Origin of the sequence: Prauserella endophytica (assembly GCF_005146945.1) — a bacterium.
In the GTDB taxonomy this organism is placed as follows: domain Bacteria; phylum Actinomycetota; class Actinomycetes; order Mycobacteriales; family Pseudonocardiaceae; genus Prauserella_A; species Prauserella_A endophytica.
Window position 1 is genome coordinate 1 of record NZ_SWMS01000001.1, and the last position, 56,580, is coordinate 56,580.

Annotated in this window: 55 protein-coding genes, 3 pseudogenes and 1 riboswitch (1 of these 59 only partly in view); of the genes and pseudogenes, 36 read left to right on the top strand and 22 right to left on the bottom strand. The window is 70.0% G+C overall.

The genetic code is table 11. The annotated features are described in order from the left end of the window. The first annotated feature begins 998 nt into the window (after positions 1-998). From FCN18_RS00005 to FCN18_RS00040, 8 genes and pseudogenes are all read left to right on the top strand, one after another. Positions 999-1,571 carry an NADPH-dependent FMN reductase gene (locus FCN18_RS00005; protein ID WP_206077774.1) on the top strand — a complete coding sequence of 191 codons (573 nt, stop codon included), beginning with the start codon at positions 999-1,001 and terminating at the stop codon, positions 1,569-1,571. Between the two features lie 59 nt (positions 1,572-1,630). Continuing rightward, the gene (locus FCN18_RS00010; protein ID WP_137092711.1) at positions 1,631-4,336 is read left to right on the top strand and encodes a helix-turn-helix transcriptional regulator; all 2,706 of its coding nucleotides are present in this window, start codon (positions 1,631-1,633) and stop codon (positions 4,334-4,336) included. Between the two features lie 29 nt (positions 4,337-4,365). Beyond that, a pseudogene (locus tag FCN18_RS40800) lies at positions 4,366-5,386 on the top strand (hypothetical protein). A gap of 340 nt (positions 5,387-5,726) precedes the next feature. Beyond that, positions 5,727-7,076 carry an extracellular solute-binding protein gene (locus FCN18_RS00020; RefSeq protein ID WP_137092712.1) on the top strand — a complete coding sequence of 450 codons (1,350 nt, stop codon included), beginning with the start codon at positions 5,727-5,729 and terminating at the stop codon, positions 7,074-7,076. Continuing rightward, a complete protein-coding gene (locus FCN18_RS00025; RefSeq protein WP_112265303.1) occupies positions 7,073-8,062 on the top strand; it encodes a carbohydrate ABC transporter permease in 990 nt (329 codons plus the stop codon). Before FCN18_RS00020 ends, FCN18_RS00025 begins: the two co-directional genes overlap by 4 nt. Next, positions 8,059-8,895, top strand: coding sequence for a sugar ABC transporter permease (locus tag FCN18_RS00030; protein ID WP_112265305.1), 837 nt, complete (start codon positions 8,059-8,061; stop codon positions 8,893-8,895). The genes FCN18_RS00025 and FCN18_RS00030 overlap by 4 nt, the downstream gene beginning before the upstream one ends. A 17-nt stretch (positions 8,896-8,912) precedes the next feature. Further along, positions 8,913-10,490 carry a glycoside hydrolase family 13 protein gene (locus FCN18_RS00035; protein ID WP_112265307.1) on the top strand — a complete coding sequence of 526 codons (1,578 nt, stop codon included), beginning with the start codon at positions 8,913-8,915 and terminating at the stop codon, positions 10,488-10,490. After that, positions 10,480-11,538 (top strand): LacI family DNA-binding transcriptional regulator, encoded by a 1,059-nt coding sequence (locus FCN18_RS00040; protein WP_112265309.1) that lies wholly within the window; start codon positions 10,480-10,482, stop codon positions 11,536-11,538. The genes FCN18_RS00035 and FCN18_RS00040 overlap by 11 nt, the downstream gene beginning before the upstream one ends. Here FCN18_RS00040 and FCN18_RS00045 read toward each other — a convergent pair. After that, on the bottom strand, positions 11,519-11,968 hold the full coding sequence (locus tag FCN18_RS00045; RefSeq protein ID WP_112265311.1) for a DUF6328 family protein: 450 nt from the start codon (positions 11,966-11,968) through the stop codon (positions 11,519-11,521). The two genes, FCN18_RS00040 and FCN18_RS00045, sit on opposite strands and share 20 nt — an antisense overlap. Next, positions 11,965-12,900: a DMT family transporter gene (locus FCN18_RS00050; protein ID WP_137092713.1), complete on the bottom strand. Its 936-nt coding sequence runs from the start codon at positions 12,898-12,900 to the stop codon at positions 11,965-11,967. The genes FCN18_RS00045 and FCN18_RS00050 overlap by 4 nt, the downstream gene beginning before the upstream one ends. A gap of 104 nt (positions 12,901-13,004) precedes the next feature. Between FCN18_RS00050 and FCN18_RS00055 the strand changes: the two genes are divergently transcribed. After that, positions 13,005-13,586, top strand: a complete 582-nt coding sequence (locus FCN18_RS00055) for a superoxide dismutase family protein (RefSeq protein ID WP_137092714.1) — start codon at positions 13,005-13,007, stop codon at positions 13,584-13,586. A gap of 163 nt (positions 13,587-13,749) precedes the next feature. Here the strand turns inward: FCN18_RS00055 and FCN18_RS00060 are convergent, their stop codons facing one another. Together FCN18_RS00060 and FCN18_RS38960 are read right to left on the bottom strand one after the other, a co-directional pair. Further along, the gene (locus tag FCN18_RS00060; RefSeq protein ID WP_158303021.1) at positions 13,750-14,151 is read right to left on the bottom strand and encodes a type II toxin-antitoxin system VapC family toxin; all 402 of its coding nucleotides are present in this window, start codon (positions 14,149-14,151) and stop codon (positions 13,750-13,752) included. Further along, positions 14,148-14,369 carry a hypothetical protein gene (locus FCN18_RS38960; protein ID WP_158303022.1) on the bottom strand — a complete coding sequence of 74 codons (222 nt, stop codon included), beginning with the start codon at positions 14,367-14,369 and terminating at the stop codon, positions 14,148-14,150. Before FCN18_RS38960 ends, FCN18_RS00060 begins: the two co-directional genes overlap by 4 nt. A gap of 198 nt (positions 14,370-14,567) precedes the next feature. Between FCN18_RS38960 and FCN18_RS39990 the strand changes: the two are divergent. Continuing rightward, positions 14,568-14,749 (top strand): annotated as a pseudogene (locus FCN18_RS39990) (tRNA dihydrouridine synthase DusB); the annotation flags it as partial. A gap of 62 nt (positions 14,750-14,811) precedes the next feature. Here the strand turns inward: FCN18_RS39990 and FCN18_RS00070 are convergent. Together FCN18_RS00070 and FCN18_RS39995 are read right to left on the bottom strand one after the other, a co-directional pair. Then, positions 14,812-16,350 (bottom strand): multicopper oxidase family protein, encoded by a 1,539-nt coding sequence (locus FCN18_RS00070; protein WP_137092716.1) that lies wholly within the window; start codon positions 16,348-16,350, stop codon positions 14,812-14,814. Beyond that, positions 16,347-16,715, bottom strand: a complete 369-nt coding sequence (locus FCN18_RS39995) for a hypothetical protein (protein ID WP_137092717.1) — start codon at positions 16,713-16,715, stop codon at positions 16,347-16,349. Before FCN18_RS39995 ends, FCN18_RS00070 begins: the two co-directional genes overlap by 4 nt. A 206-nt stretch (positions 16,716-16,921) precedes the next feature. Between FCN18_RS39995 and FCN18_RS00080 the strand changes: the two genes are divergently transcribed. Continuing rightward, positions 16,922-17,407: a MarR family winged helix-turn-helix transcriptional regulator gene (locus FCN18_RS00080; protein ID WP_137092718.1), complete on the top strand. Its 486-nt coding sequence runs from the start codon at positions 16,922-16,924 to the stop codon at positions 17,405-17,407. A gap of 303 nt (positions 17,408-17,710) precedes the next feature. After that, the gene (gene dusB, locus FCN18_RS00085; RefSeq protein WP_228713521.1) at positions 17,711-18,853 is read left to right on the top strand and encodes a tRNA dihydrouridine synthase DusB; all 1,143 of its coding nucleotides are present in this window, start codon (positions 17,711-17,713) and stop codon (positions 18,851-18,853) included. Here dusB and FCN18_RS00090 read toward each other — a convergent pair. Both FCN18_RS00090 and FCN18_RS00095 read right to left on the bottom strand, forming a co-directional pair. Next, complete coding sequence (locus tag FCN18_RS00090; RefSeq protein ID WP_137092720.1) at positions 18,842-19,612, bottom strand: alpha/beta fold hydrolase; 771 nt, start codon at positions 19,610-19,612, stop codon at positions 18,842-18,844. The two genes, dusB and FCN18_RS00090, sit on opposite strands and share 12 nt — an antisense overlap. A 38-nt stretch (positions 19,613-19,650) precedes the next feature. After that, positions 19,651-20,604, bottom strand: coding sequence for a sigma-70 family RNA polymerase sigma factor (locus FCN18_RS00095; RefSeq protein ID WP_323808338.1), 954 nt, complete (start codon positions 20,602-20,604; stop codon positions 19,651-19,653). A gap of 71 nt (positions 20,605-20,675) precedes the next feature. On the opposite strand from FCN18_RS00095, the gene FCN18_RS00100 reads away from it, so the two are divergent. From FCN18_RS00100 to pstB, 9 genes are all read left to right on the top strand, one after another. Next, entirely contained in the window at positions 20,676-21,320 is a 645-nt protein-coding gene (locus FCN18_RS00100; protein WP_137092722.1) for a winged helix-turn-helix transcriptional regulator, read from the top strand. 83 nt (positions 21,321-21,403) lie between these two features. Then, on the top strand, positions 21,404-21,808 hold the full coding sequence (locus tag FCN18_RS00105) for a VOC family protein (RefSeq protein ID WP_112265327.1): 405 nt from the start codon (positions 21,404-21,406) through the stop codon (positions 21,806-21,808). Positions 21,809-21,935: 127 nt separating this feature from the next. Next, complete coding sequence (locus FCN18_RS00110; protein WP_112265329.1) at positions 21,936-22,715, top strand: GGDEF domain-containing protein; 780 nt, start codon at positions 21,936-21,938, stop codon at positions 22,713-22,715. A 1,542-nt stretch (positions 22,716-24,257) separates the two neighbouring features. Then, positions 24,258-25,661, top strand: a complete 1,404-nt coding sequence (locus FCN18_RS00115) for an LCP family protein (protein WP_112266661.1) — start codon at positions 24,258-24,260, stop codon at positions 25,659-25,661. Between the two features lie 89 nt (positions 25,662-25,750). Then, the gene (phoU, locus tag FCN18_RS00120; RefSeq protein WP_112265331.1) at positions 25,751-26,413 is read left to right on the top strand and encodes a phosphate signaling complex protein PhoU; all 663 of its coding nucleotides are present in this window, start codon (positions 25,751-25,753) and stop codon (positions 26,411-26,413) included. 249 nt (positions 26,414-26,662) lie between these two features. Next, complete coding sequence (gene pstS, locus FCN18_RS00125) at positions 26,663-27,766, top strand: phosphate ABC transporter substrate-binding protein PstS (RefSeq protein ID WP_112265333.1); 1,104 nt, start codon at positions 26,663-26,665, stop codon at positions 27,764-27,766. A 122-nt stretch (positions 27,767-27,888) separates the two neighbouring features. Next, a complete protein-coding gene (gene pstC, locus FCN18_RS00130; RefSeq protein WP_228713523.1) occupies positions 27,889-28,797 on the top strand; it encodes a phosphate ABC transporter permease subunit PstC in 909 nt (302 codons plus the stop codon). After that, positions 28,797-29,885, top strand: coding sequence for a phosphate ABC transporter permease PstA (gene pstA, locus FCN18_RS00135; RefSeq protein WP_112265337.1), 1,089 nt, complete (start codon positions 28,797-28,799; stop codon positions 29,883-29,885). Before pstC ends, pstA begins: the two co-directional genes overlap by 1 nt. Positions 29,886-29,911: 26 nt before the next feature. Further along, positions 29,912-30,691, top strand: coding sequence for a phosphate ABC transporter ATP-binding protein PstB (pstB, locus tag FCN18_RS00140; RefSeq protein WP_110334002.1), 780 nt, complete (start codon positions 29,912-29,914; stop codon positions 30,689-30,691). Positions 30,692-30,801: 110 nt separating this feature from the next. Here the strand turns inward: pstB and FCN18_RS00145 are convergent, their stop codons facing one another. The 5 genes from FCN18_RS00145 to FCN18_RS00165 form a co-directional block, all read right to left on the bottom strand. Next, on the bottom strand, positions 30,802-31,608 hold the full coding sequence (locus tag FCN18_RS00145; RefSeq protein ID WP_112265339.1) for an ABC transporter ATP-binding protein: 807 nt from the start codon (positions 31,606-31,608) through the stop codon (positions 30,802-30,804). Continuing rightward, on the bottom strand, positions 31,605-32,639 hold the full coding sequence (locus FCN18_RS00150) for a FecCD family ABC transporter permease (RefSeq protein WP_170200486.1): 1,035 nt from the start codon (positions 32,637-32,639) through the stop codon (positions 31,605-31,607). Before FCN18_RS00150 ends, FCN18_RS00145 begins: the two co-directional genes overlap by 4 nt. Further along, on the bottom strand, positions 32,636-33,652 hold the full coding sequence (locus FCN18_RS00155) for an ABC transporter substrate-binding protein (RefSeq protein ID WP_228713525.1): 1,017 nt from the start codon (positions 33,650-33,652) through the stop codon (positions 32,636-32,638). Before FCN18_RS00155 ends, FCN18_RS00150 begins: the two co-directional genes overlap by 4 nt. 57 nt (positions 33,653-33,709) lie before the next feature. Next, positions 33,710-33,893: riboswitch (cobalamin riboswitch) on the bottom strand. After that, positions 33,891-34,799 (bottom strand): mycothiol synthase, encoded by a 909-nt coding sequence (gene mshD / locus FCN18_RS00160; RefSeq protein WP_137092724.1) that lies wholly within the window; start codon positions 34,797-34,799, stop codon positions 33,891-33,893. (Overlaps the previous riboswitch by 3 nt.) Positions 34,800-34,813: 14 nt before the next feature. Next, a complete protein-coding gene (locus FCN18_RS00165; RefSeq protein ID WP_137092725.1) occupies positions 34,814-35,566 on the bottom strand; it encodes a winged helix-turn-helix transcriptional regulator in 753 nt (250 codons plus the stop codon). Between the two features lie 192 nt (positions 35,567-35,758). Between FCN18_RS00165 and FCN18_RS00170 the strand changes: the two genes are divergently transcribed. The 6 genes from FCN18_RS00170 to FCN18_RS00195 all read left to right on the top strand — a co-directional run bounded on the left by FCN18_RS00170 (position 35,759) and on the right by FCN18_RS00195 (position 39,731). Then, the gene (locus FCN18_RS00170) at positions 35,759-36,646 is read left to right on the top strand and encodes an LmeA family phospholipid-binding protein (RefSeq protein WP_137092726.1); all 888 of its coding nucleotides are present in this window, start codon (positions 35,759-35,761) and stop codon (positions 36,644-36,646) included. Between the two features lie 10 nt (positions 36,647-36,656). Beyond that, complete coding sequence (locus tag FCN18_RS00175) at positions 36,657-37,121, top strand: TlpA family protein disulfide reductase (RefSeq protein WP_228713527.1); 465 nt, start codon at positions 36,657-36,659, stop codon at positions 37,119-37,121. 141 nt (positions 37,122-37,262) lie between these two features. Beyond that, positions 37,263-37,700: a DUF4395 domain-containing protein gene (locus tag FCN18_RS00180; protein WP_137092727.1), complete on the top strand. Its 438-nt coding sequence runs from the start codon at positions 37,263-37,265 to the stop codon at positions 37,698-37,700. 46 nt (positions 37,701-37,746) lie between these two features. Then, positions 37,747-38,583: a sulfurtransferase gene (locus FCN18_RS00185; protein ID WP_112265348.1), complete on the top strand. Its 837-nt coding sequence runs from the start codon at positions 37,747-37,749 to the stop codon at positions 38,581-38,583. After that, on the top strand, positions 38,583-38,888 hold the full coding sequence (locus FCN18_RS00190) for a DUF1416 domain-containing protein (protein WP_137092728.1): 306 nt from the start codon (positions 38,583-38,585) through the stop codon (positions 38,886-38,888). The genes FCN18_RS00185 and FCN18_RS00190 overlap by 1 nt, the downstream gene beginning before the upstream one ends. A gap of 228 nt (positions 38,889-39,116) precedes the next feature. Further along, positions 39,117-39,731, top strand: coding sequence for an FABP family protein (locus tag FCN18_RS00195; RefSeq protein ID WP_112265350.1), 615 nt, complete (start codon positions 39,117-39,119; stop codon positions 39,729-39,731). A gap of 131 nt (positions 39,732-39,862) precedes the next feature. Here FCN18_RS00195 and FCN18_RS00200 read toward each other — a convergent pair whose 3' ends face one another. Next, complete coding sequence (locus FCN18_RS00200) at positions 39,863-40,711, bottom strand: aminodeoxychorismate lyase (RefSeq protein WP_112265352.1); 849 nt, start codon at positions 40,709-40,711, stop codon at positions 39,863-39,865. A 31-nt stretch (positions 40,712-40,742) separates the two neighbouring features. On the opposite strand from FCN18_RS00200, the gene ygfZ reads away from it, so the two are divergent. The 3 genes from ygfZ to FCN18_RS00215 are packed head-to-tail and all read left to right on the top strand — an operon-like array spanning position 40,743 to position 43,520. After that, positions 40,743-41,864 carry a CAF17-like 4Fe-4S cluster assembly/insertion protein YgfZ gene (ygfZ, locus tag FCN18_RS00205; RefSeq protein WP_112265354.1) on the top strand — a complete coding sequence of 374 codons (1,122 nt, stop codon included), beginning with the start codon at positions 40,743-40,745 and terminating at the stop codon, positions 41,862-41,864. Positions 41,865-41,920: 56 nt separating this feature from the next. Next, positions 41,921-42,496, top strand: coding sequence for an RsiG family protein (locus FCN18_RS00210; RefSeq protein WP_112265356.1), 576 nt, complete (start codon positions 41,921-41,923; stop codon positions 42,494-42,496). Further along, a complete protein-coding gene (locus FCN18_RS00215) occupies positions 42,489-43,520 on the top strand; it encodes an asparaginase (RefSeq protein WP_137092729.1) in 1,032 nt (343 codons plus the stop codon). Before FCN18_RS00210 ends, FCN18_RS00215 begins: the two co-directional genes overlap by 8 nt. A 24-nt stretch (positions 43,521-43,544) precedes the next feature. On the opposite strand, the gene FCN18_RS00220 is transcribed toward FCN18_RS00215, so the two are convergent. Further along, positions 43,545-44,450, bottom strand: coding sequence for a hypothetical protein (locus tag FCN18_RS00220; protein WP_137092730.1), 906 nt, complete (start codon positions 44,448-44,450; stop codon positions 43,545-43,547). A 208-nt stretch (positions 44,451-44,658) separates the two neighbouring features. Here FCN18_RS00220 and FCN18_RS00225 point away from each other — a divergent pair, with 208 nt between their 5' ends. The 3 genes from FCN18_RS00225 to FCN18_RS00235 all read left to right on the top strand — a co-directional run bounded on the left by FCN18_RS00225 (position 44,659) and on the right by FCN18_RS00235 (position 46,764). Beyond that, complete coding sequence (locus FCN18_RS00225) at positions 44,659-44,850, top strand: DUF3073 domain-containing protein (RefSeq protein ID WP_110334016.1); 192 nt, start codon at positions 44,659-44,661, stop codon at positions 44,848-44,850. Positions 44,851-44,949: 99 nt separating this feature from the next. Further along, positions 44,950-45,810, top strand: coding sequence for a 3-hydroxybutyryl-CoA dehydrogenase (locus FCN18_RS00230; RefSeq protein WP_113644554.1), 861 nt, complete (start codon positions 44,950-44,952; stop codon positions 45,808-45,810). A gap of 66 nt (positions 45,811-45,876) precedes the next feature. Continuing rightward, the gene (locus tag FCN18_RS00235) at positions 45,877-46,764 is read left to right on the top strand and encodes a Gfo/Idh/MocA family protein (RefSeq protein ID WP_137092731.1); all 888 of its coding nucleotides are present in this window, start codon (positions 45,877-45,879) and stop codon (positions 46,762-46,764) included. Positions 46,765-46,833: 69 nt separating this feature from the next. Here the strand turns inward: FCN18_RS00235 and FCN18_RS00240 are convergent, their stop codons facing one another. The 3 genes from FCN18_RS00240 to FCN18_RS00250 are packed head-to-tail and all read right to left on the bottom strand — an operon-like array spanning position 46,834 to position 49,873. Next, complete coding sequence (locus FCN18_RS00240) at positions 46,834-48,348, bottom strand: tripartite tricarboxylate transporter permease (RefSeq protein WP_137092732.1); 1,515 nt, start codon at positions 48,346-48,348, stop codon at positions 46,834-46,836. Then, entirely contained in the window at positions 48,348-48,890 is a 543-nt protein-coding gene (locus FCN18_RS00245) for a tripartite tricarboxylate transporter TctB family protein (protein ID WP_112265368.1), read from the bottom strand. Before FCN18_RS00245 ends, FCN18_RS00240 begins: the two co-directional genes overlap by 1 nt. Next, positions 48,887-49,873 carry a Bug family tripartite tricarboxylate transporter substrate binding protein gene (locus FCN18_RS00250; RefSeq protein WP_112265370.1) on the bottom strand — a complete coding sequence of 329 codons (987 nt, stop codon included), beginning with the start codon at positions 49,871-49,873 and terminating at the stop codon, positions 48,887-48,889. Before FCN18_RS00250 ends, FCN18_RS00245 begins: the two co-directional genes overlap by 4 nt. Before the next feature lie 129 nt (positions 49,874-50,002). Here FCN18_RS00250 and FCN18_RS00255 point away from each other — a divergent pair, with 129 nt between their 5' ends. The 3 genes and pseudogenes from FCN18_RS00255 to FCN18_RS40805 form a co-directional block, all read left to right on the top strand. Further along, a complete protein-coding gene (locus FCN18_RS00255; protein WP_137092733.1) occupies positions 50,003-51,589 on the top strand; it encodes a sensor histidine kinase in 1,587 nt (528 codons plus the stop codon). Further along, positions 51,586-52,269 carry a response regulator gene (locus FCN18_RS00260; RefSeq protein WP_113644551.1) on the top strand — a complete coding sequence of 228 codons (684 nt, stop codon included), beginning with the start codon at positions 51,586-51,588 and terminating at the stop codon, positions 52,267-52,269. Before FCN18_RS00255 ends, FCN18_RS00260 begins: the two co-directional genes overlap by 4 nt. Before the next feature lie 229 nt (positions 52,270-52,498). Next, positions 52,499-52,852: pseudogene (locus FCN18_RS40805) on the top strand (VanZ family protein); the annotation flags it as partial. Positions 52,853-52,886: 34 nt separating this feature from the next. On the opposite strand, the gene FCN18_RS00270 reads toward FCN18_RS40805, so the two are convergent. From FCN18_RS00270 to purM, 4 genes are all read right to left on the bottom strand, one after another. Continuing rightward, positions 52,887-54,446, bottom strand: coding sequence for an AbgT family transporter (locus FCN18_RS00270; RefSeq protein WP_137092735.1), 1,560 nt, complete (start codon positions 54,444-54,446; stop codon positions 52,887-52,889). 214 nt (positions 54,447-54,660) lie between these two features. After that, on the bottom strand, positions 54,661-55,995 hold the full coding sequence (locus tag FCN18_RS00275; protein ID WP_137092736.1) for a M20 family metallopeptidase: 1,335 nt from the start codon (positions 55,993-55,995) through the stop codon (positions 54,661-54,663). 9 nt (positions 55,996-56,004) lie between these two features. Next, entirely contained in the window at positions 56,005-56,442 is a 438-nt protein-coding gene (gene arfB / locus FCN18_RS00280; protein ID WP_137092737.1) for an alternative ribosome rescue aminoacyl-tRNA hydrolase ArfB, read from the bottom strand. Continuing rightward, positions 56,423-56,580: the end of a phosphoribosylformylglycinamidine cyclo-ligase gene (purM, locus tag FCN18_RS00285; RefSeq protein WP_112266669.1), read on the bottom strand. Its footprint extends 913 nt past the window's final position; the window shows 158 of its 1,071 coding nt (coding positions 914-1,071); its start codon lies beyond the right edge, outside the window — the gene reads right to left on this strand; the stop codon is at positions 56,423-56,425. The genes arfB and purM overlap by 20 nt, the downstream gene beginning before the upstream one ends.

Sequence of the window (56,580 nt, forward strand, 5' to 3'; positions counted from 1 at the left end):
CCTGCACAGATCAACCCTGGGCGGCACTATGTGACACTCGTTGACACCGCAAACCCGGGGATTAAAAGTCTCCTGCTCTGCCAATTGAGCTAGCGGCCCGCGCCACGCAGTGTATCCGGCGCCTCGGGGGGCGGTTCAGCGGCGGTCTTCCAGCTGATCCGTGATGTGCGAACCCAGCACGTCGGCGATGCTGCTCTCGCCCCGGCTCCCCGCCTCGGTGATCACGTTCGCGCGCCCGCGACCATGGTGACCGGAGGGTACCGGATCTACCGCGCTCGAAAAGGGCGCCGAACTGCCATATAAGTCCACAGTGGACTATCTGATTCGGAGGCGGCGGCGATACGTCACCGGTCGTCCGTGACCACCACGTGCGAGTCGCGCTTGTCGACCTCCCAGTGGTAGTACCCCACCAGCATTCCGCGCCGCACCGCGTGCACCGTTCCCTGGGCAGTAATTGCGCCCATTGAACCCGGCACCGAAAACTCAGGCACCTCAAGGGAAACAATTCAACGACCGCGTGCGCCAATTCCCTTTCTCGCGCACATGCGGCGGCCGCCGCGAGCCGTCAGGGCTCACGGCGGCCGCCCGCCCGGTTCAGCACTTGCCGCAGCAGCCACACCCCGGTCCGGCGCAGGAACCACAGCAGTTGCATCCACCCATGACGACACCACCCTTGCTCAGAGGTCGAACGTCCGTTTCACCAGCCACGCTAAGTGCTGACCGATGGCGACAAAACCACTGGCCGAGTGACATATGCCGATCTCGCTATGTAACGAAATAGCTTCGCGCCCGCTCCGGTCGTGCTCAGCGAGATCGGCGCCACGGCCGCCTCGGACGGCTCCCGGCTGTGGCTACCCCGCCTCCGACGAGCCCACCGCCGCGGTACACGTGCTGGAGCTGGGCGACTGGCGGGCGGCTCTCAGCGACCGGCACGGTGACGGTGCGGGACAGCCCAGTCACGTGACAGATGCCAGTGCCCGCCCGCGGTTCCTAACGTCATGGCCATGTCCAACAACTCGCTGAAGCTCGCAGTCATCATCGGCAGCACCCGCTCCGGGCGGTTCGGCCCCGTTCCCGCGTCCTGGTTCGCGGAACAGGCCCGCGCGCACGAGGCGATGGACGTCGACGTGATCGACCTCGCCGAGCTGACCTTGCACAACTCGCTGGATAGCTCCGCCGACGCGGGCAGCCTCGCGCAGCGGCTGGCGTCGGCGGACGCGTTCGTCGTGGTGACCCCCGAGTACAACCACAGCTACCCGGCCTCGCTGAAGACCGCGATCGACCACTACGCCAAGGAATGGCAGGCGAAACCGGTCGGCTTCGTGTCCTACGGCGGGATGGGCGGCGGCCTGCGAGCGGTGGAGCACCTGCGCACCGTGTTCGCCGAGCTGCACGCGGCCACCGTGCGCGACACGATCAGCTTCCACAACTTCTGGGAGCGCTTCACCGAGGACGGCGCCCCGCACGACGCCGACTCCGCCAACGCCGCCGCGAGGGGCATGCTCAACCAGCTCGCGTGGTGGGGCTCCGCGTTGAAGCAGGCCCGCGCGACGCGCCCGTATGCCGCCTGACCAGCGCCCCAGCGTGCATGCTTGACCTCGACCAAAGTCGAGCTTGCACTCTGGGGCGCATGACGTTGACGGCGACCTCCGCACTGTTCGGCCGCACCGGGGAAACGACCCTGCTCGGCAGGCACCTCGACGACGCCCGCGCCGGGCGCAGCACGGCGCTCGTCGTTCGCGGTGAGACAGGCATCGGGAAGTCGGCGCTGCTCGGCCAGGCCGCGAATGCCGCGACCGACTTCCTGGTGCTGCGCGGTGCGGGCATCGAGACCGAGGCGAAGCTGCCCTTCGCGGGTCTGCATCTGCTCCTTCGTCCCGTGCTCGCCGAGATCGACGCGCTGCCCGAACCACACGCGCGGGCCCTCGGCTGCGCGCTCGGCACGGGCTCCGGAGAGGCGGCCGACCGGTTCACGATCGGGCTCGCCGTGCTGGGGCTGCTCACGCGGCTGGCGAGGACGCGGCCGGTCCTGTGCGTGGTCGACGACGCGCACTGGCTCGACGAGGCGTCCACCGACGCGTTGTTGTTCGCCGCGCGGAGGCTCGGCACCGAGGGCGTGATGCTACTGTTCGCGGCCCGCGACCTGTACGCGCCGCCGTTCCCGGCACCGGGTGTCGCCGAGCTGCGGCTCGGCGGTCTCTCCCCGGAGGCGGCCGACGAGCTGCTCACCGAGCGGGCGGGCGACCTGCCCCGGCACGTCCGCGACCGGATCGCCGAGGAGGCGTGCGGCAACCCGCTCGCGCTGCTGGAGCTCGCGGCGGCCCAGCGCGATGGCCGCGCCACGGAGTCGCCGTACGACGTGGCGAAACTGCCCACCCACAGCAAGATCCAGCACACGTTCGCGGACCGGATCGCGGCACTGCCGGAGAGCACGAGGACGCTACTCCTCGTCGCCGCCGCCGACGGCACCTGCGACACGGGAACCGTCCTCGCCGCGGCGGGCCTGCTCGGCGCGTCTGCCGAGGACCTGCACGTCGCCGAGGACGCCGAGCTGCTCATGTTCACCGACAACTGCATCGGCTTCCGGCACCCGCTCGCGCGCACGGCGGCGTACCGGACCGCGAGCATGTGGCGGCGGATCGCGGCGCACCAGGCGCTCGCGCAGGTGCTCGAGGACCACGGCGACGCCGACCGGCGCGCGTGGCACTTGGCGGCGGCGAGCACCGGGCCCGACGAGTCGGTGGCGAGCGCACTGGAGAGCAGCGCCGAGCACGCCCGCGCCCGAGGCGGGTACAGCGCGGTCGCGGCGGCGTACGAGCGGGCCGCCGACCTCAGTCCGGACCGTCGGGAACGCGGCAGGCGCCTCACTGAGGCCGCCCGCGCGGCGGCCGACGCCGGCCAGCTCGACCGCGCGTGCTCGCTGGTCCGGCAGGCGGCGGCCCAGCTCACCGACCCCGTGGAGAGCGCATGGCCTGCGCTGATCCACGCGACGCTCGCCGAGGACTTCGCCCGCCCAGCCGAGGCCCAGCAGATCCTGGTGGACACGGCAACGTCCGTGGCGGAGCGGGAGCCCGAGATGGCGGGCAAGCTGCTGTTCTGGGCCGCGGCCTCGGCGCTCGCGGCGGGTGAAGCCGGTGCGGCCGCCAGGGCCGCGGAGACGGCGGAAGCCCTCCAGCTGCCCGAGTCCCGCGGTGCCCGCGCTCTCGCCACCGCCGCGAACGGAGCCGTACCCGACGCCATCCGGGCACTGCGCGAAGTGCTCGATGACGCGGAGCTGCCGCTCGCCTGCACCGACCAGCCGCTGGCGCTGCGCGGGCGCACCGCTGTCGCGGGCTGGCACCTCCTGCTCGGCGATCACACGAAGGCGCACGAACTGGCGCTGAGCGTCACCCGGGACAGCAGGGGGGAGGCCGCGGCCGGGGTGCTGCCGCGGGCACTCGCCGTCGTGGCGCGAACGGAGCTGCACCTCGGCGACCACGGTGCCGCGCTCGCGAGCGCCACCGAGGGCAGGCGGCTCGCGACCGACATCGGGCAGCACCAGAGCGCCGCGGAACTGGCGGGGGTGCTGGCCACGCTGGCCGCCATCGAGGGCGACGAGCCCAGGACCACCGCGCTCGCCGGTGAGGCACCGCCGGTCCAGGCCGCCGTCGCGCTGAGCCTGCTCGACCTGGGACTCGGCAGGCCCGACGCCGCACTCGACCGGCTCGCCGCGCTGCTGCCCGGCCCCGAACGGCTGGAGACCGTGGAGGCCGTGCCCACGATGGTCGAGGCAGCCGTCAGGGCGGGCAGGGCCGACCAGGTCGGCGACGCCGTCGTGGCGTTCACCACCTGGGCCGAGCGGAATGGGCAGCCGTGGGCCCTGGCCGTCGCGCTGCGCTGCCGAGCGCTGCTGGGCGAGCCACGGCTCTTCGCGCGCGCCGTCGAGCTGCACCACGCCGAGCCGGGCAGGCCGTTCGAGCGGGCTCGCACTGAGCTGCTCCACGGCGAGTGGCTGCGCCGGGAGCGGCATCCCGGCCAGGCGAGGACACTGCTGCGGTCGGCGCTGACGATCTTCGAGCGGCTGGGCGCGCGGCCGTGGGCCGAGCGCGCGCGCACCGAGCTGCGCGCCACCGGCGAGAGCCTCGGCGCCAAGGCGCACGCGCCCGAGCTGGCCGAACGCCTGACCCCGCAGGAGCTGCGCATCGTCCGGCTGGCCGCCACGGGACTGAGCAACCGTGATATCGGCGCCCAGCTGTACCTCAGCCCGAGGACCGTCGGCTACCACCTCTACAAGGCGTACCCGAAGCTCGGCGTCGCCTCGCGGGTCGAGCTGGCCAAACTCGGCCTGACGAGCTGACGCCGCGCACGGCGTGCCAAACTGCGCACGTGGAGTACCAACTCACGGCCGAGCTCACCTCTCCGGCAGGCGCCCCTGACCTGGACCCGCTCCAGCAGATCGGTGTCGTCGCGCTGCTGGACACGAGGTTGAGCCGCCTCGCGAGCATCGAAGGCCCCGACGGGGTGGAGATCAGCCCCGTCGAGCATTCCGTGCACGCCCACCTGGGCGGCGCCAACGTGAGCTGGCTGCTCGACGCGCCCGCGCTGGTGTTCGCCGAGGACGCGACCAGGGCCGTGCTCGAGCAGCTGCTGGAGGAGACCGAGCTGCTCGACGGCTGGCAGGTCAAACACTGCGCGGTGACCGCCACCGACGACCAGCTCGAGAGCGCGCTGGCCGCCGAGGAGGAGCCCGAGGACGAGGCCGGGCCCGAGCCGCTCACCGAGTACGAGCTGGCCGAGCGAAGGGAGCGGCTGCTCGAGGCCGCCGCCTACGTGCGCGCCTTCGGGCCCGAGGCGTTCGGGCACACCGACGGTGGTGACGTCACCGAAGAGGAGGGCGCGCTACGTCGCCGGTGCGATCGCGCACGGCGTCGAGATGCTGATCGACGAGCTGTTCGGCGACATCCAGCTGCTAGAGGACGAGGACACGACAGCGGACGAGGTCGACGTGCTGTGGGCGCTCGACGAGCTGCCGCAGCAGTACGCCGACCGATACACCGCGCTGTTCGCCAAGCAGTTCCTCGTCGCCGCCGCGATACTGGGGCACCGCCTGACCCAGGCGGAGTGGACGGCGCCGCTGTCCATGGCCGAGGCGCTCGCGCTGCACATCGCCAAGTCGCGAGCCGAGCTGGAGCTCGACATGGCCGAGGTGATGGACGAGGACCGGATCGCCGAGATTCTCGCGATCTTCGACGACAAGGCATTCGAGGACGGCGACCACGAGGCCCTCTACGACGGCACGGGCGCGACCGAGGCCGACCCGATGGCGTGGTTCCGGCCCTACGCCCACCTCACCGACGCACAGGCGCTGCACCCGTACCTCGCGGACGAGGGTCCGTCAGCGAACTGACGCCTGCAACGCTCCCCAAGGCCACCTTTGTTGCGCTCAACGCAACAAAGGTGGCCTTGGGGGCGGCTTTCGCGGCGACGCCGAGCCGCCGTACCGAGAGATCACGCTCGCCGACCAACCGCACCGACCAACCGCAGTGAAGGCCACCATGCCTGCGTTGAACGCAGTGATGGTGGCCTTCACTGCGGTTGGGGTCCCGCGCTGGCCGACGAGGTGGTCGACTGGTATGCCGAGCGCAACCTCTTGAAAGGGATCGACTGAAAGTTTCTGCAAGTTCTTGCAAGAACCTGCAACTCCTCGCTAACGTTCCGGACATCCCCCGGTCTCAACGAGGAGAGCCATGAACAGAGCACTCCGTCGCGCCTGGTCGACGCGGCAGAACAGACCTGTCCATCGCAGGTGCACGGCACTGGCCGCGGTCGCCGCCGTCTCGCTCACGCTCGCAGCGTGCGGCGGGGACGGTGGCGCCGACCAGGCCGACGCGGCCAGGCAGGCCGCGGAGAACCCGCAGTCCGTCACCGGCACCGTCACGTGGTGGGACACCTCCGACGCCACCAACGAGGCACCCGCGTTCAGGGAGCTGGTGGCGCGCTTCGAGCAGAAGTACCCGAACATCGACGTCAACTACGTCAACGTGCCGTTCGACGGTGCCGACGACAAGTTCAAGACCGCCGCGCAGGCGGGTGACGGCGCACCCGACGTGATGCGCGCCGACGTCGGCTGGACCCCCACCTTCGCCGCACTCGGCTACCTCCAGCCCCTCGACGGCACGCCCGCGCTGAAGGACTCCGACGACTACCTGCAGACGCCGATGCTGAGCAACACCTACGAGGGCAAGACCTACGGCGTCCCCGAGGTCACCGACACGCTCGGCCTGCTCTACAACAAGGAGCACTTCGCGAAGGCTGGCATCACCGAACCGCCAAGGACGTGGGACGACCTGCGCACCGCCGCCCGCAAGCTGGAGCAGGCCATTCCCGGCACGACAGGGGTGTTCGTCAACGCCGACGCCTACTTCCTGCTGCCGTTCATCTACGGCCAGGGCGGCGACGTCGTCGACATGGACAGCCAGCAGATCACCATCGACAGCCCCGAGGTGACGGCCGCGATCGAGACCGTGCGGGACCTCACCGCCGAGGGCACCGGAGCCACCGACACGAGCGCCAACAAGTACACGAACATGCTGAACGGCTTCAAGGCCGGCACCACCAGCATGATCATCAACGGCCCGTGGGCGGTTTCCGACGTGCTCACCGGCAAGGCGTTCGCCGACCCGGAGAACCTCGGCGTGGCAACGGTTCCCGCGGGACCGAAGGGCCAGGCGGGACCGGTCGGCGGGCACAACCTGGTGGTCTACGCTGGCTCGCCGAACCTCGCGGCGTCGTACCTCTTCGTCGAGTTCATCAACTCAGCCGAGAGCCAGGCGTACGCGGCAGCGGAGAACAACACGATGCCCACGCGCAGGTCCGTGTACGAGCGGCCGGAGATCGCGCAGAACACCGTGATCTCGGCGTTCCGGCAACCGCTCGAGGGCGCGGCTCCGCGCCCGCCCGCTCCCGGCGCCGGGGACCTCTACGACATCTTCACCCCGTTCTACGAACGGATCATCGGCGGCCAGGTGTCCATTGCGGACGGTCTGCGGCAGGCGCAGCAGAAGGCGAAGGGCGCCGTGCCGGGCTTCGAGTCATGACCACCACCCTTTCGGCCCGCGCCGAGGCGGCACCCGCGCCGGTGCCGCCCCGGCGGCCGGTTCGCGGTTTCCTCGCCAGGCACTGGTACGCGTGGGCCATGGTCACGCCGGTGGTGCTGGTGCTGGCGGTGCTCGTGCTTTACCCGCTGGCCCACGGCGTCTACCTTTCGCTCACCAACGCGACGGAGATGAACAGCGGCCGCACGATCGGCGTCAACGAGATCCCGGCGACCTACGAGTTCATCGGCCTGGAGAACTACTTCTCCGTGCTCTCGGGCGCCGACGGCGCGTTCTACCCGAGGCTACTGTGGACGGTGCAGTGGACGGTCATCTGCGTCGCACTGCACTACACGATCGGCCTCGGGCTCGCGCTACTGCTCAACCGGGCGCTGCGGATGCGCACGCTGTACCGGATGCTGCTGATTCTGCCGTGGGCGGTGCCGCCGTTCGTCGCGGCGTTCGGCTGGCGGCTCATCCTCAACGACGAGGGCGGCCTGCTCAACGCCGTGCTGAACGTGGTCGGCATCCCCGGCGTCGACTGGCTGGGACAGCCGCTCGCCGCCAAGGTCTCGGTGATCATGGTCAACGTCTGGCTCGGCGTGCCGTTCATGATGGTGGCGCTCCTCGGCGGGCTGCAGACGGTGCCGAAGGAGCTCTACGAGGCCGCCGAGATGGACGGCGCGTCACCGTGGCAGCGGTTTCGCGCCGTGACCTTGCCCGGCCTGCGACCGGTGTCGGGCACCGTGATCCTGCTCGGCACCATCTGGACGTTCAACCAGTTCCCCGTCATCGCACTGCTCACCGGCGGAGGCCCCGGCGGCGCGACGAACATCCTCGTCACCGAGGCCTACGAACGGGCGTTCCAGGGTATTCGCGACTACGCGGGCGCGGCGACCTACGGCGCGATCATCGCGTCGATGCTCGTGGTGTTCGCCTTCCTGTACCGCCGCTGGCTGCAGCGGCAGACGAGCGAGGTGCTGGGATGAGGGCGCGCGACCAACGGAGCAGGCTCGCCTCCACCGGCCTGCACACCGCACTCGTCGGCGCGAGCGTGATCGCCGTCTTCCCGATCGCGTGGGTGGTGCTGACGTCGCTCAAGACCGACCGCGACACCTGGGCGCGGCCGGGTGAGCTCGGCGCGCTGGGCCTCGGCAACTACGGCCAGGTGCTCGGCGACACGCAGTTCCTGACGTGGTTCGGCAACTCGCTGATCGTCGCGACGGGCACCACGCTCATCGGCGTGCTCATCTCGGCGACCGCGGGCTACGCGGCGTCACGCATGCGGTTTCCGGGCCAGCGCCCGCTGATGTGGCTGTTCCTCGTCACACAGATGTTCCCGGCCGCGGTGCTGATCGTGCCGCTCTACAATGTCCTGTCCGACCTCGGCCTGCTCAACTCCTACGCGGGACTGATCCTCGCGCAGTGCACCATCGCTGTGCCGTACTGCGCATGGATGCTCAAGGGCTACTTCGACACGATCCCGGTGGCGATCGACGAGGCGGGCCGCATCGACGGGCTGAGCCCGTTCGGCACGTTCTGGCGGCTGATCGTGCCGCTCGCCCGGCCCGGAATCTCGGTGACGGTGTTCTACGCGTTCGTCACGGCGTGGGGCGAGGTCGCTTTCGCGGGCGTGTTCATGCAGAGCGAGGACCGCTACCCGTTGCCGGTCGGTATGGCCACGTTCGTCAGTGACTTCAAGGCGGAGTGGGGACTGCTCACCGCGGGCTCGGTGCTGGTGATGGTGCCCGCAGCGGTGGTGTTCTTCCTCGTCCAGCGCCATCTCGTCGCCGGTCTGACGGCCGGCGGAGTCAAGAGCTAAGCGGAGAAAGGAGCCTCATGGCCCAGCAGTGGTGGCGGAACGCGGCGATCTACCAGGTCTACGTGCGCAGCTTCGCCGACGGCAACGGCGACGGCGTCGGGGATCTCGCCGGGGTGCGCGACCGGCTCGGACACATCGCCGGGCTCGGCATGGACGCCGTGTGGCTCACGCCGTTCTACGCCTCGCCCATGGCCGACGGCGGGTACGACGTGGCCGACTACCGCACCGTGGACCCGTTGTTCGGGCAGCTCTCCGACGCCGAGGCGCTGATCGCCGACGCACACGGGCTCGGCCTGCGCGTGATCGTGGACATCGTGCCCAACCACACGTCCTCGCAGCACCCGTGGTTCGTCGAGGCCCTCACCGCGGGGCCTGGCTCGCCCGCCCGCGAGCGGTACATCTTCCGCGAGGGCCGGGATGGCGGGCCGCCCAACGACTGGGAGTCGATGTTCGGCGGCCCGGCATGGACACAGGTCGACGACGGCCAGTGGTACCTGCACCTGTTCGACCCCGGGCAGCCCGACCTGAACTGGCAGCATGCCGAGGTGCACGCCGAGTTCGAGAGCATCCTGAGGTTCTGGCTCGACCGCGGCGTCGACGGCATCCGCATCGACGTGGCACACGGGCTGGTGAAGGCCGACGGCCTGCCCGACGCCCAGTGCACAGATCAGGGCGGCCTGCTCACGGTCGTCGAGCTGCCCTACTTCGACCAGGACGGCGTGCACGAGATCTACCGGGAGTGGCGCAAGATCCTCGACTCCTACCCCGGCGAGCGGATCGGTGTCGCGGAGGCGTGGGTGCGCGGCGCCGACCGGCTCGCGCTCTACCTGCGGCCCGACGAGCTGCACCAGGCGTTCAACTTCCACTACGCGCAGGCCGGGTGGTCGGCCCACGAGTTCCGCACCACGATCGATGACTCGCTCGCCGCGGTCGCGGGTGTGGGAGCCGCGAGCACGTGGGTGCTGTCCAATCACGACATCGAGCGGCACGTGACCCGCTTCGGTGGCGGGGAACCGGGCCTGCGCCGGGCCCGCGCCGCCGCGCTGCTCACGTTCGCGCTGCCCGGCTCGGCCTACGTCTACCAGGGTGAGGAGCTGGGCCTGCCCGAGGTGACGGACCTGCCGGAGGAGGTGCTGGCCGACCCGAAGTGGGAACGCTCCGGGCACACCGAACGCGGCCGCGACGGCTGCCGGGTGCCGATCCCGTGGTCGGGTGGCGAGCCGCCGTTCGGCTTCGGCGCGTCGTCGTGGCTGCCGCAGCCGAGGGATTGGGCGGCACTGACCGTCGAGGCGCAGCGCGACGATCCCGCGTCGACGCTGTCGCTCTACCGCGAGGCGCTGCGGCTGCGCCGCGACCTGCCCGTGGACGGCCTGGAATGGCTGGAGTCGGAGCCGGACGTGCTGGCGTTCCGGCGCGGACCGTCGTTCACGTGCACCGTGAACTTCGGCTCTTCGCCGGTCCAGCTGCCGCGACCAGGCCGGTTACTGTTGTCGAGTACGCAGGAGCCCGAGCTGGAAGCGAACGAGCAGACCGTCACGCTGCCGCCGTCGAGCGCGGCGTGGTGGACCGGAGAAGAAGACACCCATGCCCGATAGAGGTCTCGACGCCGTGCGGCACGCGGACATCGCCGAGCTGGCCAAGGTGAGCGAGGCGACGGTGAGCCGCGTGCTCAACGGCAGGCCGGGCGTCGCCGCGTCGACCCGGCAGGCCGTGCTGGCCGCGATGGACCAGCTCGGCTACGAGCGGCCGTCGCGGTCCCGGCAGCGCAGCGCCGGGCTGATCGGCCTGATCATCCCCGAGCTGGACAACCCGATCTTCCCGGCGTTCGCGCAGGTCATCGACCGGACGCTGGCGATGCGCGGGTACACGTCGGTGTTGTGCACGCAGACCCCTGGCGGGGCCACCGAGGACGAGTTCATCGAGACGCTCACCGAGCGCGGCGTCGCCGGGATCGTGTTCGTCTCCGGCCTGCACGCCGACACCACCGCGCGCCACGACCGCTACACGCGGCTCATCGAGAGCGGGCTGCCCGTGGTGTTCCTCAACGGGCACGCGCCGGGCGTGCGGGCGCCGTTCTTCTCCGACGACGACGGCACGGCGGTGCAGCTCGCGATCACGCACCTGCGGGAGCTGGGGCACGAGCGCATCGGGCTCGCGGTGGGGCCGCAGCGGTTCGTGCCCGCGCAGCGCAAGGCCGCTGAGTTCCGGCGGCTGATGGCACCGGTGCTCGGCAGCCCCGACGACGCCGACAAGCTCATCGTGCACTCGCTGTTCTCCGTGGAGGGCGGGCATTCAGCGACTTGGTTCCTGCTCGAACAGGGCTGCACCGCGGTGGTGTGCGGTAGTGACCTGATGGCGCTCGGCGCGATCCGGGTCGCGAGGAAGCGCGGGCTCGCGGTGCCGAGGGACTTCTCGGTGGTCGGCTACGACGACTCGCCGCTGATCGCGTTCACCGATCCGCCACTCACCACGATCCAGCAGCAGGTGCCCGCGATGGCGACGGCCGCCGTGCGCACGCTGCTGGACGAGATCGCCGGCGCCGAGGTGCCCACGGGCGAGTACCTGTTCCAGCCAGAGCTGATCGTGCGGGGCTCCACGGCCGCGTGCGCAGGACGCGAGAGCGTCAAAGGCGCCGCGGGATGACGAACCACACCACGGCGAAGAGCACGCCGACGAGCACCCCGAACACCGCCATCAGCACCGGGCCGTAGATCACCTTCGCGATCAGGGCGACCGTGAGCGTCACCGCGATCGACAGGCAGATCAGGCCCGCGATCACCATCCGGTTGCCGACGCGCAGGATCTCGCTGCGCCTGCCCTCGCGGAACAGCACCCGGTGCCAGGCCGCCGGAGCCGTGAGCAAGGCCGTGCTGGCCACGGTGAACAGAACGGTGACGAGGTGGACGGCCTTCTCGAACCCACTCGCGTCGCGGAACGGCCCGGTGAACGCCACCGCGAGCAGGAAGCCGAAGAGGATCTGCACGCCCGCCTGCGCCACGCGGAGCTCGCCGAGCAGCTCGTTGACGTTGCGTGCGAGCTGCTGGTGCCGGGGCTCGTTGTCGGTGGCACTCATGGCGCGGCACCGGCTGGTTGCCGTTCCACCACGACCGGCTTGCGACGTACGCGTTCGTGCCAGCCGAGGCCGGTGACGGCGATGACCACTACGCCGAGGCCGAGCCACTGCGTCGGAGAGAGCGTGGCGTCCAAGAAGGACACCCCGATTACGGCGGCGGTGACGGGGAACGCGAGCTCGGCGAGCGTCGCGCGGGCGGCCGGAGTGGAGCGAAGGCCCACGTAGTACAGGCTCAACGCGAGCAGCCCTGGCACGAACGCCAGCAGCGCGAGTCCCCATGCGTTGTCCCAACTCACCGCGTAAGTATCCCCCTGATAGGCGACGATCAATCCCGCGAACGGAAGTCCAACCGAGAAGCGCAACGTGGTCACGTCGCGTGAGCTCAGCTTGGCCGAGACGAGCCTGCCGAGCACGGTCCCGGCCGCCCACAGCGCCGCGGCCCCGACGGAGAACAACGCCGCTTTCGCCGCGGCGATCTCGACGTCCAGCGGCTCGCGAAAAGCCAGCAACCACGCGCCAAGCAGCGCGGGAACGGCGAACAGCAGGTACCCGGCCCTCGTCCGCTCGCCGAGCACCACCCACGCGGCGAGCACCGCGAACACCGGCTGCAGCTTCTGCAGCACCAGGGGTGTCACCGGGTCGCCGACCTGGAAGGCGGCGGTGAACAGCGCGGTGGCGAGCGCGGACGCCCCGCCGCCGATCACGAGCACGGCGATCCACTCGCGCGGCCCGCACCTGGCGAGGGCACGCAAGGCCGAGGGCAGCAACGGCAGCAGCGCCACCGCGACGAGCAGGTGCTCCCAGAAGACCACCGTGCTCGCGGGCAGCTGCTCGGCGAGGCCCAGCCGCAGCAATCCGTCCGTTCCCCACAGCGCGGCCGCGAGCGCGACCAGCCACGTCCGGTCGGTCCTGGCCCCCTCTGTTGTTGTCACCGGTCCAGGCTACGAGCATCGCCGATCAGGTGGTCCACACCGTGAGATCACTCGACAGTGTGATCGGGTTGCGGCCCGCCCAGCGCGCTGGATAAGCACGAGGCATGAAGCCCCGAACCCCATTCGCACTGTTCACCACCACCGGCGCGCTCGCGGCCATCCTGCTCGCCGGGGGAGGCCAGGCCGCGGCGGCACCGGCGCACAACCCCGTGGCCACCGCGCACGGCACGTTCGGCCAGTACACCGAGGGCCGCACCGCGTCGACCTACGACCCCGAGCTCGTTCCCGAGGGCGCGAGGGCGGGCGTGTTCTCACTGTCCACGCCAGCGCTGGGCACCACCACGAAGCTCGCCGTCACCGGGCTCGTGCCGGAACGGCACTACGGCGCGCACGTCCACACCAAGCCGTGCGGCGCGACGGGCACCGATGCCGGGCCGCACTTCCAGCACGTGCAGGACCCGGTGAGCCCCTCGACCGACCCCGCGTACGCCAACCCGGACAACGAGGTCTGGCTCGACTTCACCACCGACACCCGTGGCACCGGGCTCGCCCTTTCACACGTGGACTGGTCCTACGGCGAGCGGCGGCCCGCGTCCGTCGTGATCCACGAGCACCACACGTCGAGCGCCCCGGGCGAGGCGGGCGGTGCCGGCGCGCGGCTGGCGTGTGTGAACGTGAACTTCTAGCACCCGGCCGCGGTGTAGGTCCGTCGGCGCTTGCAGTGAAGGCCACCATGCCTGCGCCCAGCCGTCTCCCCCAACCACCACCCAAACGGAGACGCTGCGCGCCGCTGTGTCTGATCAACGCAGTGAAGGTGGCCTTCACTGCGGTAGGCCTGGCCGAGGCAAGTCAGGTGATCAGGTCGAACACGCACCGTGCACCCGAAGCGGCCGCCAGCTTCGCGTCACAGGTGATCAGCGTGCCGTCCAAGCGTTCGGCGAGCGCAACGTATGCCGCGTCGTACGCCGTGACGTTGTCGCGTAGTTCCCACATCCGCTCCAGCAGCGGCGCGACGGGCATGCGGCGGACCGGGAAGTGCGCCAGATGCCGAAGGGCTCCGGGCACTGCGCTCGACAACACGGCGTTACCTCTGGCCATGCCTCGCAATGCCGAGATGACCTCGGCGTCCAGATGCGCCGGTGCGAAGAGCGCGTTCCCAGAGGACAGGCGAGCCGCCGTCTCCGGGCGACGCACGTCGTCAGCCGCGTAGAAGGCGACCAGCACCGAGGCGTCGACAACCGCAAGGCTCACGAGACCTCTCTCACATCGCGCACGGCCGCGGCCGCGTCGTCGAGCGAGACACCGGTTCCCCGCACCGGCTCGTAAGACGCCACGTAGTCGGCAACGTTCAGCACCTGGGCGACCTCGGCCAGGCGATCCACCACGAAGGCGTTCAACGACTGCCTCCTGGCCGCCGCTCCTACGGCCAATGCGTCGTAGACCTCGTCGGGCACGTCGCGAAGGTTCATGCGTTTCATGGTGCCATTATGGCACCAATCCCACCCAACCGCCGTGAAGGCCACCATGCCTGCGCCCACCCGTCCCCTCCGACACCAAACGGAGCCGCTGCGCGCCGCTGGGTCCGATCAACGCAGTGAAGGTGGCCTTCACTGCGGATGGCCTGAGCCCGGCCCCATGTGTCGTGCGTCACCGGTGACAATGGAGACGTGACCGCCACACTGAGCAAGCCCGCACTGAAGATCGGCCCCTACGAGGTCGATCCTCCGGTCGTGGAGTACGGCGCCGGGCTCAGAGGGCGGCGGGCGGGGGCATGTTCGACTGCGAGATGATCACCGCCAGTGCCGTCGTCGAGCGCCACCCCGGCACCATGCACACGATGACCTTCGGCTAGCACGAGAAGCCCGAACCGTTCCTTGGACGCTGACCCGCCAAGTCCGGAACCCGAGGTCTTCAGCCATGGCCTGGGCCGTGGTGATTGCCATTCGATGTGGGCGACTGGCCCTCCTCGACGACAACGAACTGCCCCATCATCCCCTTGTCTTCATGCCACAGCAGGTGGCAGTGATACATGTACGGGACGGCCGGGTCGGTGTAGTCGGTGAAGCGCAAAGCGATGCGGATGTCGACGTCCGGGGGGAGGTAGATCGTGTCCTTCCATCCGGATAGTTCGGGCGGCGGAGACTCCCCGCCGATGCTCACGACTTGGAACTGCGTGTCGTGCACGTGGAAGTTGTGCGGCTGACCGTGCGCGTTGCGCACCTCCCAGATCTCGGTCGTGTCGACCGTGATCACATCGTCGATGCGGGCCATGTCCATGGACTCGCCGTTGATGCGATCGGAGCGCAGCTCGAAGGAGCGCGTCGCGGCGACCCGGTGGGTGTGCAGGTCAGGGGCGTTCGCGAGCACCCTTGGGAGCGCTGGCGACGTGCGCAGGTCGGCGACGGCGCGGACGAGCAGGATGTCGAGCTCATCAGCGGCTCCGGTCGAGCGAGCTCGGCTGTCCGAGAGCCCCATTTCCTGTGGGTAGGAGCGGAGGGTGACCGACTCTCCCGCTTCGAGCTGGAGGATCACCTCGGCACGTTCACCTGGCGTGAGGAGAATGCGCTCGATCGTGACGGGTGCGGGCAGAAGCCCTCCGTCAGTCGCGATGAGCTCGAGTGAACGGCCGTCGGAGACGCCGAAGGCGTAGCTGCGGGCGGTGGACGCGTTGAGCAGCCTCAGGCGGGTGTGGGTGGCGGCGGCCTGGAACACCGGCGCCGCCGTGCCGTTGACCAGGATCGTGTCACCGAGCATGCCGTTGTCGACCCGGTCGGTTTCCACGAGCTGACCAGCGTCGTCGAAGGTCTTGTCCTGCACGATGACGGGGATGTCATCGATGCCGTAGTCGCGGGGTAGAGCGAGCGCGGACTCCTCGTCGTCATCGAGGATGAACAACCCGCCGAGGCCGCGGTAGACGTGGCGTTCGGTCTGTCCATGCGGATGAGGGTGGTACCAGAGCGTCGCGGCCGGCTGGGCGATCGTCCATGACGGCGACCAGGTCCGGCCCGGCTCGACGGCCTGGTGCGGCCCGCCGTCCGCCACCGCGGGCAGGTGCATGCCATGCCAGTGCAGTGTCGTCGTCTCGGGCAGGTCGTTGCGCAGGTTGACGGCCACCCGCTCACCACGACGAGCGCGCAGCGTCGGACCGAGGAGGGCGCCGTTGACGCCCCAGGTGTCGGCAACACCCGCATCGACGATTCGCGTGCGGCCTGTCTGGGTGACGAGATCGAACACCCGGGTGCCGTCGCGCACGGTGCCCTCGGCGAGGGGTGGAATGCGCAGTGGGTTACGGAAGTCGACGCGTCCGGACGTGTTGATCGGTTCCCGTGAGTCGAAGATGCCGCAGCCCCCCAAGGTGAGCGCGGTGCCGGACGCAAGCCCGATCCCGGCAAGTCTCAGGAAGGAACGGCGGTCCAAGGCGCGGCGCGGCGGCTCGCTTGGTGGTGTCATGACGGCCAGGTGCGAGGGCGCCGCACGAGCACCACGCACAGGACGACGGAAAGCGCGACGATGGCCACGCCAAGGGGAATGTGCATCGTCAACAGGAACGCGTAGCCGATACCGAGCTGAACCGTCTCTCCTGCGAGGAGCACGAGGCACGCGAGCGGAACCCACAGAGGCCCGCCGCCGGGCTTCCACCACAGGGCAGCGGCGAGCACCTGCACCATGGCGATCGTGAGGATGATCGACCCGTTGGTGCCGTGCCAGTCGATCGCGTTGGCGACCCCTTCCAGACTCATCCCAGCCAGCACCGGTTGCACACACACCAGCAGGCAATGCACGACTGCCACCAGGCTCGCGAACACGCGGACCACGACCCGGACGCGACCACGGAGGTGGCCCACAGGGGCGGTAACGCCGGTGGACTCTGTGCGTTCGGATGTGCTCGGACCAACTATCGGCACGGTCCGGCCAACCCCGTCTCTTCCGATGCCGAGGAACTTCACGTGCACGCGGCTCCCACTCGGGTAGATATAGTTCGTTCTTATGATCGAACTATATCGACGCTAACATACGGATCATGGGCACGGCAAAAGAGGACGAGGAGCGAGCCGCGGCGTTGCAGGCGATCGCGGATGCAGGCCGAGTACTCAGCACGGCCGCGGTGCTTTTCCACACCAACCTGTCCAGTTCTGTTGGGCTCGGCCCCACGGACGGGAAAGTGCTCGAGCTCATCCGGCGGTACACCAACATCTCCGCCAAGGAGCTCGCCGAACGCACCGGGCTGGCCAAGAACTCGATCTCCGCCGTGCTGGCCCGATTGGAAAAGAAGGGATTCGTCGAACGACTACCGGACCCCGACGACGGCCGCCGACACTTGCTCGTCTCCACGACCGAAGGCGCTCGGCGCATCGGCGCACTCTTCGTCGGCCTGACGAGCCGGCTCGACGAACTCCGTGAGCGCTACACCACCGAACAGCTACGGGTCATCGCGGACTACCAGCTCCGGGCAGCCGAGATCCAACACAGCGAAGCAGCGAAACTCGGCAAGCATGCCAGCGCGTAGCCGCGCGCCCGCCCGGTCGATGCTCCGGCCCTGGACTCGCCGGAACTGATCAGCGGGTCGAGTCAGCGCCATCAGGCACCTCGACCTGGGTGAAGCTGTCCCACCAACATCGCCTCACCTCCCCGACGCTGTACCCACATCGGTGCGGATGTGTCGGATCTCCTGAGCTTTGTTGAACGACCCGGCCTGAACCTCGGCTGGGCTTGGCCCACCTTGGACACCGATCCGCCCTGTTCGGGCCGTGCGGGCGATTGACCAGAACCATCCGGCCGAGCAATTCACCGACAAGGGACAATGGAGCACGTGCAGGTGACGCCCCAGACGAGAACGGCGCTCAAGATCGGCCCCTACGAGGTCGATCCTCCGGTCGTGCTCGCCCCCATGGCGGGCATCACCAACATCGCGTTCCGTCAGCTGTGCCAGGAGTACGGCGCCGGGCTGTACGTGTGCGAGATGATCACCGCCCGTGCCGTGGTCGAGCGTCACCCCGGCACGATGCACATGATGACCTTCGCCGCGGGCGAGTACCCGCGTTCGATGCAGCTCTACGGCGTCGACCCGAAGACCATGCGCGAGGCCGTCAAGATCATCGTCGGCGAGGGGCTCGCTGACCACATCGACCAGAACTACGGCTGCCCCGTCGCCAAGGTGACCCGCAAGGGCGGCGGCGCGGCGCTGCCCTACAAGCGCACGCTCTTCGGCAACATCGTCCGCGCCTCCGTCGAGGCCGCCGAGCCGGCCGGGGTACCGGTGACCGTGAAGTTCCGCGTCGGCATCGACGACGGGCACCACACCTACCTCGACGCCGGGCGCATCGCCGAGGCCGAGGGCGCCTCGGCCGTCGCGTTGCACGCCCGCACCGCCTCCCAGCGCTACTCGGGGCAAGCCGACTGGTCCCACATCGCGCGCCTCAAGGAGGCCGTCACCACCATCCCGGTGCTGGGCAACGGCGACATCTTCACCGCCGACGACGCGCTGCGCATGGTGGCCGAGACCGGGTGCGACGGCGTGGTGGTGGGCCGGGGCTGCCTCGGCAGGCCGTGGCTGTTCGGCGAGTTGGAGGCCGCCTTCGCGGGCAGGCCGCTGCCCGAGGGACCGAACCTGGGCGAGGTCGCCCGCGTCCTGCGCAGGCACGCCGAGCTGCTCATCGAGCACGACGGAGCCGGCAAGGCCATGCGCGACCTGCGCAAGCACATGGCCTGGTACTTCATGGGTTTCCCGATCGGCTCGGAGCTGCGGCGCTCCTTCGCGATGGTCAGCAGCCTCGCCGAGCTCGACGACCTCATCGCCCGCCTCGACCACCACGCGCCGTTCCCCACCGACGCGCTCGGGCCGAGGGGCCGCCAGGGCTCGCCGGGCAAGGTCACCCTGCCCCACGGCTGGCTCGACGACCCCGACGACCCGTGCGTGCCCGAGGGCGCCGACCTGATGCACTCAGGCGGCTGAGCCACCCCGCCGGATCGGCATGATCGTCGGCACCGGCTCGCCGGTGAGGAACTCCGCGACGATCGCCTTGCACTGCGCTGGCTTCTCCAGCAGCAGGACGTGCGAGGTGCCCGGCACCACCGCCAGCTCCGAGTCCCGGATCCCGCGGTACAGCGCGATCGTGTGTTCCAGCGTCACCAGGTCGTCGTCGCCGACCAGCACGAGCGTCCGGCAGCCGATCCTGGCCAGGTCGGCCTCGGTGAATCCGGGCTCCTCCCTCGCCGCCCTCGCGATCTTCTCCACCACCACGGGCAGGTGATCGACGCCGTCGGGCGACACCTCCGCGTACATCCGCACCAGCTCCGGTGGCAGCTCACCGACGCCGTCGCGCGGGCTGTAGATCATGCCGTCGAGGTCGTACGCCCCGCTGACCAGCACCAGCCGCTCCACGAGATCCGGCCGCCGCAGCGCCACCGCGAGTGCCACCGACGCCCCCGCGCTGTACCCGGCGAGCCGGGCGGCCCCGCCCACCACCTTCTCCAGGAATGCGATGGTGTCCTCAGCCATCACGGAGACCGTGAGCGGACCCTCTACGTCGGGTGTGTGCCCGTGCCCCCTGCGCTCGGGCAGGTAGACGTGGAAGCGGTCGGCCAGCGCGTCGAGATTGCCGCTGAAGGTTCGCGCGTCGCCGAACCCGCCGTGCAGCAGCACCAGCGGCTCCCCGTCACCGCGCTCGTCGTACCAGGTGCGCACCCCGTCGAGATCCACGTACTCGGCCATCGTCACCAGCTCCTGTTCCGGCCTGTTCCGGTCGTTGCTCAGGTAGTACGAGCCGGCTCCGGAAAACTCATCGGCAGCCCGAACAACGGGAACAGCCTCGGCGCGTCGAGGAACGTCGTGGTGTTCGCGATGCGCTCGCCCCGCAGCTCCAGCACGACCAGCGCGAAACCCGTGCCGTCGCGGTACTGGCCGAACGCGGGACAGCCGTTGGCCATGGTCGGCAGCAGGCGGTCGTGCTCGCACGGCTGGCCGGGCACGCGCAGCACGGCGGAGATGTCGTCCCTGCCGCTGAGCCACCACGTGAACGGCGGCATCGACATGGTCGCGTCCTCGTGCAGCACCGCGACCAGCGTCTCGATGTCATGTCTCTCGAACGCGGCGACGTAGCGGTCCAGCAGGTCCCGCTGCCGCTCGTCGAGCGGATCGAAGCCTCCCGTTGCGTCGAGATCGACGCGGCCGAGCGTCGCGCGCGCCCGCTGCAGTGCGCTGTTGGCCGAGGCCGTGGAGCTCTTGAGGAGCGCGGCGACCTCGTCGGCCCGCCAGCGCAGCACGTCGCGCAGGATCAGCACGGCCCGCTGTCTCGGCGGCAGGTGTTGCAGGGCGGCGACGAACGCGAGCCGGACGCTCTCGCGAAGCACAGCCAGCTCTGCCGGGTCGCCCTGCGGCGGCAGGATCCTGCTGTCGGGTACCGGCTGCACCCACGTGTGCTCGGGCAGCGGCTGTCCCAGCGCGGACCCTGGCCGGGCAGCGGGCACGAGGTCCATCGCCCGCGCCCTGCGCTGTGGACTGCGGAGCATGTCGAAGCAGACGTTGGTGGCGATCGCGTACAACCACGACCGCAGCCCAGAGCGGCCCGCGTCGAACCGCTCGCGGTGGCGCCAGGCGCGCACCAGCGTCTCCTGGACGGCGTCCTCGGCCTCGAAGCCGGAGCCGAGCATGCGGTAGCAGTAGGCCGTCAGCTCGACCCGGTGTTCATCGAGTTCGATCACCACGCCCGCTACCCGCTTCAGTTGCCGAAAACAAGCACGATCCAACAAGAGCATGTTGCACTAGAATTCATACCATGGGTAAGCGACACTACGGGCAGTTCTGCGGACTGGCACATGCCGCCGACCTCGTCGGCGAGCGGTGGGCACTGCTGATCATCCGGGACCTTCTGGTAGCGCCCAAACGCTTCACTGACCTCAGGCGTGGGCTGCCCAAGATCCCAACCAACGTCCTCTCGGCCCGGCTGAAACAGCTCGAGGGCGAAGGCGTAGTCGAGCGCCGCGTGCTGCCGAGGCCCGACGGTTCGGTGGTGTACGAGCTGACCGAGTACGGCAGGGACCTCGAGGACATCGTCCTGGCACTCGGCCGGTGGGGTGCGCGCACGCTCGGTGAGCCGGGACCCGACGACATCGTCACGCCCGACTCGATGGTGATGGCCATGCGCTCGACATTCCGCGCCGAGGACGCCCGCGACGTCGTGGCCGTCTTCGAGTTGCGACTGGGCGACGTTGTCGTCGGCGTGCGCGTCGACAACGGCAAGCTCGACGTGGCCGAGGGCGAGCTGCCGGGTGGCGCGGACGTCACGATCAGCACCGGCCCCGCGATCAAAGCGGTGATGGCGGGCGAGCTGACGCCCGAGGAGGCAGTCGCCAACGGCAGTGTGCACGTGGACGGGAACGAGGCCCTGTTCCCCACGTTCGCGAAGATCTTCCGGATCTAGACCAAAGTCTATTGACAAGCTTGGTTGTTTTTAGAAAGCTTACTCCCACCAGCAAGGGGACACCAACCAAGAAAGGCCCGAACATGGTCAAGCAGATCTTCGTGAACCTCCCCGTCAAGGACCTCGCAAAGTCCACCGAGTTCTACGCGGGACTCGGGTTCACGCAGAACAAGGACTTCAGCGACGAGAACGCGTCGTCGATGGTGATCACCGACGACATCGTCGTGATGCTGCTGGCCGAGCCGTTCTTCAAGACGTTCACGCAGAAGGACATCGCCGACGCCACGAAGACGACCGAGGCGATCATCGCGCTGGGCACGGAAAGCAGACAGGAAGTGGACGAACTGTGCGACAAGGCGCTCTCGTCCGGTGGCTCGGCAGCGAACGAGCCGCAGGACCACGGCTTCATGTACGGCCGCAGCTTCGCTGACCCCGACGGTCACCTGTGGGAGGTCACGTACATGGACCTCTCCGCAATGCCCCAGTAACCGTTAGGTCACTCTCGTAGTCCGGTTGAGCGATATTCGCTTTCCAGCCGTATCCGACCGCTAAAGCAATCCCTCCCTCGAGACGACAACCCCTCACACGGGGGCTGAGACGAGGAGACTGGACGCGGTGGCTTCGAACCGGACAGCCCCGGCAACGGGGGCGCTCGACCCCCAGGGGCTGCTGGCTGCCCACGAGTCGATCGCCAACGAGCTCGCGGCGCAGGGGGACTGGCGACGCGCCTACGAACACCTCCGGTCCGCACTGGAGCTGGCCCGCTCGGGCCAGCTCCAGTGCGCGCACCCGCACATCCCCGAGCAGTACCGGCTGGAGGTCGAGCGGTTGCGCCGCGAACGGGCGCAGGCCCGGCACGAGAGCCTGACCGACGCGCTCACCGCCACCTACAACCGGCGCTACCTCGACCGCAGGCTCGCCGAGCTCACCGCACCATCGGTGGCGCTGGTCGATCTCGATCTCTTCAAGCACATCAACGACCGCTTCGGTCACCGGGTGGGCGACCAGGTGCTGCAGCGGGTCGTCGGCCTGCTGCAGGAAACACTCCCACCTGATGCGTTCTGCGCGCGCTACGGCGGCGAGGAGTTCGTCCTCGTCACGCCCGGCGTACGGCCGGAGGAGGCCGTCACACTCGCGGCGCGCGCACGCGCGCGTGTGGCGGAGTTCCCTTGGTCCCACGTGCGGCCAGGACTCTCGGTGACCGTGAGCATCGGGGTCGCACCGTTCCGCCGTGACCCTGGGCGGCGCCATGATCCACAGGAACAGCTGGTGGAGGCCGACGTGATGCTCTACGCGGCCAAGGGCGCGGGACGCAATCTGGTCGCCCATCGTCAGCACGGTCAGGTCCGCTTCGTTCCCACTCTCCGTGCTCGCACCACTCGGCCATGCCCGTGAAGGGTGTGGAGGCTTGATCCCTCGCCGGTGGTTGTGAATTCAGCCAGGGCAACTCTGCGTAAAAAAGTCACGGCATGGTGTCGTCACGAACGGCGGATATCCGTACGATAACGAACGCTGTCCGCCGGACGATCAAGCAAGAGATCCGTGGGTGTCCAAAGCCAGAGTGTGAAGGGAGCGTGCGTGTCCGAAGACCGCGACGATCCCGGCGGCACATCCCAGGCCGACGAATGGCGAGCGCGCGCCCAGCTGAACCGCAAGGCCGCGGAGCGCAAGCGCCGTCGCTCACTGGACACGCACGGCGGTATCAGCGTTTCCGAGGTCGTCGCCCGCCACACCGGCAGGCGGCCGCAGTTCGAGACCGGCGAACGGCCGCTCCCCCCGAGACAGACGAGGTCGCCGGAATCACCGCCTGCCGCCGAAGCTCCGGCCACCGCGGCACGGCCCCGGCGACAGGTATCGCCGCGTCGAGAGGAACCCCCTCCTCCCGCGCCGCCCCCGGCCCCGAAGCACACCCCGCCACCGGCGGCGCCACGACGGGAGCCGATGGGCTCGGGCCCGTACCCCCGACCGGCCCAGCGCCCCCCTGCGGCCATGCCCCGCAGGCAACCCGCACCGCCTCCGCCCCGCCAGGAACCCCGACCCGAACCCACCCGCCTCGACGAGGCTCGGCAGGAACTCCGCGCCGAGGCCACGAGGCGGGCGGAACTCGTACGCCCCGAGCCCAGGCGCGGCCAAAGCGCGGACGGGCACGGCACCGACGCGCTACGCCCGGAGGCGCTGGCACCGGAACCGATGCGCCCCGACACGCTGCGAGTGGAACCCCAGCCGCCGGAGCCTATGCGCCCCGACGCGCTGCGGGTCGATCCGCAGCGAACGGAGCCCCCACGGCCCGAGCCAGCGCGAACGGAGCCCCCACGCCCCGAGCCCCCGCGAACGGAGCTGTCACGCCCGGAAGCGCTGCGAACGGGCCCCTCGCGCCACGATGCGCTGCGAGCGGAGCCCACACGAACGGAACCGCCACACCCCGAAGCGCCGCGAACGGAGCCCTCGCGCCACGATGCGCCGCGAGCGGAGCCCACACGAACGGAACCGCCACACCCCGAGCCGCCGCGAACGGAACCGCCACGGCCGGGCCCGCCGCGTCCGAAGCCTCCGCGTCCGGAGGCGATAGCGGCGGAGCTGTCGCACCCCGAACCGGCGCGAACGGAGCCTCCGCGGCCCGACGCGGCGCGAACGGAATCGTCACGCCCGGACGCGCCGCGAACGGAACCGCCGCCACACCCCGACGCCCTCCGAGCGGAGCCCACACGAACGGAACTCCCGCGCCCCAGCGCGGCGCGAGCGGAGCCACGGCGGCGTGAACCGTCCCGAACAGAGCCACCGGCGGACCTCCCCACGAAGAACGTGGCCGCGGTGCTCGAGGGCGGCCCGCGGTCGGGCAACACGCCGCCGCCCCCGCCGAAGCGTCCCGTCGCGCCGCCCCGGCCTCGGCGCCCCTTGCAGCCGCCCCCCGAGCGCTCGCTCGAGGACCGGCTGACGATGACGGACCAGCTGGAGCCCGTCGACGAGACCACGAAGTACAAGCGCAAGATCGACGACTCGCTCGCCAGGTTCTCCGCCGCGCACGACGAGCTCGAGGCCGAGGAGCGCGAACGGAGAGAACGCCGCGACAAGCTCGTCGCCCGCTTCGAGCAGACCCGCACCAGGCTGCACCGGGTGGTCACCGTCGCCACCTCGGTCGTCGGTCAGCGCGGTTCGGCGCCAGTGCAGGACGAGGCGGGAGCCGACGAGGACGCGAGCAAGGCCGCGCCGCAGACCCGCCTCCAGGAGAAGAAGGAACGGCGCAACCACCGCACGCTGCTGGCCGCCCGCATCACCGCGATCACGCTCGCCGTCCTGGTGTTCGTCGCGACCGGCATCGCGTGGGGCGCGAAGACGTGGTTCAACTCCCAGTTCAACGAGATCGCCGCGCTCGACGAGAACTCCGACGCCATTCGCAACGCGCCCGGCCAGCTCGGTGACGAGAACTTCCTGATCATCGGCTCCGACACCCGCGAGGGCGCCGAAGCCGAGGAGAACGTGGGCGACACGAGCGGCATCCCCGGCGCCCGCTCCGACACGGTCATGCTCGCCCACATCCCTGAGGACCGGAAGCGCGCGGTCGTGATCTCGTTCCCGCGCGACCTGGAGATCTCCCGGCCCGAGTGCGAGCGCTGGGACTCCGCGACCGGCGAGTACGGCGAGGTCGTCGAGGCCGCCGACGGCGTGAAGCTGAACTCGGCGTTCACGGTCGGCGGGCCGCGCTGCGTCACCAAGGTGATCCAGCAGATCAGCGGGCTGGCGATCAACCATTTCGTCGGCATCGACTTCCACGGCTTCAAGGGCATGGTCGACGCGGTGGGCGGCGTGACCGTGCATGTCGACGAACCGATGGAGGACCAGGAACTCGGCCTGATCATCGCCGAGACCGGTGACGTGGTGCTCAAGGGCGACCAGGCGCTCAACTTCGTCCGCGCCCGCAAGGTCTACGGCGACCCGACCTTCTCCGACTACGGCCGCATGCAACGCCAGCAGGAGTTCATGGCGTCGCTGCTGCGAGCCACCCTCTCCCGCGACGTGCTGCTCGACGTCGGCAAGCTCACCGGTTTCGTCAACGCCTTCGCGGCGTCCACGTTCGGCGAGAACATCGGCGTCGACCAACTGCTGACGCTGGCCCAGTCCATGCAGGGCCTCAGCGCCGGTGCGGTGGAGTTCATGACCGTGCCGACGGTCGGCGAGGCCAACGAGCAGGGCAACGAGGTGTTGCTCGAAGCCGACACCCAGGCGCTCTTCCGCGCGCTGATCGACAACACCCCGCTTCCGGGCGACGAACCCGAGGCGCCCGCTCCCGGCGCCGGTGAGCAGCAGGTCGCCGACGGCACGGAGGCACCCGAACCGGCGTAGAAGATCGCCCCGAAAGTGTTAAGCGGGGTTCACCCCCGGTTCATTTCCGAATTCGGCGAGCGTGCCGCCCGGGTCGTAGAGTCTGCAGCATGCGCGAGGCTTACCACGTAGAACTCGACAACCTGGCCGATCGGCTGGCCGGCATGTCGAGCCAGGTCGCTGACGCCATGGAGCGGGCGACCCGAGCACTTCTCGATTCCGACCTCGAACTGGCGGAACAGGTGATCAGCGACGACGTCAAGGTCGACGAAGCGCGCGCCGACTGCGAGGAGAAGGCCTACGCCCTCCTGGCACTGCAGGCGCCCGTGGCGACCGACCTGCGGATCGTCGTCGCCGCTCTCCACGCCGCCGAGAGCCTGGAGCGGATGGGTGACCTGGCGTTGCACGTCGCGAAGGCCGCGCGGCGGCGGCACCCGGATCCCGTGCTCCCCGAGCAGGTCCGGTCCGCCTTCGCGCGGATGGGCGAGGTCGACGTCCGGCTGGCCCGCAGGGCCGAGGAGGTCATCCGCACCAAGGACATCGAGGCGGCTCGCAGCATCGAGGCCGACGACGACGAGGTGGACGACATCCACCGCAACCTCTTCACCGTGATCATGGACAAGGACTGGCCGCACGGCGTCGCGGCCGCGGTCGACGTGACCCTGCTCGGCAGGTTCTACGAGCGTTACGCGGACCACGCGGTGTCGGTCGCCCGGCGCATCGTGTTCGTCGTCACCGGCCGGATGCCCGGGTATACCGGCAGCGAGATCTGACCGGACACGGCCAACGGGTGGCGGCGATCACCGGCAAGACATGTTCTGTATGGCGGCGCTCACTCAACCGGACAACACACAGTCACGTCCCCGTTATGTCGCTGTGATGTCGTTACTTCGTCGGGTTTCATTCATGTTTCGTTCACCCGCGCTGCCCTGCGGTGTCATGTACCGCCCATAGCGTCCGGACACGTGAGCATCCCCCAGCGGCGGCCTCTGCCTGCCGCGGAGAATCGGAAGAGGTTAACTGTGAAGCGTACCACCCTGGGCCGCGTTTTCGCCCTCCCAGCGGCAGCCGCGCTCACCTTCGGCTTGGTGGCCTGTGGTTCCGCGAACGAGCAGGGTGACAACTCGGGTTCCGGCGGCGAGGGCTCGGGCCTCTCGGGCACGATCTCGGGCGCGGGCGCCAGCTCGCAGGAGGCCGCGCAGCAGGCGTGGCAGGCCGGCTTCATCGGCCAGCACCCCGACGTGACGGTCAACTACGACCCGATCGGCTCCGGCGGCGGGCGTGAGCAGTTCGTGAGCGGCGGATCCGACTTCGGCGGCAGCGACGCCTATCTGGACGAGGACGAGCTGGCCAAGGCCAAGGAGCGCTGCGGTGAGGTCGTCGAGATCCCGACCTACGTTTCGCCCATCGCCGTGATCTTCAAGCTCGACGGCGTGGACCAGCTGAACCTCAAGCCGGCCACGATCGCCAAGATCTTCAACCAGCAGATCACGAAGTGGAACGACCCGGCCATCGCCGCCGACAACCCCGGCGTCCAGCTGCCCGACACCGCGATCACCCCGGTGAACCGCTCCGACGAGTCCGGCACCACCGAGAACTTCGTCGAGTACCTCAAGGCCACGGCCGCCGCCGACTGGCCGCACGAGGTCAGCGGTGACTGGCCGGTGCAGGGTGGCGAGGCCGCCCAGGGCACCTCGGGTGTCGTGCAGGCCGTCTCCAACGGCAACGGCACCATCGGCTACGCCGACGCCAGCCAGGCCAGCGAGCTGAGCACCGCCAAGGTCGGTGTCGGCGACCAGTTCGTCGAGTACTCGCCCGAGGCTGCCGCCGCGGTGCTGGACGTCTCGCAGCGGCACGAGGGCCGCGGTGACTACAGCTTCGCCTACGATCTGGCCCGCGACACCACGGAGGCGGGTACCTACCCGATCGTCCTCGTGTCGTACGGCATCGCCTGCGCCAACTACGACAACGCCGAGAAGGCCGAACTGGTGAAGTCGTACTTCAACTACATGATCAGCGCGGAGGGCCAGAAGGCCTCGGCCGACGCGGCCGGCTCGGCCCCGATCTCCGACCAGCTGCGTCAGCAGATCAAGCCCGCGGTCGACGCCATCTCCGCGGCCGGCTGAGCACGATAGACGGCTAGCGTCCGGGTGGTCACCTGATCGGGTGACCACCCGGACACACGCGTTAGAAGGGTAAGAAGGGAATCCAAGTGCCCCCCAGCACAGACCGGCCGCAAGCACAGAAGGTGCCGCTTCGGCCTGGGGACCGCATCTTCTCCGGCGCCTCCACGGGGGCGGGCGTACTGATCCTCGTGGTCCTCGCCGGGGTCGCCGCGTTCCTGATCGTCGAGGCCTGGCCCTCGCTGACGGCACCGGCCGAGGACATCCCCGGCGGCAAGGGAGTCGCGGTCTACGTCTGGCCCCTGCTGTTCGGCACGCTCATCTCGGCCATCTTCGCGCTGCTCATCGCCAGCCCGCTCGCGGTGGCCATCGCGCTGTTCATCACCTACTACTCGCCGCGCCGGATCGCGCAGGCACTCGGCTACCTCATCGACCTGCTCGCCGCGGTGCCCAGCATCATCTACGGCCTCTGGGGCTTCACCGTGCTCGCGCCGCTGACCGTGGAGCCGGCCAACTGGCTCTCCGAGAACCTCGGGTTCATCCCGCTGTTCGCCGGCCCGCCTTCGGCCACCGGCCGCACGATGCTCGTCGCGATCATCGTGCTCGCCGTGATGATCCTGCCGATCATCACAGCGGTCGTGCGCGAGGCGTTCCGGCAGACGCCGCGCCTGCACGAGGAGGCCTCGCTGGCGCTCGGCGCCACCCGCTGGGAGATGATCCGCATGGCGGCATTGCCGTTCGGCCGGTCGAGCATCGTCGGCGCCTCGATGCTGGGCCTCGGCCGCGCGCTCGGGGAGACGATGGCCGTGGCCATCGTGCTGTCGGTCTCCGGTGGGGTCACGTTCAACCTGATCAGCAGCGCCAACCCGTCGACGATCGCCGCGAACATCGCGCTCCAGTTCCCCGAGTCGTCGGGCGTCGCGGTGAACACCCTGATCGCGTCCGGTCTGGTGCTCTTCGCGATCACGCTGGCGGTCAACATGGCGGCTCGCGCGGTGATCAACCGCCGCAAGGAATTCTCGGGAGCCAACTGATGCCGACTCCGACGACTTCGCAGCGCCCCGAATCCGACCTCTACACCCCGCTGTCGGGTGTTCCACTCACCGCGGGCCAGCTGCCGAGGGGCGCCGCGCCACTGACCCTGCTCGTCGTGGCCCTCGCCGCCCTTGGCCTCTGGCAGTTCGCCGACTGGAGCGCCGCCGCGTGCGCGGTGCTCGGCGCGTTGGTCTACACCCTGCTGATCTACGTTTGGTCCCGCGCCGTCGAGGGCTCACGCAAGGCGACCGACCGGTTCGTCACCGCCGTGGTGACCTGCGCTTTCCTGCTCGCACTGCTGCCACTGATCTCGGTCGTGTTCACGGTGCTGTCCCACGGTCTCGCCCGGTTCGACACCGAGTTCTTCTCGTACTCGATGCGCGGAGTGGTGGGCGAGGGCGGTGGTGCCTACCACGCCATCATGGGCACGCTGATCATCACGGCGCTCGCCACCCTGATCTCCGTGCCGGTCGGCATGCTGAGCGCGATCTACCTGGTCGAGTACGGCAGGGGCAGGCTCGCGAAGGCGATCACGTTCTTCGTCGACGTCATGACGGGCATCCCCTCGATCGTCGCCGGCCTGTTCGCGTACGCGCTGTTCGCGCTGATCTTCGGGCCGGGCGTCCGCATGGGCATCATGGGCGCGGTCGCGCTGAGCGTGCTGATGATCCCCGTGGTGGTCCGTTCCACCGAGGAGATGCTCAAGCTCGTGCCCAACGAGCTGAGAGAGGCGTCCTACGCACTGGCCGTGCCGAAGTGGCGCACGATCACGAAGGTCGTGCTTCCCACGGCACTGGCCGGTATCGCCACGGGCGTGACGCTCGCGATCGCCCGTGTCATCGGGGAGACGGCCCCGTTGCTGATCACGGTCGGCATCACGTCGAGCGACAACTTCAATCCGTTCGACGGCCGGATGGCGACGCTGTCGGTATTCTCGTACTACGAGTACGTGAACCCGGGTGTTCCGCCTCAGTTCTCCCTGGACCGTGCGTGGGCGGCGGCGTTGACGCTCATCATCATCGTGATGGTGCTCAACCTCATCGCCCGGCTCATCTCCCGACTGTTCGCTCCGAAGACCCGCGGGTGAGCGGGACACCTGGATAGGAAAGCACTGTGGCAAAGCGCATCGAGGTCAAGGACCTCGACATCTACTACGACAAGTTCCTCGCCGTGCAGGGCGTGTCGATGACGATCCAGCCACGGTCGGTCACCGCGTTGATCGGGCCTTCCGGCTGCGGCAAGTCGACGTTCCTGCGCACCCTGAACCGGATGCACGAGCTCGTGCCCAACGCCAGGGTCGACGGCAAGATCTTCATGGACGACGACGACCTCTACGGTCCCGGCGTTGACCCGGTCAACGTCCGCAGGCAGATCGGGATGGTGTTCCAGCGGCCCAACCCGTTCCCCACCATGTCGATCTACGACAACGTGGCGGCCGGCCTGAAGCTCAACAACAAGCGCATGCGCAGGTCCGAGATGGACGACGTCGTGGAGCGCGCGCTGCGGTCGGCCAACCTCTGGGAAGAGGTCAAGGACCGGCTCGGCAAGCCCGGTTCGGGCCTCTCCGGTGGGCAGCAGCAGCGGCTCTGCATCGCCAGGGCCATCGCCGTGCAGCCGGACGTGCTGCTGATGGACGAGCCGTGCTCGGCGCTCGACCCGATCTCCACGCAGGCCATCGAGGACCTGATGCTGGAGCTGAAGGAGAAGTACACGATCGTCATCGTCACCCACAACATGCAGCAGGCCGCCCGCGTCAGCGACATGACCGGGTTCTTCAACCTGCAGGGCGTGGGCAAGCCCGGTGAGCTGGTGGAGATCGACGAGACCACCAAGATCTTCTCCACACCGAGCAAGAAGGCCACCGAGGACTACATCTCAGGCCGCTTCGGTTAGCAGCCGACTGCAGTGAAGGCCACCTTCCCTGCGTGGAATCAAACGCAGCGGCGCGCAGCGTCTCCGTTTGGGTGGTGGCGGGAGACGGGTGGGCGCAGTGAAGGTGGCCTTCACTGCACGGTGGCGCCGGGGCGGGAAGCCGCCGGGGCGCGCACGAACCGGACGTGCGGGTGCCCCTCTGGTTCCTTTGTGACCGCGGCCCGCACGCCGTAGACCCGTTCGATGAGCTCCTCGGTGAGCACGTCCTCCGGGCTTCCTCCCGCCACCACCCTGCCCTGGTCGAGCACCACGAGCTGGTCGCAGTACATCGCGGCCAGGTTCAGGTCGTGCAGCGCCACCACGGTGGTGACGGGCAGTCCGACCAGCAGGTTCAGCAGGTCGAACTGGTGCTGGATGTCGAGGTGGTTGGTCGGCTCGTCGAGCAGCAGCTCCCGGGGCCGCTGGGCGAGCGCGCGGGCGATCTGCACGCGCTGGCGTTCGCCGCCGGACAGCGTCTGCCACCGCCTGTCGACCTTGTCGGTGAGCCCCGCGTGCTCGAGCGCGTCGCGCACGGCCTCGTCGTCCTCGGCCGAGGCGGGTAGCCACGTCTTCCGGTGCGGGATCCGGCCGAGACGGACCACGTCGAGCACGGTCAGCGGCACCTGCGTGTCGGTGTGCTGCTCCACCACGGCGATGCGGCGGGCCAGCGCGCGGCGGCCGACGTCGTCGAGCGGGTCGCCGTCCAGCGTCACCACGCCCGCCGTCGGCGCGAGCACGCCCGCGAGCAGGCGCAGCAACGTCGACTTGCCCGAGCCGTTGGGCCCGAGCAGGCCCACCGTGGCCCCGGCTTCGGGTGCGAGGCTCACGCCGTCGAGCACGAGCCTGCCGCCGAGCGTGCGGGAGACCCGGTCGGCGCTCAGGCCGTCGCGAACGGTCATCGGGCACCTCGCGCGCGGTAGAGGATCAGCACGAAGGCGGGCACTCCGATCAGCGCGGTCACCACGCCGACGGGTACCTCCTGCGGGTCGAGCACCGTCCTGGCGAGGGTGTCGACCCACACCAGGAACACGGCACCGGCCAGCGCGGTCACCGGCAGCAGCCGCGCGTGGCTCGGCCCGGCCAGGGCGCGGGCCGCGTGCGGCAACACGAGCCCGACGAAGCCGATCGCCCCGGCCGAGCTGACCAGCACGGCCGTGAGCAGTGCCGTCGCGCACAGCAGGATCAGCCGCGTGCGCGCCACGGCGACGCCGAGAGTGGCCGCGGCGTCCTCCCCGAACGCGAAGGCGTCCAGCGAGCGGGCGTACCCGCCGCACACCAGCAGCGTCGCGACGAGCACCGCGAGGCACGTGCCCACCTCGGCCCAGCCCGCGTTGCTCAGCGAGCCGAGCAGCCAGAACAGCACCCCGCGCGTGGTCTCCGCGTCGGCCGAGGTGAGCACGACGAACGACGTCAGCGCCGAGAAGAGCTGCATCACGGCGACGCCGGAGAGCACCACGCGGTCGGTGGTGCCGCCGAGCGTGTGGCTCAGCAACAGCACGAACGCGAACGAGACCACCGCGCCGAGGAACGCCCCGCCCGACAGCGACAGCACACCGCCGCCCGCGCCGAGCACCACCACCAGCACCGCGCCGGTCGAAGCCCCGGAGGACACCCCGAGCACGAACGGGTCCGCCAGCGGGTTGCGCAGCAGCGACTGCATGATCGCACCGCAGACGGCGAGCCCCGCGCCGCACACGGCGGCCAGCAGCGTCCTTGGCAGCCGCAGGTTCCACACGATGCCGTCACGGATCACCGACAGTCCCGACTCACCGAAGCCGAGCCGCGCGCCGACCGATGCCCAGACGTCACCGACCCGGATGTTCGCGGGCCCGATGGTGATCGCGACCGCGATCGAGGCCACCAGTGCGGCGGCTCCGCCGAGCAGCACCAGCGGCAGCCGCGAGCGCCGGGTCAGCGGCTCGACGCTCACCCGGTGAGCCCGAACTCACGCAGCTTGGCCGCGAGCTCCTCGATCCCGGCCACCGTGCGGATCGTGGGGTTCATCGCCTGTCCGCTGAGCAGGACGTAGCGCTTCTCGCGCACCGCGGTGAGGTTGCGGGTCACCGGATGGGACTCCAGGAACTCGATCTTCTTCGCGGCGGTCTCCGCGGTCTGCGACCTGCGCGTGAGGTCGCCGATCACCAACACGCCGGGGTCGCGCTCGGCCACCGTCTCCCAGTTGATCTGCGGCCACTCTTCGTGGGTGTCGGCGAAGACGTTCTCCGCGCCGACGGCCTGGGTGATGACGCCGGGTGCGCCGCAGCAGCCGGCCAGGTACGGCGCCTCGGAGTTGGCGAACCAGTAGAGCAGGGTCACGCCCGAGGCGTCGAGCCCGTTCGTGGCACGTTCGATGCGGTCCCGCAGGTTCGCGACGAGCCGCTCGCCACGCTCCTCGACGGCGAACAGCTTCGCGAGGTCGCGGACCTCGGCATAGATCGTCTCCATCGTCAGCGGCTGGTCGCGGCGGCCGTCGCCGGCGCCGCTGTTGTCCTTGAGGCAGTCGGACGGCGACAGGTAGCTGGGCACCCCGAGCTCGGCGAACTGCTCCCGCGTGGCGACGCCGCCGGTGCCGAGCGTTGAGACGAAAGACGCGGTGACGAAGTCGGGCTCGGCCGCCAGCACGGCCTCGAAGGACGGCATGTTGTCGGCCAGCCTCGGCACACCCTCGTTGGCCTCGACGAGGTCGGCCGGCAACGGGTCGGTCCAGGTCGCGGTGCCCACCAGACGGTCGGCCAGCCCCAGCGACAGCAGGATCTCGGTGGTGCCCTGGTTCAGCGAGACGACGCGCTCGGGCGGTTCGTCCACGACCGTCCGCACACCACAGTTGTCGACCGTGCGCGGGTAGCCGGGCGCAGCCTCCCGGTCCTGCGTGGCGGCGGTGCCGCCACATCCGGCCAGCACCAGGCAGAGGGACAGGGTGAGGAAGCGGGAGGTACGCGGCACCGACGTTCCCTTGCGTCGAGGGCCCATGCGCGGAGCCCGAGCGGACAGCGACTCCCGGCCGAAAGCCGGGTGCCAGCAGGTCTTCGGACTCGGGGTCAGCCGGACGGAACGCCTTCCCGGACCTGGTCCAGTGGCAACGTGTCCCGCCCGTCGCCCTCACCGCTGCGCGTCAGTTCCGGATTCGCACCGGATTTCCTGACTCACGTGGTTCGTGAGTACGACTGGCCGCGAAAACGTATCACGTACGCGCGTACTGGACGTCCACCTCGTGACGCACGAAACCGAGCCGCTCGTACACCGCGATGGCGGGCGCGTTGTCACCCTCGACGTAGAGGATCACCTGGCCGAGGCCGCGTTCGCGCAGGTAGCGCAAGCCCGCGAGGGTGAGCGCCTTGCCGAGCCCGCCGCCCTGCGCTCCGGGGTCGACACCGACGACGTACACCTCGCCGACGGGCTGCCCCCCAAACCGCTCGGGGTTGGCGGGGTGCACCTTGGTCCAGTGGAAGCCGACGACCTGACCGTCGGCGTTCTCGGCAAGGAAGAAGCCCTCCGGGTCGAACCAGCTCTCGTTCTCGGCGGCCCGCAGGTCCTCGACGCTGAACGTGCCCTGCTCGGGGTGCCAGTCGAAGGCGCGCGCGTTGACCGCGACCATCGCCTCCTCGTCCCGCCCCGGCACGAACGTGCGCAGCGAGACGCCCTCGGCGGGCTTGGGCTCCGGCCAGTCGGCTCCCTCGACGTTCACGTGCATGACCAGCAGCTCACGGGCTCGTTCGAAGCCGAAGCGCTCGGCGAGCCTGGCGGCGGCGGGGTGGTCGCCGTGCGCCCACACGCGCAGCTTCTCCGGTACCTCGGCGGCGAGTTCGCGCACGAGCGCGGCACCGTGGCCCCTGCCGCGGTACGCGGGGTGGACCACCAGCTCGGCGACGAGCCTGCCGAAGGCGTCGCCCGCCGTGTTCAGGTGCACCACGCCCACGAGCTCGTCGCCGTCGTGGGCCAGCAGGTAGCGGCCTCCGGTGAAGTCGCCTGGCAGCGGCCCTTCCGGCTCGATCTCGGGGCGTCCGTCCGATTCCCGCGCCGCAAGCAACAGCGCGCGCACCGCAGCGGTACGCGCGCTGTCCAGTTCGTTCACCCAGGCCACGTTCTGCATGGGTCCACGCTACTTCAGCGGTTGGAGAACTCCGTCACCTCGAAGGACTCCGGCACCACCGGGATGCCGCCCTTCACCGGGCCAGTGCCCTTGGCGGGCCGCTCGAACTTGTAGCCGACGTTGCGGACGGTGCCGATCATCTGCTCGTGCTCGGGGCCGAGCTTCGCGCGAAGCCGCCGGACGTGCACGTCGACAGTGCGGGTGCCGCCGAAGAAGTCGTAACCCCACACCTCCTGCAGCAGCTGGGCGCGGGTGAACACCCGGCCCGCGTGCTGGGCGAGGTACTTGAGCAGCTCGAACTCCTTGTAGGTGAGCTCCAGCGTGCGCTTGCGCAGACGCGCGGTGTAGGTCGCCTCGTCGATCACGAGATCGCCGACCCGCAGCTCGGCGTCGACCTGCGTGGTGGCGCCGTCCTTGGTGGTGGCCAGCCGCAGCCGGGCGTCCACCTCGGCCGGGCCCGCCGTCGGCAGGAGGATGTCGTCGGTGCGCCACTCCGCGCTCAGCGCGACGAGGCCGCCCTCGCCGACCACAGCGATCACCGGGGTCACGGCGTCCTCGTCACCGGCGCCCTTGAGCAAGCGGCACAGGCTCTTCGCCGACGCCAGGTCGCTGCGCGCGTCGAGCAGGATCACGTCGCGGTGTCCGGCGTCCAGGAGCGCGGTGACCTCGGGAGGGCGGACGCGTACGGTGTGCGGGAGAAGATCGAGAGCGGGCAGCACCGAGGTGGCATCGGATTCCGCAGTGAGTACAAGAAGATCCAGGCTCATCGCCACCGCCTCATAATGTTTGATCGCCTCGAGAACCACTCGGGCAGGTCTTCGATGAGAATAGCGGGTGATAACTACGGTGTCGCTACTCGTGAAATCGGCATCACACGAGGTCGCAGGCCCGAAACGCCCGTGTAACACGGTGCGAAACCCAGGTGTAACAACAGATCGGAACAGATTGTGAGCAGTGCTGTGACCGAGCGAGCCCAGCCGTCCCGGAAACGCGGAGGCCGGAGGGCGAAACGGCTCGTCGTGGTGCTCGTCGTACTGGCAGGACTGCTCGTGGCCGCCGACTTCGGCGTCGCCGCGTTCGCCGAGCACACCGTGTCGCAGAAGGCCCGCGAGCAGCTGGGCCTCACCGAGGACCCCTCGGTGACCATCCACGGGTTCCCGTTCACCACGCAGGCGATTTCCGGCGAGTACGACCACATCACGGTCTCGGCGCAGGGCGTGCCGGCTGGCGACGTGCTGCGTGACCTCGCGATCCGGGCCGAGCTGCGCAACGTGACGGCACCGCTGTCGGACCTGACCTCCGGCCAAACCGACAACATCAACATCGGTGACCTCGAGGGACAGATCACACTCAAGGCCAGCGACATCGCGCAGGTCTCGCCGCTGAACAACATCCAGGACCTGCGGATCGACCCGTCCACCGAGTCCTACGTCCGCAACGGCGAGGGCAACGACGACTCCCAGAGCGGCTCGGGCGGCTCCGGCGACGACGGCGCCACCGAATCCCAGCAGGAGGACGAGGACGACTCCACCGCAGGCGTGCGGCTCTCCGGCAAGGTCCAGATCGCGGGCGAGGAGGTGGAGATCTTCGCGTTCGCCATGATCGAGCTCGACGGCACCACGATCCGGATCACGCCACACCGGCTCCAGTTCGGGAATGACCGGGAGACCACCGTCGTTCCGCAGGAGGTGCAGCAGGCGCTGCTGCCGAACTTCGAGGCGGACATCAACGCGGGTGACCTGCCGTTCACGGTGACGCCGACGGCGATCAGAGTCGATCCAGGCTCGCTCACCATCAGCGGCGAGGCGAGGAACGTGACGTTCGCGGGGGTGTCCTCGGGACAGTGAGGACTGGGACGTGACGGGCTCGACGGGGCTGTGGGTACTGGCCGGCACACTCGTGGCCGGGCTGGTCGTCGGTGTGCTGCTCCACCGCCGCAACGGGCGCATCCGCACCACCACTCCCGAGGCGCCCAGTGGCCTGCCGGAGCCGGTCGTGGAGGCGCTCGCCCCGGGGACGGCCGTGACGCTGGTGCAGATCTCCACCACGTTCTGCGCCCCGTGCAGGCACACGCGAGCCGTTCTGTCCCACTTGGCGAAACGCACCGAGGGGCTCACGCACGTCGACCTGGACGTCACCGACCGGCCGCACGTCGCGCGGGACCTCGGCGTGCTGCGGACGCCCACCACGCTGGCGCTGACGTCGTCGGGCCGGGAGTTGCTGCGGGTCAGCGGCGTGCCGAAGGCGCAGGAGCTGCTGACGGCGCTCGAGCCGCACCTCGTCCCACGGGTTGAACGCGGTTCCCACTCACAGGGAGGGTAGGTACTGTGAGCGCCGTGGACAGGCTGCCTACCCACCTCCTGACGCAACGCCGCACGGTCGATCTGTGCCGCGTCCGCAGCAGCCTGTGTTCGTCGAGCGGTTCGGTCCGGTTCGACGATCCAGCTGTGCACAGGAGGTGACATGTCCGCAGGCCCCGCAGTAGACCCCCGAGGCCCCCGGTTCGCCGCCGTCGTGACGACGGTCGTACTTGCCGTCGTCCTGGTCACGGGCTGGTGGCCGCTGCTCGCGGCCCAGACCGTGGTGTTCGCCATCGGCGCGTTCGCCGGGCTGCGGCTCGCGCCGTACTCGGTGCTCTACCGCGTGCTGGTGGCGCCGCGGCTGAAGCCGACGAGCGAGCGGGAGGACGCGGCCCCGCTGCGGTTCGCTCAGGCCGTCGGCTTCGTGTTCGCGCTGGTGGGCACCATCGGGTACGCCAGTGGGGTGACCGCGCTCGGCATCGTCGCGACGGCCTTCGCGCTGTTCGCCGCGTTCCTCAACGCGGCGTTCGACTTCTGCCTCGGCTGCGAGATGTACCTGCTCGTCCGGCGGTTCACCCCCCGTACCGAACAAACGTCCTGAGTAATCCTTCGCCAACCACGAGTACAAGAAAGTGAGTGCCGCTCCCATGAGCCGTGAAGACGTCCTGGTCACTACCCAGTGGGCAGAGGAGAATCTGGACACGCCCGGCGTCGTGTTCGCCGAGGTCGACGAGGACACCACCGCCTACGACGGCGGGCACATCCGCGGCGCCGTGAAGATCGACTGGAAGAACGACCTGCAGGACCCGGTCCGGCGCGACTTCGTCGACAAGGCCGGCTTCGAGGCCCTGCTGTCGGCGAAGGGCATCGGCAACGACGACCTGGTGATCCTCTACGGCGGCAACAACAACTGGTTCGCCGCGTACGCGTACTGGTACTTCAAGCTCTACGGCCACGACAAGGTCAAGCTGCTCGACGGCGGCCGCAAGAAGTGGGAGCTCGACGGCCGCGAGCTGACCACCGAGGAGACCAAGCGCGAGCGCACGAGCTACACCGCCAAGGAGCAGGACGCCAAACTGCGGGCCTTCCGCGACGAGGTGGTCGACGCCATCAACACCAAGAACCTGGTGGACGTGCGCTCCCCGGACGAGTTCTCCGGCAAGCTGCTCGCGCCCGCCCACCTGCCGCAGGAGTCCGCGCAGCGTGCCGGGCACATCCCGAGCGCGGTGAACGTCCCGTGGTCCAAGGCGGCCAACGAGGACGGCACCTTCAAGTCGGCCGAGGAGCTCGCCGAGCTGTACAAGGAGGCCGGCCTCGACACCTCGAAGCCGACCATCGCGTACTGCCGCATCGGTGAGCGGTCCAGCCACACGTGGTTCGCGCTGCACGAGCTCATCGGGCTCGAGGACGTGAAGAACTACGACGGATCGTGGACGGAGTACGGCTCGCTGGTCGGCGTGCCGATCGAGACGGGAGCGAAGTGATGACGGACGGATGCGGCGCGCCTCAGCAGACCGCTGTCGCGGCTGACGAGGACACGAACGGCCAGGTGGTCGTGGCGGGCAAGGTGACGGGCGGCGAAGGTCCGCTCGGCGGCGCCTACGTGCGGCTGCTCAACGCCGACGGCGAGTTCGCGGGCGAGGTGCAGGCGTCGCCGGAGGGTGACTTCCGGTTCTACGCCGCGCCGGGCAGCTGGACCGTGCGTGCCCTGCACCGCACCGGCAACGGCGAGGCCTCCGTGAGCGCGGAAGGCCCCGGCGTCCACCAGGTAGCCATCGCCGTCGCCTGATCCCACTGTTCCCCAACCGCAGTGAAGGCCACCATGCCTGCGTTCAACGCAGTGATGGTGGCCTTCACTGCATCTGGGGTCCCAAGCGGCGCCTGGAGGGGTTCGGCGGGTTATCCTTCGGCTCGTGGAGATTCTGTTTACGACGCTGCTCGTGCTGGCCATCGTCGCGTCGACCTGGTTCGGCGGGTACGTCGTCTACCGGCTGTACTCGGACCACCGCGAAGCCTGATGTCCAGCGGCGACGACGCCATCAGGATCGCGGCCGAGCGCGCTGAGTCGACGGCCAAACGCAACATCCCCCAGCTCGACGACCTGCCGATTCCCGGCGACACGGCCAACCTGCGCGAGGGGCCGAACCTCAACGACGCCTGCCTCGCGTTGCTGCCGCTCGTCGGCGTGTGGCGGGGCGAAGGCGAGATCAACTACCCGACGATCGACGGCCCGTTCCGCTTCGCGCAGCAGCTCACCATCGCCCACGACGGTCGCCCGTTCCTGTACCACGAGGCCCGCTCGTGGCTGCTGGACGAGGACGGCAACGTGATCCGCCCCGCGGCCCGCGAGACCGGCTGGTGGCGTCCCCAGGAGGACGACACCATCGAGCTGCTGCTGGCCCACTCCAGCGGCATCACGGAACTCTTCTACGGCAAGCCCAAGAGCCAGTCCGCCTGGCAGCTGGCCACCGACGCCGTCGTGCGCACGTCGACGGCAAAGGAGGTCACCGCGGCGCAGCGCCTCTACGGCATCGTGGCCGGCGGCGATCTCGGCTACGTCGAGGAGCGCGCCATGGTCGGCCAGCCGATGACGCCCCACGCCTCGGCCCTGCTGCACCGCGTCGTCGGCTGACCCCTCTGCCCCCGCTTGCAGTGAAGGCCACCATGCCTGCGCCCACCCGTCTCCCCCCACCGCCCAAACGGAGACGCTGCGCGCCGCTGTGTTGATTCAACGCAGTGAGGGTGGCCTTCACTGCAGACGGGTCAGGCGTACTGGGCCTCGTAGGTCCTCGCCAGTTCGGCGTGCACCTCCGTGGAGTCGGGCAGCGCCTCGCCGTCCAGGGTGTGCACGCGCGTGAGCTTCCGGACCGACGACGCGAGGAAGACCCCGTCGGCCGAGGCCAGCTCCGCCACCCGCAGCGGCTCCACCTTCGTCGTCCAGCCAGCCCGCTCCGCCGCACGGAAGACGTCGCCCTGCGTCGTGCCCGGCAGGATGCCGATCGTGGGCGGCGGCGTGTAGAGGGTGCGGCCACGCGCAACGATCACCGTGGACGTCGGCCCCTCCAGCACCGAGCCGTCGGTCGCCGTGAAGATCACGTCGGCGGCGCCGCGCCTGGCCGCCTCGCGCACGGCGGCCATGTTGATCGCGTACGACAGCGACTTGGCGCCGAGCAGCAGCCACGGGGCACGCTCGGCGACGTCGGTGCCGATCCCGCGGTCGAGCGTGATCGCGGCGATGCCCTCGGCCCGCGCCCTCTTGACCTTCTCGTCGATCTCCATGCCCAGCGCGAACGCCGTCGGCGTCGACGAGGGGTCACCCTCGATGCCGCGCGTGAGCACCAGCTTGAGCGCGATCTCCGAGGACCCTGACCAGTTGTCGATAACCAGCTGGACGACGCGCTCCCACGCCGCGCGGTCCGGTTCGGGCAGGTCCATCATCGCCGCGGACCGCGCGAGCCTGTCGAGGTGCGGACCCAGCTCGCGGGGTTTGCCGTCGGTGACGAGGATCGTCTCGAAGATGCCGTCGCCCCTCAACACGCCGAGGTCGTCGACGCGGAGGTGGGCCTGGTCGGGGTCGGCGAGAGTGCCGTCGAGGAAAGCGAGCACGCGCATGTCCTCACCGTACTCACCTACGATCGGTCGTATGGCCTACCAGTCACCGCTGCTCTCCCGGCCCGGCGCGGTCGGGGCACCCGAAGGTCACCCCGATGCCGGGGTGCCCTGGCACTGGGGGGATCCGTTCGCCGAGCAACGCACCGCCGTCCGTGGCGTGGCCGTCGTCGACCGGTCCCATCGAGAGGTCATCACGGTGGCGGGCGAGGAGCGGCTGTCATGGCTGCACCTCGTGATCTCGCAGCACGTCTCCGGGCTGCCCGCCGACACCGGCACCGAGGCGCTCGTGCTGGACAGTCAGGGCCGCGTCGACGCCCACATGGTGCTCGGCTACACCGGCGACACCGTGTACCTCGACACCGACCCCGGCGCGCAGGCCACGAGCGCGCTGCCGAAGGGGGGCAAGCAGACCCTGCTGGGCTACCTCGAGGCGATGAAGTTCTGGTCCAAGGTGGACATCCAGGACGCGACCGGCGACCTGGCCGTGCTCACCCTGCTGGGGCCCGACATCCCCAGCGTCCTCGACGTCGAACTCGGCCGGCAGCCCTACGCCGTTGCGCCGCTGCCGGGTGGCGGGCTCGCGCGGCGGATGCCGTGGCCGGGCAGGCACGCCGTGGACCTGCTGGTGCCGCGGGCCGAGCTGGCGACGTGGTGGGAGCGGCTGACCGACGCGGGCGCCCGGCCAGCGGGCAGCTGGGCCTTCGAAGCCCTGCGCGTGGAGTCGCTGCGCCCGCGCCTCGGCGTCGACACCGACGAGCGCACCATCCCGCACGAGGTGAACTGGATCGGCTCGGCGGCCCACGTCGCGAAGGGCTGCTACCGGGGCCAGGAGACGGTGTCCAAGGTGCACAACGTCGGCAGGCCGCCGAGGAACCTGGTGCTCCTGCACCTCGACGGATCACCGGAGATCTATCCCGAAACGGGTGATCCCGTGCTGCTCGGCGAACGCCAGGTCGGCCGCCTCGGCACCGTCGCGCAGCACCACGAGCTCGGCCCGATCGCGCTCGCGCTGGTCAAGCGGTCGACCTCGGCAGAAGCGGAACTCATGGCAGGCGCGGAGGACCGTGCCGTGCAGGCCGCCATCGACCCCGACTCGGTCCCCGCGGAGGGTGCGGCGCCGGGGCGGGAGGCGGTACAACAGTTCCGGGGATGAGATGATCATGTCTCTCTCCCTGGTGTGCCCGACCGATCTAGAGCAGGATGGCCCCCGTGATCGAAGTCCGGCCCGGCGGGCGACGTCGCATCGACCGTGTCCTAGCCGCCGACTACGTCCGTGACCTGGACGCGCTCCAGCTGACCACGCTGCGCGAACGACGGGACGAGGCCGCCCAGGAAGAGACGGACCTCTCCTACCTGCGCAGGCTGCTGCACGCCAGGATCGACATCGTGAAGGCCGAGCAGCAGCGCCGCTTGTCCGGCGGGGACGCCAGCATCGTCGACCAGCTGGCCACGATCCTCGCCGACAACGCCCTCGGTCCCGCGACGGGCTCGGGCAGGCACCAGTCGCTCGAACCGTCCAGGGCGGGCGAGTACCGGCGGCGGGCCGAGGCGCTGGTCGGCAACGCGGATCTCTCGGACGTCTCCTCCCTCTCGGAGGAGCAGCTCACCCAGACACTGGACAGCTTCCGCGAGCAGGAACAGTCCGTGTCGCAGCGGCGGCGCGAGGTGCAGGCCGTCGTCGACGCCTTCAACGCCGAGATCGCCCGCCGCTACGCCTCCGGCACGGCCTCGGTCGACGAACTGCTCGCGAGTGAGCGGCGGAGGGACGAGTCCGAGGGTGAGTGACCCGGCCCTTGTCGAGCTCGTCCGCTCCGGGTTCGTCGAGAGCGTGCACCACGGCGCGCTGGTGATCGTCCGGCCGGACGGGTCGGTGCGCACCGCGCTCGGTGACGTGGAGCGGCCGTTCTACCCCCGCTCGGCCAACAAGCCACTGCAGGCCGTGGGCATGCTGGAGTGCGGGCTGGAGGCCGGCGCCGAGGAGCTCGCGCTGATCTGTGCCTCGCACAACGGCGAGCCGGGGCACGTCGAGCTGGCGCTGGCGATGCTCGCCTCCGCCGGGCTCTCCGAGGACGACCTGCGCTGCCCCGCCGACTACCCGCTGTACGAGCCCGCGCGGATCGAGGCGATCCGCGCGTGGCCGGGCAGGCGGCGCGCGGCGATGAACTGCTCGGGCAAGCACGCCGGGATGCTGGCCACGTGTGTGCGCAGGGGCTGGCCGACCAGCTGTTACCACGAGCCGGGGCACGAGCTGCAGCAGGCGATCGCCGACACGGTGGTGAAGCTGACGGGCGAGCCGATCGCGGCGACCGGGGTCGACGGCTGCGGTGCGCCTCTCCTCGCGTTCTCGCTGGCCGGACTCGCGCGGGCCTTCTCCCAACTGGTGACCGCCGAGCACGGGCCGCGCCGGCGGGTGGCCGACGCGATGCGGGCGAGGCCGTGGCTCGTTGCTGGCACCGGGCGCGACGACACGTTGCTGATGCGCGCCGTGCCGGGGCTGCTGGCGAAGGTGGGCGCCGAGGGCGTGCACGCCATCGCGCTGCCCGACGGCACGGCGGTGGCGCTCAAGCTCGCCGACGGCGCCACGAGGGGCCGCGCTCCGCTGCTGGTCGCGGCTCTGCGTGCGCTCGGGGCGGTGCCGGAGAACCCGGCCGCGACCTCGGTCCTCGACGGCCTCGGGAAGGGCGCGGGCGTGGTGCTCGGCGGCGGCCGCGAGGTCGGTGAGCTGCGCGTGACCGACGAGGCGCTGAAGGCCCTCGCTAGTGCCCCCCGCCGGAAGTTCGCCAGCGGAAACCTGGATCCACCGACTTAAGCAACAGACCTCCGGCGGAGGGCACTAGTTGAACCGCTCCCGCGCGGCCAGGTCGCCCCAGTAGTCCCGCAGCGTCTGGAACAGCTCGGCGATCTCCTCGACGGCACCGCCGCGCAGCGCCTCCAGGATCGAGTGCACCTCCTCGGCGGAGGTGTCCGACTCGAGGATCGGGTCCTCGATCAGCTGGACGAGCCCGCCGTAGTCGAGCTCGACCGCCGAGGCGGGGTGGAAGTTCGAGAGCCAGCGCCCGGTCTCGGCCAGGATCCGGGTGGGGCCCGAGTCGCCGAGCGTGTCCTGCACTAGCTCCTCCGCCTCGGCCACCCTGCGCAGCGCGTCGGTCATGGCCGTGCGCCAGGACAGCTCGCGCCTGGGGTCGTGCTGGCCGTCGCCGAGCACGAGCCTGCGCTCGTCGGGCTCGATGAGCGAGAACCACGGCAGCGGCACCGTCCAGGTCGTCGACAGCACGTGCATGGTGCCGGTGCGCACGTCGCGCAGCGCGGCGTTGGCCCTGGACCTCACCGCCTCGGCCGACTCGCCGGCGGCGTCGAGCACCGTCGAGCGCAGGGCCGGGTGCGCCTCGCCGAGGAAGCCGATCAGCGCGGCGGCCGAACGCACCCGCACCTCCAGCGGGCACACGAGCGGGCCGGGACCCACCACGGCGCTGCCGGCGGCGGGCACGTCGGCGGGGTCGAGCACGAGCACGTCGGTTTTCCCGCTGGGCGCGGGAGCGCCCCCTGGGAGCTCGGCGGGGAGCAGGCGAGGCGGTGTTGAAATCTGTGACTTCAGCCACAGCAGGTGCTCCCGCTCGCCGGCGGTGGCACGGGTCAGCTTGGCCGCCTCGGCGGCACGCACCAGCTGGTCGTCAGGGGGTTCACCGAAGGCCGACAGCGGTTCGTACACCCGGAGATAGGCCACGAACGGACGGAGCACCCCGAAATCCTGGCACGCCCTCGCACGCACGCGAGCACCGGCTGGTCCGTTCTGGTGGCGGGGAGCAATACTGTCACCGTTCGCACACCGTGCCACGTCGCATGAGACCCCGTCGACACGGTACGGTGTCTTCAGGAAATAGTTGTCGAGACGACGCGGGGCCGCCGATTCCCCCGGCCGCCCCGCCCCTGTGCAAGGGGGTCGAGCCATGGGGCGCGGCCGAGCTAAGGCCAAGCAGACGAAGGTGGCCCGGGAGCTCAAGTACAGCGTTCCCACCACGGATTTCGATGCTTTGCAGCGCGAGCTGTCGGGCAGTTCCTCTGACGAGGACAACCACCGCGGTGAGGACGAGGAGCGGTACGAGGACCCGTACGACGGGTACGACGACTACCGTCGTTGAAGCACTGCGTGACGCGAGGGTGGGAGCCGGTCCGCCGGTACCCACCCTCGCGTTCCGCGTGCTCACCTTTTCGCTGGCGAGCAGACGTGAGGAGCAACGGTGCCTGACATTCAGCGCGTCGGAGTGGTCGGAGCGGGCCTGATGGGCTCGGGCATCGCGGAGGTGCACGCGCGAGCCGGCGTCGACGTGGCGGTGACCGAGGTGAGCAAGCCCGCGCTCGACGCGGGCAGGGCGCGCATCGAGAAGTCGCTGCAGCGTGGTGTCCGCAGCGGCAAGCTCGCGGCGGAGGAAGCCGACGCCGCACTCGCGCGGATCACGTTCACCACCGACCTCGACGCGTTCGCCGACCGCGATCTCGTCGTGGAGGCCGTGCTCGAGCAGGAGCAGGCCAAGGTCGAGGTGTTCCGCTCGCTGGACAAGGTCGTCGAGCGCGAGGACGCCATCCTCGCGTCCAACACGTCCTCCATCCCGATCATGAAGCTGGGCATGGCCACGGACCGGCCGCAGCAGGTGATCGGCATCCACTTCTTCAACCCGGTGCCGGTGCTGCCGCTCGTGGAGCTGGTGCCGTCCCTGCTCACGGGTGACAAGACCGCGGAGCGGGCCGACGCGCACGTCGCGGGCGCGCTAGGCAAGACGGTGATCCGCTCGCAGGACCGCGCGGGCTTCATCGTCAACGCGCTGCTCGTGCCGTATCTGCTCTCGGCGATCCGGATGTTCGAGTCGGGCTTCGCGTCCGCCGAGGACATCGACCACGGCATGGAGAAGGGCACCGCACACCCGATGGGTCCGCTGCGGCTGGCCGACCTCATCGGGCTGGACACCATCAAGGCCATCGCGGACTCGATGTATGCCGAGTTCAAGGAGCCGCTGTACTCGTCGCCGCCGTTGCTGCTGCGCATGGTGGACGCCGGCCTCCTGGGCAAGAAGACCGGCCGGGGCTTCTACAGCTACGAGTGAGGCGGCCGCCGTCGAGCAGATCGTGGGCGGTCAACGCGTTCCCGGCACGACGCCTAGAGTGCGGGCGTGGAAACTCAGCTTCGGGTCGGCCTCGTCGGCGCAGGACCGTGGGCGCGGACCGTGCACGCGCCCGGCATCTCCGATCATCCCGGCACGTCGCTGAGCGCGGTGTGGACGCGGCGGCCGGAGGTGGCCGAGGCCCTCGCCGAGGAGCACGGCACCTACGCGTGCGCGAGCTTCGAGGAGCTGCTCGGCGAGGTGGACGCCGTCGCGTTCGCCGTGCCGCCCGCCGTGCAGGCCGAGTACGCCGTGCCCGCCGCGAAGGCGGGTAAGCACCTGATCCTGGAGAAGCCGCTCGCGCACGACGTCGCCGCGGCGGAGCGGATCGCGGACGCCGTGTCCGAGGTGGGCGTGGTGGCGCTGCTGATGCTGACCATGCGCTACACGCTGCAGACCCGCGAGTGGCTGGCGGGCCTCGCCGAGGCCGGCGGCTGGAAGGGCGGCAACGCCCGGTGGCTGTCCGGCGCGCTGCTCGGCGAGAAGTACGGCGGCTCACCGTGGCGGCAGGCCGAGGGCGCGCTCGGCGACATCGGACCGCACGCGTTCGACCTCATGGACGCCGCGCTGGGCGAGATCACCGGGGTGCTCGCGGCGCACCGGACCGACGCCGACCTGTGGCACGTGCTGCTGGAGCACGAGGGGAGCGCGACGAGCACGGTCGCGCTGTCGACGCGGCTGCCGATGCGGCCGACCGTCACCGAGTTCGCGGTGTACGGCGACGCGGGGTTCCGCTCGATGCGCCGCAAGCCGGGCCAGGAGGGCGAGTCGTTCACGGCCCTGCTCGACGACTTCGCCGCCCTGATCGCCAGCGGGGTTCGCGAGCACGACTGCGACGTCCACCGCGGCCTGCACCTACAGCGCGTGCTGGCCGAATGCCTCCGAGTCGCCTCCTGAACATGACTGCCCCCAAGGCCACCTTTGTTGCGTTGAACGCAACAAAGGTGGCCTTGGGGGCGGTTGGGGTCAGGCGTCGACCTTCTCCTTGGGGGTCTCCTCTTGCCCGCGCTTGGTCAGCTTCCGGATGAGGGGCCACGCGAGGATCAGGGCGATCACCACGTAGACCGTCACCGCCATCGGGGAGTTGACCAGCCCCGAAAGGTTGCCGTCGCTGATCTGCAGGGCTCGCCGCATCTGCAGCTCCGCCGCCGGGCCGAGGATCACACCGATGATCGCCGGGAGCACCGGCAGCCCGAACCGCCGCATCGCGAAGCCCAGCACTCCGATCGCGAAGAGCAGCAGCAGGTCGAGCACCTCGCCGCCCACCGAGTACGCACCCACGCTGGCGAAGAACAGGATGCCCGCGTACAGGTACGGCCTGGGGATGCGCAGCAGCTTCGCCCACACCGGCGCCATCGGCAGGTTGATCACCAGCAGCAGCACCAGGCCGACGAACAGGCTCGCGATGAGACCCCACACCAGCGCCGACTCCCGCTCGAACAGCAGCGGGCCCGGCTGGATGCCGTACTGCTGGAACGCCGCGAGCATCACCGCGGCCACCGCGGTGGTGGGCAGGCCAAGGGTCAGCATCGTCACGAGCGTGCCCGCCGCGGACGCGCTGGCCGTCGACTCCGGCCCCGCGACGCCCTCGATGGCGCCCTTGCCCCACTCGTCCTTGTGCCGCGAGAACCGCTTCTCGGTCACATAGGAGAGGAACGTCGGGATCTCGGCGCCACCGGCCGGGATCGCCCCGAACGGGAACCCGATGAACGGACCGCGCAGCCACGGCTTCCACGTGCGCCGCACGTCGCCCCTGCCGAGCCACGGCCTGCCGACCGGAATGGGCTGCGCGAGCTTGTGCCGCAGGTGCGCGGCGACCCACAGCGACTCGCCGACCGCGAACAGGCCGACCGCCACGATCACCACGTCCACGCCGTCGGCGAGGTGCAGCGAGCCGAACGTCAGCCGGGCCTGGCCGGTGAGCTGGTCGAGGCCGATGAGCCCGATCGTGAGACCGACCAGCAGCGACGCGAACCCGCGCAGCCGCGACTTGCCGAGCACCGACGTCACCGCGACGAACGCGAGCACCATGATCGCGAAGTAGTCGGGGGCGCCGATGTCGACGGCCAGCGACGCGACCGCGGGTGCCAGGAGCACCAGCAGGATCGTGCCGACGATGCCGCCGATGAAGTGCCCGATCGCCGCGGCGGCCAGCGCCTGTGGGCCGCGGCCGCGTTTGGCCATCGGGTGGCCTTCCATCGCGGTGACCACCGCCGCCGTCTCACCGGGCGTGTTCAGCAGGATCGACGTCGTCGAGCCGCCGAACATGCCGCCGTAGTAGATGCCGGCGAACATGATCAGCGCCGCCGTCGGGTCGAGCCCGTAGGTCACCGGCAGCAGCAGGGCCACCGCCATGGCGGGGCCGATGCCCGGCAGCACGCCGATCGCGGTGCCGAGCACCACGCCGATGGCGGCGACGAGGAGGTTCGACGGGGTCAGCGCCGTGCCGAAGCCGTCGAGCAGCGAAGAAACGGCGTCCATCAGAACACCCCCATCAGCGGGCCGCCAGGCAGCGCAACCCCGAGCAGCTCGTTGAAGGCCACCCACGTCACCACCGACAGCACGGCGGCGATCAGCGGGTCGCGCACGAAGTTCCGGCTGCCCAGCGCGTAGGCCGCGCCCCAGAACATGACCGCCGACGACACCGGGAACCCGGCCACGTCGATCAGGGCCGCATTGGCGAGGAACGCGCCCGCCAGCATCAGCACCGTGCGCCAGTCGGCGGCGGTGGACAGGTCGATGTCCTCGCCGCCCTCGGCCTCGCCCTTTCCGCCGCGCAGCACCTCGCGCGCAAGCAACAGCGAGATCAACACCAGTAGCGAGCCGACGGCCACCGGCACCGCCTGCGGCCCCAGCGGGCCGCGCGTGGTGAAGTCGGTGGGCAGGGTCAGCCCTTCGGTGAGCACCAGCACGCCCAGCAGCAGCAGGAACGCGCACATGCCCAGCTCGGAGTGCTCACGCCACCAGCTCTTGTGCTCCGGTGTGCCGGTGGACTCCTCCACCGTGGACGTCTCGACGCTCATGCCAGCCCCAGCTCCTTCAGCACCGACTCGACGCGCTCGGTCTCCGAGGCCAGGAAGTCACCGAACTCCTCGCCCGTCTGGAAGGCGTCGTCCCACGCGTTGAGCCGCAGGGCCTCCTTCCACTGCTGCGTGCCGTGCAGCTTCGTGAACATCGTGATGAGCTTGTCGCGATCGGACTCCGACAGCCCCGGTGGCGCGACGATGCCTCGCCAGTTGGTGAAGTTCACGTCCACACCGGACTCGATGAGCGTCGGCGCGTCGATGCCGTCGACCCGCTCTGGGCCGGTGACCGCGAGCGCGCGCAGTTCTCCCGCCTCGATCTGGTCGCGGGCCTCGCCGATGCCGGTGACGCCGAAGGCGACCTTGCCGCCGAGCACCGAGGCCATCAGCTCGCCACCGCCGTCGAACGACACGTACCTGACGTCCTTCGGCGCCAGCCCGATGGCCTTCGCGGTGAGCATCGGCGCCAGGTGGTCGGGCCCGCCGGGCGACGAGCCGCCGCCCACGGGCAGCGCGGCAGGGTCGGCCTTCCACGCGTCGAGCAGCTGACGGATGTTCTGGTAGGGCGAGTCCTCGCCGACCACGATGATGTCGGCTTCCTCGGTCAGTTTCGCGATCGGCGTCGTGTCCGCGAGCGACGACGGCGACGAGTTCGTGTAGACCGAGCCGACCACGCCGAGGCCCATCGACATCGCGAGCTTGCCGTTGCCACGTTCGCCGACGAGCCTGCCGAGCCCGACCGTGCCGCCGGCACCGGGCAGGTTGAACACCTCGGTCGTGCCGTTGAGGCCGTTGTCCTCGATCGCCTTGACCGCGGTTCGCGCGGTGATGTCGTAGCCGCCGCCCGGCGTGTTCGGCACCATGACGCGAAGGCCGCGGATCTGCGACCCGGCCTCGTCACCGCCGGAGCTCACGAGCGGAGGCACGAGCAGGACCAGCAGCGCCGCACCGAGCACCGCCAGCCATGTCTTCGGATTCCTCATTCCCACCTCACTGTGATCGCAGGACATGGTGCAACGGCGGGCAGGTGAAGTCTCGGTTACGGGCTTATCGGTACTTGTGTTCGTTCTGCTCACGAAGCGGGGGCCGTGCGAGGTGTCATAGTTGGTCCGATGGGCGCGAAGGGATCACTGGCGCGGCAGCTGCTCGGCTGGCTGCTGGCGATCGTGTTCGCCCTGCTCGGCTGCGTGCTCGTGTTCTCGGTGATCCAGTCCAACAGCAACTTCGCCGACATCGAGGGCCGCAGGCTGCTGTCCGTCGCGGAGAACGTCGCCGCGACGCCCGGCGTGCGCGTGAGCCTCGCCGACCCGGTGAACCGCGACCCGCTGCCGATCTTCGCCGAGAGCGCTCGCAGCCTGTCCGGCGCCGACTACGTGAGCATCGCCGATCCGGCGCGCCGCGTGCTGGCCTCGCAGGACCCCGACCAGCTGCGCACCACACTCCCGCTCGGCGACAGCACGGTGGCTCGGGGTCGCGCGTGGGTCGGCGTCGTCGGCGACTCGCTCGTCGCGCACGTGCCCGTGATCGGCGACGACGGCTCGATGGTGGGCATCGTCGCCGCGGGCAAGGCCACCCCCGGCTTCTTCGAGGGCATCGCCAACCGGCCGAGCGACGCGCTCGTGCTGCTCGGCATCGCGACCGTGCTCGGCATCGCCGGGTCGCTGTTCCTCGCCTGGCGGGTCAAGAGGCAGACGCTGGGGCTGGAGCCGCGCGAGATCACCGGACTCGTCGAGCACCGGGAGGCACTGCTGCACGGCATCAAGGAGGGAGTGATCGGCCTCGACCAGCAGAACCGGATCACGCTGGTCAACGACCACGCGCGGGAACTGCTGGCGCTCCCGGACGACTGCGTGGGCATGCGGATCGACGACCTCGACGCCGGCGACCGCCTGCGGGACGTGCTCACCGGCCGGGCCAGCGGTACGGAGGCGATCGTGCTGCGGGCCGGCAGGGCGCTGGTGATGAACCGGCTGCCGGTTTCCCGGGACGGCCGCGAGCTGGGTGCCGTGGCGACCCTGCGCGACCGCACCGAGCTGATCGAGCTGCGGGAGGAGCTGGCCGCCAGCTCTCGCGCTGGCGACACGCTGCGGGCGCAGGCCCACGAGTTCACCAACCGGCTGCACACCATCGCCGGGCTGATCGAGCTTGGCGAGTACGACGAGGCCCGCAACTACGTGAACCTGGTCAGCCGCGCCCACGACGAGTGGCACGACCAGGTCAGCGCGCGGATCGGGGACGCCGCGGTGGCCGCGCTGCTGATCGCGAAGGCGAGCCTCGCGGCGGAGCAGGGTGTGGGCATGCGGCTCACCGACGACAGCAGGCTCGGCGAGGTCGACGAGCAGCTCTCCGCCGACCTGGTGACCGTGGTCGGCAACCTCGTCGACAACGCGCTCGACGCGCTGCGCGGGGCGGACGGGGACGACTGGGTCGAGGTGGGCATCACGTCCGACGCCACAGCGGTGTCGGTGGTGGTCCGCGACTCCGGCCCCGGTGTCGCGCCCGAGATCGCCACCGAGGTCTTCACGCACGGCTTCACCACCAAGGCCGCCGAGCACGGCGGCCCGCGCGGGCTCGGGCTCGCGTTGACGCGGCAGACGTGCAGGCGGCGGGGTGGCTCGGTGGAGGTGCACAACGCGGGCGGCGCCGTGTTCACCGCGGTCTTGCCGTTCGAGGGCTCGCGCGCGAAGGTATCCCGATGATCCGAGTGCTCGTGGTCGACGACGACTTCATGGTCGCGAAGGTCCACAGTGGCTACGTCGAGCGCACGCCGGGCTTCACCGTCGTCGGTGCCGTCCACACGGGGGCCGACGCGCTGCGCGCGGTGCGCGACCTCGCCCCCGACCTCGTACTGCTCGACATCTACCTGCCCGACCTCGACGGCCTCACGGTGCTGCGCGAGCTGCGCGCGGACCCCTCTACTGTGGACACCGACGTCATCGTGATCACGGCGGCCCGCGACGTCGACACCATCAGGGGCGCGATGCGCGGAGGCGCGCTGCACTACCTCATCAAACCGTTCTCCTACGCGGCGCTGCGAGACCAGCTGGACCACGTCGGTTCGCTGCATGCCAAGCTCGCCCGGCTCTCCGCGCGCCCGACCGCGGGACAGCAGGACGTCGACGACGTGTTCGGCACCCGCGCGCGCAGCACGAGCGCGCTCCCGAAGGGGCTCACCACCCAGACCGCGCAGCTGGTGCGGCAGGCGCTCGTCGACCACCCCGACGGGCTGTCGGCGAGCGAATGCGCGAAGGCGACGGAACTGTCGCGGCCGAGCGCCCGCCGTTATCTCGAGCATTTCGTGGAGACGGGTCGCGCGGAGGTGCGGCTCCGCTATGGCGGAACGGGCAGGCCGGAGCGCCAGTACCACTGGCGTAGTTGAACAGGCAATCACCAAATTGTGCGTCCGCTTTCCCCGTGCGATTTCGCGTCCGTGATGTAAAGGTGATCTTGGGAGTCGCGAGAAGTCGGGGGAGGCAGATCGCGTGGAATTTCTGCTGCGCAGTTTCGGAGTACTGGTCCCCATAGCGGTACTGACACTGCCGTTCGCTCTGCTCGCCTGGCGGCAGCTGGCAATACGGCGAAGCCGAGGACAGTCCGGCGGACAGGCCATGTTCACCGCCGGGCTCGACGTGGCGATCACGCTGCTCGGCGCGCTCGTGATCGCGCTCGTTTTCCTGCCGATTCCCGGCCCGGGAGGGGTGAACCTCATACCGGGAACGGACCTGGAGATCGCGCTCACGGACAACGACTCGTTCTGGCAGGTCACCGCCAACGTCGCGATGATGTTCCCGCTCGGGATCCTGCTGCCGCTGCGCTGGCGGTGGTGGCGCTCGGTGCGCAGGGTGACGCTGGCGGCGCTGCTCGCCTCGATCGGGATCGAGGCACTCCAGTACCTGATCGACGCGGGCAGGGTCACGTCCACCGACGACGTGCTGCTCAACACCGTCGGCGCCACGGTGGGCGCGAGCCTCGTCAGCCGCACGCCCGCCCCCGCGGTCAGCGTTCCACGTGGATACCCATCCCCGGCCCCAGCGGCAGATCGGCGAAGTAGAACACCGACAGAATGGTTGCCCACGCAGTCCAAAATGGAACCACGAACGGCAGCATCTTCGCGATCACCGTTCCCAGTCCAGCGTTCGGGTCATATCTCCGAACGAACGTCAGCAGCACGATCATGTACGGGTTGAGCGGTGTGATCACCTGTGTCGCCGAGTCGCCGACCCGGAACGCGGCCTGGCTGAACCCGGGTTCGAAGCCCAGCAACAGGAACATCGGCACGAACACCGCGGCCATCAGGGTCCACAGGCTGGAGCCGGAGATGATGAACAGGTTCAGCACCGAGGCGAGCACGATGAAGCCGAGGAACGCCGCGTACCCGGTGAGCCCGATGCTCTCCAGGAAGTTCGCGCCGGTGACCGCGAGCCACGCGCCGATGTTGGTCCACGAGAACAGGGCGATGAACTGGCCGAGCACGAACGCGAGCACAATGAACCCGGAGAGATCCTTGAGCGCCTTGCCCATGAGCAGCGGCACGTCGGCGGAGCGGCGGATGGCTCCGGCCGAGATGCCGTAGGCGAGGCCGGGCACGAAGAACGCGACGAACACGAGCGTGGTCACCGAGTCGAGCAGCGGAGACTCCGGCAGGAAGCCGCCGTTCTCGTTGCGCAGGGGCGAGGACGGCAGCAGCACGAGCACCAGCACGGCCGCCGTGGTGACGAGCAGGGCGAGCCCCGCCGTCAGCAGCGCCCTGCGCTCGCGCGGTTCGAGGTCGGCGGTGAGCGTGGTGTCGGCGGCGGGCTCCACCTCGTCGCGGGGGAAGCGGCTCCGTTCCAGCGCGGGCTCCACCACCTTGGCGATGATCAGTCCGGCGAGCAGACTCAGCGTGACGGCGGCGACGACGTTGAAGAAGTAGTTCGAGATCGGGGTGACCGTGGTGCCCGAGTCCGGCAGCGTGGCGGCCACCGAGTTGCTGATGCCGGCGAACAGCGCGTCGAGGCTGGTCACGAACATCGACGTCGAGTAGCCGGCGCCCGCTGCCGCGAACCCGCCGATGAGCCCGGCGACCGGATGCCTGCCCGCCGCCTTGAACACCATCGCCGCGAGCGGCGGGATGATGATGAACGCCGAGTCGGCCATGATGCTGCCCGAGACGCCGACGAACCCGAGCGCGTAGGGCAGCAGCCAGCGCGGCGCCCGCCGGAAGGCGAGCCGGATCAGCGCCGACAGCAGCCCGGTCCGCTCGGCGAGGCCGACGCCGAGCATGATCGTCACCACCGTCTGCAGCGGCGGGAACTCGATGAAGTTCGTCGCCAGCCCGGTGAACAGGAACTGCAGGCCCGCGCCCGTGAACGCGCCCTGGATCGGCGTGGCCTCGTCCTCGCCCGGGATGCTGACGGTGACCCCGGCCGCGGCCATGATCGTGGAGACCACGCCGACCAGCAGGGTCAGCAGGACGAACAGGATGAACGGCTCCGGCAGCCGGTTGCCGACCCGTTCGATCCAGTTCAGGATCCGGTCGAGCAGGTGCTGCCGCGCGGGTGCCTCGGTTTCGGACATCGCCCACCTTCCGTCGCTCCTCGAGTGGAAGGCAGGGTAGTTCGTGAATGTTTCACACAGGTCGCGTCTGCTGATCTTCTGACCGCACGGTGGCCGCAGTGAAGGCCACCTTCACTGCGTTGAACCAACACAGCGGCGCGCAGCGTCTCCGTTTGGGTGGTGGGGGGAGACGGGTGGGCGCAGGCATGGTGGCCTTCACTGCATGGGGCACGCCTTACTGCGGCCGGGGATCGGCGTCGGCGAAGAAGTTCGGGACGTCCAGGGGTCCGCCCGCTTCGGCGAACTCCTCGTGCACGGCGGTGCGCAGGTGCTCGTCGGCGAGGTAGTCGACGGCGGTCAGCGCGAGCCCGAGTGCGCCGTCGGCCACCGCGCGCTCACCCGCCTCGGAACCGGCGGCCTCGGCGAACTGCACCGTGTGCAGAGCGACGACCGGCTCCGAGATCGCGATCATCGGGTGGATCGCGGGCATCCGGTACGACAGATTGCCGAGGTCGGTGGAGCCGGTGAGGAAGTCGGGGACGACGCCGGGCGGCAATGGCGTGCGTCCGCACTGCTGCTGGTTCACGGCCCACCGCCGCGAGAGCGCCTGGTTGAACCGGATCGGCAGGTACGGCGGCTGCGGGTCCCAGCGCAGCTCCACCCCGCAGCCGGTGATCTTCGCGGCACCGTGTGCGATCGCGGCCAGCCGGCCGGCCAGGTCCCGCAGCGTCTCCGGCCGCATCGAGCGCAGGTAGAACAGCACCGCGGCCCGGTCGGGAACGACGTTGGGCCTGCTGCCGCCGTCGGTGAACACCCCGTGCACGCGGTCGCCGGGCGGCAGATGCTGGCGCAGCGCGGCGACGCCCTGGTACGCGCTCACCGCGGCATCCAGCGCGTTGCGGCCCATGAACGGCTGCGCGGACGCGTGCGCGCTCACCCCGTGGAACACCATCTCCAGCTGCCGGCGGCCGAGGAACGGGTGCATCGCGATGTCGTGGCTGAACGGGTGCAGCATCACGACGGCGTCCACGTCGTCGAACACCCCGGCCCGCGCGAGCGTCTCCTTGCCGCCGCCACCCTCCTCGGCAGGCGTGCCGACGAGCGAGACCCTGCCACCGGTCTCGGGCAGCGCGGCCGCCGCGCCGAGGAATCCGCCGGCGCCTGCCGCGCAGATGATGTTGTGCCCGCACGCGTGACCGATGCCGGGCAGCGCGTCGTACTCGGCGAGCACCGCGACGTGCGGACCGGACTCCCCGGCGGTGGCGGCGAGCGCCGTGTCGAGCCCGCCGACGCCGAGCCGCACGTCGTGACCGTGCCGCTCCAGCAGTGTGGCGACCGCGCGGGCGGACCGGTGCTCGGTGAACGCGGTCTCCGGGTTGGCGTGCAGGTCCCGGCTGAGCGCGACGAGCTCGGGCGTCCGCACGGCGACGGCCGCGGTCACGGCGTCGCGGGCACCCGGGGGTGCGCCGTCGTGGTCGGAGGTGAGCGGTTCGGCCCTGCGCACGGCCTCGGCGGTCTGCTCGATCAGCGCACGCAGGTAGCCGTCGTCGGGGTGGTGGGGTTCGGTCACGCGCGCACCCTACTCGTCGTACCGGCCGCCCCTGCCGCGCTTGACGTCACCACGACGTTTCTTCGCGGCGATCCTGCGTTCCTGCGAGCCCCGCGTCGGCTTGGTCGGGCGGCGCTTGCGCGGCGGCGGCGCCGACGCCTCCCGCAACACGGCCGCGAGGCGTGCTCGCGCGGCCTCTCGGTTGCGCAGCTGCTCGCGGTGCTCGCTCGCCACGATCGTCAGCACGCCGTCGACGAGCCTGCGATCGAGCCGGGCGAGCAGCCGGGTGCGCAGATCATCCGGCACGGCGGGCGAGCGGGCGACGTCGAAGGACAGCTCGACCCGCGACGACGTGGTGTTCACTCCCTGCCCACCTGGGCCGGAGGAGCGAGAGAACCGTTCGGCCAGCTCGGCGTCCGGGATCACCAGACGCCGGGTGACGGGGAGCTCAGAACCGGGGGTGGTCACCGGTCAGCACGGCGCGAGGCCCGTCGGCGTCGTCGGAGGGCCGCACGTCGCCGAGCACCCACGCGGGCACGTGCCGCGCGGTGAGCACCGCCAGCGCGCGGTCGACGTCCTCGGGCGACACGACGGCCACCATGCCGA

Coding starts and splice junctions, on each gene's coding strand:
- mshD (WP_137092724.1), bottom strand. CDS start 34,799: ATGCAGAACGTGGCCTGGGTGAACGAACTGGACAGCGCGCGTACCGCT.
- FCN18_RS00010 (WP_137092711.1), top strand. CDS start 1,631: ATGACGTTGACGGCGACCTCCGCACTGTTCGGCCGCACCGGGGAAACG.
- FCN18_RS00145 (WP_112265339.1), bottom strand. CDS start 31,608: ATGACCGTTCGCGACGGCCTGAGCGCCGACCGGGTCTCCCGCACGCTC.
- FCN18_RS38960 (WP_158303022.1), bottom strand. CDS start 14,369: ATGAACCTTCGCGACGTGCCCGACGAGGTCTACGACGCATTGGCCGTA.
- FCN18_RS00245 (WP_112265368.1), bottom strand. CDS start 48,890: ATGAGCGTCGAGACGTCCACGGTGGAGGAGTCCACCGGCACACCGGAG.
- FCN18_RS00105 (WP_112265327.1), top strand. CDS start 21,404: ATGGTCAAGCAGATCTTCGTGAACCTCCCCGTCAAGGACCTCGCAAAG.
- FCN18_RS00045 (WP_112265311.1), bottom strand. CDS start 11,968: ATGAGTGCCACCGACAACGAGCCCCGGCACCAGCAGCTCGCACGCAAC.
- FCN18_RS00165 (WP_137092725.1), bottom strand. CDS start 35,566: ATGAGCCTGGATCTTCTTGTACTCACTGCGGAATCCGATGCCACCTCG.
- FCN18_RS00250 (WP_112265370.1), bottom strand. CDS start 49,873: ATGAGGAATCCGAAGACATGGCTGGCGGTGCTCGGTGCGGCGCTGCTG.
- FCN18_RS00270 (WP_137092735.1), bottom strand. CDS start 54,446: ATGTCCGAAACCGAGGCACCCGCGCGGCAGCACCTGCTCGACCGGATC.
- FCN18_RS00180 (WP_137092727.1), top strand. CDS start 37,263: ATGTCCGCAGGCCCCGCAGTAGACCCCCGAGGCCCCCGGTTCGCCGCC.
- FCN18_RS00030 (WP_112265305.1), top strand. CDS start 8,059: ATGAGGGCGCGCGACCAACGGAGCAGGCTCGCCTCCACCGGCCTGCAC.
- FCN18_RS00040 (WP_112265309.1), top strand. CDS start 10,480: ATGCCCGATAGAGGTCTCGACGCCGTGCGGCACGCGGACATCGCCGAG.
- FCN18_RS00035 (WP_112265307.1), top strand. CDS start 8,913: ATGGCCCAGCAGTGGTGGCGGAACGCGGCGATCTACCAGGTCTACGTG.
- FCN18_RS00070 (WP_137092716.1), bottom strand. CDS start 16,350: ATGACACCACCAAGCGAGCCGCCGCGCCGCGCCTTGGACCGCCGTTCC.
- FCN18_RS00190 (WP_137092728.1), top strand. CDS start 38,583: ATGACGGACGGATGCGGCGCGCCTCAGCAGACCGCTGTCGCGGCTGAC.
- FCN18_RS00005 (WP_206077774.1), top strand. CDS start 999: ATGGCCATGTCCAACAACTCGCTGAAGCTCGCAGTCATCATCGGCAGC.
- FCN18_RS00225 (WP_110334016.1), top strand. CDS start 44,659: ATGGGGCGCGGCCGAGCTAAGGCCAAGCAGACGAAGGTGGCCCGGGAG.
- FCN18_RS00260 (WP_113644551.1), top strand. CDS start 51,586: ATGATCCGAGTGCTCGTGGTCGACGACGACTTCATGGTCGCGAAGGTC.
- ygfZ (WP_112265354.1), top strand. CDS start 40,743: ATGGCCTACCAGTCACCGCTGCTCTCCCGGCCCGGCGCGGTCGGGGCA.
- FCN18_RS00200 (WP_112265352.1), bottom strand. CDS start 40,711: ATGCGCGTGCTCGCTTTCCTCGACGGCACTCTCGCCGACCCCGACCAG.
- pstA (WP_112265337.1), top strand. CDS start 28,797: ATGCCGACTCCGACGACTTCGCAGCGCCCCGAATCCGACCTCTACACC.
- FCN18_RS00025 (WP_112265303.1), top strand. CDS start 7,073: ATGACCACCACCCTTTCGGCCCGCGCCGAGGCGGCACCCGCGCCGGTG.
- FCN18_RS00195 (WP_112265350.1), top strand. CDS start 39,117: ATGTCCAGCGGCGACGACGCCATCAGGATCGCGGCCGAGCGCGCTGAG.
- FCN18_RS00090 (WP_137092720.1), bottom strand. CDS start 19,612: ATGGCCGAGTACGTGGATCTCGACGGGGTGCGCACCTGGTACGACGAG.
- FCN18_RS00080 (WP_137092718.1), top strand. CDS start 16,922: ATGGGCACGGCAAAAGAGGACGAGGAGCGAGCCGCGGCGTTGCAGGCG.
- FCN18_RS00055 (WP_137092714.1), top strand. CDS start 13,005: ATGAAGCCCCGAACCCCATTCGCACTGTTCACCACCACCGGCGCGCTC.
- FCN18_RS00115 (WP_112266661.1), top strand. CDS start 24,258: ATGACGGACCAGCTGGAGCCCGTCGACGAGACCACGAAGTACAAGCGC.
- FCN18_RS00185 (WP_112265348.1), top strand. CDS start 37,747: ATGAGCCGTGAAGACGTCCTGGTCACTACCCAGTGGGCAGAGGAGAAT.
- FCN18_RS00255 (WP_137092733.1), top strand. CDS start 50,003: ATGGGCGCGAAGGGATCACTGGCGCGGCAGCTGCTCGGCTGGCTGCTG.
- FCN18_RS00240 (WP_137092732.1), bottom strand. CDS start 48,348: ATGGACGCCGTTTCTTCGCTGCTCGACGGCTTCGGCACGGCGCTGACC.
- FCN18_RS00020 (WP_137092712.1), top strand. CDS start 5,727: ATGAACAGAGCACTCCGTCGCGCCTGGTCGACGCGGCAGAACAGACCT.
- FCN18_RS00100 (WP_137092722.1), top strand. CDS start 20,676: ATGGGTAAGCGACACTACGGGCAGTTCTGCGGACTGGCACATGCCGCC.
- phoU (WP_112265331.1), top strand. CDS start 25,751: ATGCGCGAGGCTTACCACGTAGAACTCGACAACCTGGCCGATCGGCTG.